This window comes from Litchfieldella anticariensis FP35 = DSM 16096, from assembly GCF_000409775.1.
GTDB lineage: Bacteria > Pseudomonadota > Gammaproteobacteria > Pseudomonadales > Halomonadaceae > Litchfieldella > Litchfieldella anticariensis.
Genome location: NZ_KE332377.1, coordinates 1,021,471 through 1,077,736 on the forward strand (window position 1 = coordinate 1,021,471; position 56,266 = coordinate 1,077,736).

Annotated in this window: 59 protein-coding genes and 2 pseudogenes (1 of these 61 cut by a window edge); 27 read left to right on the top strand and 34 right to left on the bottom strand. The window is 56.4% G+C overall.

Annotated elements, in window-relative coordinates:
• The first annotated feature begins 183 nt into the window (after positions 1-183).
• Positions 184-924 (top strand): dienelactone hydrolase family protein, encoded by a 741-nt coding sequence (locus tag L861_RS04835; RefSeq protein WP_016415443.1) that lies wholly within the window; start codon positions 184-186, stop codon positions 922-924.
• A gap of 292 nt (positions 925-1,216) precedes the next feature.
• On the opposite strand, the gene L861_RS04840 is transcribed toward L861_RS04835, so the two are convergent.
• The 4 genes from L861_RS04840 to L861_RS04855 all read right to left on the bottom strand — a co-directional run bounded on the left by L861_RS04840 (position 1,217) and on the right by L861_RS04855 (position 3,919).
• A complete protein-coding gene (locus tag L861_RS04840) occupies positions 1,217-1,762 on the bottom strand; it encodes a DinB family protein (protein WP_016415444.1) in 546 nt (181 codons plus the stop codon).
• Between the two features lie 87 nt (positions 1,763-1,849).
• Positions 1,850-2,440, bottom strand: a complete 591-nt coding sequence (locus L861_RS04845; RefSeq protein WP_027947415.1) for a YdeI/OmpD-associated family protein — start codon at positions 2,438-2,440, stop codon at positions 1,850-1,852.
• A 97-nt stretch (positions 2,441-2,537) separates the two neighbouring features.
• A complete protein-coding gene (locus L861_RS04850) occupies positions 2,538-2,888 on the bottom strand; it encodes a VOC family protein (protein WP_016415446.1) in 351 nt (116 codons plus the stop codon).
• A 92-nt stretch (positions 2,889-2,980) separates the two neighbouring features.
• The gene (locus L861_RS04855; protein ID WP_016415447.1) at positions 2,981-3,919 is read right to left on the bottom strand and encodes a LysR family transcriptional regulator; all 939 of its coding nucleotides are present in this window, start codon (positions 3,917-3,919) and stop codon (positions 2,981-2,983) included.
• A gap of 143 nt (positions 3,920-4,062) precedes the next feature.
• On the opposite strand from L861_RS04855, the gene L861_RS04860 reads away from it, so the two are divergent.
• On the top strand, positions 4,063-4,497 hold the full coding sequence (locus L861_RS04860; RefSeq protein ID WP_016415448.1) for a RidA family protein: 435 nt from the start codon (positions 4,063-4,065) through the stop codon (positions 4,495-4,497).
• A gap of 212 nt (positions 4,498-4,709) precedes the next feature.
• Here the strand turns inward: L861_RS04860 and L861_RS04865 are convergent, their stop codons facing one another.
• On the bottom strand, positions 4,710-5,189 hold the full coding sequence (locus tag L861_RS04865; RefSeq protein WP_016415449.1) for a LabA-like NYN domain-containing protein: 480 nt from the start codon (positions 5,187-5,189) through the stop codon (positions 4,710-4,712).
• Positions 5,190-5,452: 263 nt separating this feature from the next.
• Between L861_RS04865 and L861_RS04870 the strand changes: the two genes are divergently transcribed.
• Positions 5,453-5,839: an ester cyclase gene (locus tag L861_RS04870; protein ID WP_016415450.1), complete on the top strand. Its 387-nt coding sequence runs from the start codon at positions 5,453-5,455 to the stop codon at positions 5,837-5,839.
• On the opposite strand, the gene L861_RS24015 is transcribed toward L861_RS04870, so the two are convergent.
• The 3 genes from L861_RS24015 to L861_RS04880 all read right to left on the bottom strand — a co-directional run bounded on the left by L861_RS24015 (position 5,764) and on the right by L861_RS04880 (position 7,781).
• Entirely contained in the window at positions 5,764-6,135 is a 372-nt protein-coding gene (locus tag L861_RS24015; RefSeq protein ID WP_081696281.1) for a LysR substrate-binding domain-containing protein, read from the bottom strand. The genes L861_RS04870 and L861_RS24015 overlap by 76 nt on opposite strands.
• A gap of 83 nt (positions 6,136-6,218) precedes the next feature.
• Complete coding sequence (locus tag L861_RS04875; RefSeq protein WP_016415451.1) at positions 6,219-7,118, bottom strand: hypothetical protein; 900 nt, start codon at positions 7,116-7,118, stop codon at positions 6,219-6,221.
• Between the two features lie 321 nt (positions 7,119-7,439).
• Complete coding sequence (locus tag L861_RS04880; RefSeq protein WP_016415452.1) at positions 7,440-7,781, bottom strand: YciI family protein; 342 nt, start codon at positions 7,779-7,781, stop codon at positions 7,440-7,442.
• A gap of 318 nt (positions 7,782-8,099) precedes the next feature.
• Between L861_RS04880 and L861_RS04885 the strand changes: the two genes are divergently transcribed.
• Both L861_RS04885 and rloA3 read left to right on the top strand, forming a co-directional pair.
• On the top strand, positions 8,100-8,480 hold the full coding sequence (locus L861_RS04885; RefSeq protein ID WP_016415454.1) for a class I SAM-dependent methyltransferase: 381 nt from the start codon (positions 8,100-8,102) through the stop codon (positions 8,478-8,480).
• A gap of 618 nt (positions 8,481-9,098) precedes the next feature.
• The gene (gene rloA3, locus L861_RS04890; protein ID WP_016415455.1) at positions 9,099-9,662 is read left to right on the top strand and encodes a retropepsin-like aspartic peptidase RloA3; all 564 of its coding nucleotides are present in this window, start codon (positions 9,099-9,101) and stop codon (positions 9,660-9,662) included.
• Between the two features lie 189 nt (positions 9,663-9,851).
• On the opposite strand, the gene L861_RS04895 is transcribed toward rloA3, so the two are convergent.
• Positions 9,852-10,478, bottom strand: coding sequence for a LysE family translocator (locus L861_RS04895; protein WP_016415456.1), 627 nt, complete (start codon positions 10,476-10,478; stop codon positions 9,852-9,854).
• Between the two features lie 261 nt (positions 10,479-10,739).
• Between L861_RS04895 and L861_RS04900 the strand changes: the two genes are divergently transcribed.
• From L861_RS04900 to L861_RS24985, 3 genes are all read left to right on the top strand, one after another.
• Positions 10,740-11,681, top strand: a complete 942-nt coding sequence (locus tag L861_RS04900; RefSeq protein ID WP_016415457.1) for a LysR family transcriptional regulator — start codon at positions 10,740-10,742, stop codon at positions 11,679-11,681.
• A 496-nt stretch (positions 11,682-12,177) separates the two neighbouring features.
• The gene (locus L861_RS04905) at positions 12,178-12,933 is read left to right on the top strand and encodes an SDR family oxidoreductase (protein ID WP_016415458.1); all 756 of its coding nucleotides are present in this window, start codon (positions 12,178-12,180) and stop codon (positions 12,931-12,933) included.
• Between the two features lie 59 nt (positions 12,934-12,992).
• Positions 12,993-13,175, top strand: coding sequence for a hypothetical protein (locus tag L861_RS24985; RefSeq protein WP_236617105.1), 183 nt, complete (start codon positions 12,993-12,995; stop codon positions 13,173-13,175).
• Between the two features lie 44 nt (positions 13,176-13,219).
• Here L861_RS24985 and L861_RS24990 read toward each other — a convergent pair.
• From L861_RS24990 to L861_RS04960, 14 genes and pseudogenes are all read right to left on the bottom strand, one after another.
• Positions 13,220-13,465 (bottom strand): annotated as a pseudogene (locus tag L861_RS24990) (GFA family protein); the annotation flags it as partial.
• 319 nt (positions 13,466-13,784) lie between these two features.
• Positions 13,785-14,000, bottom strand: a complete 216-nt coding sequence (locus L861_RS24020) for a hypothetical protein (RefSeq protein ID WP_236617044.1) — start codon at positions 13,998-14,000, stop codon at positions 13,785-13,787.
• Positions 14,001-14,020: 20 nt separating this feature from the next.
• Positions 14,021-14,434, bottom strand: a complete 414-nt coding sequence (locus L861_RS04915) for a VOC family protein (protein WP_016415460.1) — start codon at positions 14,432-14,434, stop codon at positions 14,021-14,023.
• Positions 14,431-14,910: a helix-turn-helix transcriptional regulator gene (locus L861_RS04920; RefSeq protein ID WP_016415461.1), complete on the bottom strand. Its 480-nt coding sequence runs from the start codon at positions 14,908-14,910 to the stop codon at positions 14,431-14,433. The genes L861_RS04915 and L861_RS04920 overlap by 4 nt, the downstream gene beginning before the upstream one ends.
• Before the next feature lie 257 nt (positions 14,911-15,167).
• Positions 15,168-15,596 carry a hypothetical protein gene (locus L861_RS04925; RefSeq protein WP_016415462.1) on the bottom strand — a complete coding sequence of 143 codons (429 nt, stop codon included), beginning with the start codon at positions 15,594-15,596 and terminating at the stop codon, positions 15,168-15,170.
• Positions 15,597-15,686: 90 nt separating this feature from the next.
• The gene (locus L861_RS04930; RefSeq protein ID WP_021029107.1) at positions 15,687-16,298 is read right to left on the bottom strand and encodes a hypothetical protein; all 612 of its coding nucleotides are present in this window, start codon (positions 16,296-16,298) and stop codon (positions 15,687-15,689) included.
• Positions 16,289-16,738 (bottom strand): barstar family protein, encoded by a 450-nt coding sequence (locus tag L861_RS25275; RefSeq protein WP_201766405.1) that lies wholly within the window; start codon positions 16,736-16,738, stop codon positions 16,289-16,291. The genes L861_RS04930 and L861_RS25275 overlap by 10 nt, the downstream gene beginning before the upstream one ends.
• A 95-nt stretch (positions 16,739-16,833) precedes the next feature.
• Positions 16,834-17,331 carry an RIP homotypic interaction motif-containing protein gene (locus L861_RS04935; RefSeq protein ID WP_016415464.1) on the bottom strand — a complete coding sequence of 166 codons (498 nt, stop codon included), beginning with the start codon at positions 17,329-17,331 and terminating at the stop codon, positions 16,834-16,836.
• 183 nt (positions 17,332-17,514) lie between these two features.
• The gene (locus L861_RS04940; RefSeq protein ID WP_016415465.1) at positions 17,515-18,153 is read right to left on the bottom strand and encodes a hypothetical protein; all 639 of its coding nucleotides are present in this window, start codon (positions 18,151-18,153) and stop codon (positions 17,515-17,517) included.
• Between the two features lie 373 nt (positions 18,154-18,526).
• Positions 18,527-19,956 (bottom strand): annotated as a pseudogene (locus L861_RS04945) (IS1182 family transposase).
• Positions 19,957-20,107: 151 nt separating this feature from the next.
• Positions 20,108-21,019 (bottom strand): hypothetical protein, encoded by a 912-nt coding sequence (locus tag L861_RS04950; protein ID WP_016415467.1) that lies wholly within the window; start codon positions 21,017-21,019, stop codon positions 20,108-20,110.
• Between the two features lie 123 nt (positions 21,020-21,142).
• On the bottom strand, positions 21,143-21,607 hold the full coding sequence (locus tag L861_RS04955; RefSeq protein ID WP_016415468.1) for a hypothetical protein: 465 nt from the start codon (positions 21,605-21,607) through the stop codon (positions 21,143-21,145).
• 117 nt (positions 21,608-21,724) lie between these two features.
• Entirely contained in the window at positions 21,725-22,171 is a 447-nt protein-coding gene (locus L861_RS24445; RefSeq protein ID WP_144062958.1) for a hypothetical protein, read from the bottom strand.
• Between the two features lie 71 nt (positions 22,172-22,242).
• Positions 22,243-22,890 (bottom strand): hypothetical protein, encoded by a 648-nt coding sequence (locus L861_RS04960; protein ID WP_016415470.1) that lies wholly within the window; start codon positions 22,888-22,890, stop codon positions 22,243-22,245.
• Positions 22,891-23,390: 500 nt separating this feature from the next.
• Here L861_RS04960 and L861_RS24660 point away from each other — a divergent pair, with 500 nt between their 5' ends.
• Positions 23,391-23,555 (top strand): hypothetical protein, encoded by a 165-nt coding sequence (locus tag L861_RS24660; RefSeq protein ID WP_016415471.1) that lies wholly within the window; start codon positions 23,391-23,393, stop codon positions 23,553-23,555.
• Positions 23,556-23,632: 77 nt separating this feature from the next.
• On the opposite strand, the gene L861_RS04965 is transcribed toward L861_RS24660, so the two are convergent.
• From L861_RS04965 to L861_RS04980, 4 genes are all read right to left on the bottom strand, one after another.
• Positions 23,633-24,868, bottom strand: coding sequence for a sensor domain-containing phosphodiesterase (locus L861_RS04965; protein ID WP_016415472.1), 1,236 nt, complete (start codon positions 24,866-24,868; stop codon positions 23,633-23,635).
• Positions 24,869-24,925: 57 nt separating this feature from the next.
• A complete protein-coding gene (locus tag L861_RS04970) occupies positions 24,926-25,393 on the bottom strand; it encodes a nucleoside deaminase (protein WP_016415473.1) in 468 nt (155 codons plus the stop codon).
• A gap of 240 nt (positions 25,394-25,633) precedes the next feature.
• Complete coding sequence (locus tag L861_RS04975; protein WP_016415474.1) at positions 25,634-27,763, bottom strand: putative bifunctional diguanylate cyclase/phosphodiesterase; 2,130 nt, start codon at positions 27,761-27,763, stop codon at positions 25,634-25,636.
• A gap of 318 nt (positions 27,764-28,081) precedes the next feature.
• Positions 28,082-30,196 carry a bifunctional diguanylate cyclase/phosphodiesterase gene (locus L861_RS04980; RefSeq protein ID WP_016415476.1) on the bottom strand — a complete coding sequence of 705 codons (2,115 nt, stop codon included), beginning with the start codon at positions 30,194-30,196 and terminating at the stop codon, positions 28,082-28,084.
• Between the two features lie 604 nt (positions 30,197-30,800).
• Between L861_RS04980 and L861_RS04985 the strand changes: the two genes are divergently transcribed.
• From L861_RS04985 to L861_RS05035, 11 genes are all read left to right on the top strand, one after another.
• Positions 30,801-31,436, top strand: coding sequence for a glutathione S-transferase family protein (locus L861_RS04985; protein WP_016415477.1), 636 nt, complete (start codon positions 30,801-30,803; stop codon positions 31,434-31,436).
• Between the two features lie 91 nt (positions 31,437-31,527).
• A complete protein-coding gene (metG, locus tag L861_RS04990) occupies positions 31,528-33,573 on the top strand; it encodes a methionine--tRNA ligase (RefSeq protein ID WP_016415478.1) in 2,046 nt (681 codons plus the stop codon).
• A gap of 167 nt (positions 33,574-33,740) precedes the next feature.
• Positions 33,741-35,330, top strand: coding sequence for a sensor domain-containing diguanylate cyclase (locus tag L861_RS04995; protein WP_016415479.1), 1,590 nt, complete (start codon positions 33,741-33,743; stop codon positions 35,328-35,330).
• A gap of 70 nt (positions 35,331-35,400) precedes the next feature.
• The gene (gene rsxA / locus L861_RS05000; protein ID WP_016415480.1) at positions 35,401-35,982 is read left to right on the top strand and encodes an electron transport complex subunit RsxA; all 582 of its coding nucleotides are present in this window, start codon (positions 35,401-35,403) and stop codon (positions 35,980-35,982) included.
• A 30-nt stretch (positions 35,983-36,012) separates the two neighbouring features.
• On the top strand, positions 36,013-36,648 hold the full coding sequence (rsxB, locus tag L861_RS05005; protein ID WP_016415481.1) for an electron transport complex subunit RsxB: 636 nt from the start codon (positions 36,013-36,015) through the stop codon (positions 36,646-36,648).
• A complete protein-coding gene (gene rsxC / locus L861_RS05010) occupies positions 36,641-38,374 on the top strand; it encodes an electron transport complex subunit RsxC (RefSeq protein WP_016415482.1) in 1,734 nt (577 codons plus the stop codon). The genes rsxB and rsxC overlap by 8 nt, the downstream gene beginning before the upstream one ends.
• Entirely contained in the window at positions 38,371-39,450 is a 1,080-nt protein-coding gene (locus tag L861_RS05015) for an RnfABCDGE type electron transport complex subunit D (protein ID WP_016415483.1), read from the top strand. The genes rsxC and L861_RS05015 overlap by 4 nt, the downstream gene beginning before the upstream one ends.
• Positions 39,447-40,115, top strand: a complete 669-nt coding sequence (gene rsxG, locus L861_RS05020; RefSeq protein ID WP_016415484.1) for an electron transport complex subunit RsxG — start codon at positions 39,447-39,449, stop codon at positions 40,113-40,115. Before L861_RS05015 ends, rsxG begins: the two co-directional genes overlap by 4 nt.
• Complete coding sequence (locus tag L861_RS05025; RefSeq protein ID WP_016415485.1) at positions 40,112-40,816, top strand: electron transport complex subunit E; 705 nt, start codon at positions 40,112-40,114, stop codon at positions 40,814-40,816. Before rsxG ends, L861_RS05025 begins: the two co-directional genes overlap by 4 nt.
• Before the next feature lie 10 nt (positions 40,817-40,826).
• Complete coding sequence (gene nth, locus L861_RS05030; protein ID WP_016415486.1) at positions 40,827-41,465, top strand: endonuclease III; 639 nt, start codon at positions 40,827-40,829, stop codon at positions 41,463-41,465.
• 2 nt (positions 41,466-41,467) lie between these two features.
• The gene (locus L861_RS05035; protein WP_016415487.1) at positions 41,468-42,217 is read left to right on the top strand and encodes a YdcF family protein; all 750 of its coding nucleotides are present in this window, start codon (positions 41,468-41,470) and stop codon (positions 42,215-42,217) included.
• On the opposite strand, the gene L861_RS05040 is transcribed toward L861_RS05035, so the two are convergent.
• Entirely contained in the window at positions 42,214-43,278 is a 1,065-nt protein-coding gene (locus L861_RS05040; RefSeq protein WP_016415488.1) for a tRNA-queuosine alpha-mannosyltransferase domain-containing protein, read from the bottom strand. The genes L861_RS05035 and L861_RS05040 overlap by 4 nt on opposite strands.
• The gene (locus tag L861_RS05045; protein WP_081645769.1) at positions 43,278-43,682 is read right to left on the bottom strand and encodes an ArsA family ATPase; all 405 of its coding nucleotides are present in this window, start codon (positions 43,680-43,682) and stop codon (positions 43,278-43,280) included. Before L861_RS05045 ends, L861_RS05040 begins: the two co-directional genes overlap by 1 nt.
• An 80-nt stretch (positions 43,683-43,762) precedes the next feature.
• Here L861_RS05045 and L861_RS05050 point away from each other — a divergent pair, with 80 nt between their 5' ends.
• The 5 genes from L861_RS05050 (at position 43,763) to L861_RS05070 (ending at position 49,595) form a co-directional block, all read left to right on the top strand.
• Positions 43,763-44,044 (top strand): hypothetical protein, encoded by a 282-nt coding sequence (locus tag L861_RS05050; RefSeq protein ID WP_016415490.1) that lies wholly within the window; start codon positions 43,763-43,765, stop codon positions 44,042-44,044.
• A gap of 129 nt (positions 44,045-44,173) precedes the next feature.
• Positions 44,174-44,545 carry a response regulator transcription factor gene (locus L861_RS05055; RefSeq protein WP_016415491.1) on the top strand — a complete coding sequence of 124 codons (372 nt, stop codon included), beginning with the start codon at positions 44,174-44,176 and terminating at the stop codon, positions 44,543-44,545.
• The gene (locus tag L861_RS05060) at positions 44,546-46,609 is read left to right on the top strand and encodes a 3'-5' exonuclease (RefSeq protein WP_016415492.1); all 2,064 of its coding nucleotides are present in this window, start codon (positions 44,546-44,548) and stop codon (positions 46,607-46,609) included.
• Positions 46,606-46,815, top strand: coding sequence for a hypothetical protein (locus L861_RS05065; RefSeq protein WP_016415493.1), 210 nt, complete (start codon positions 46,606-46,608; stop codon positions 46,813-46,815). Before L861_RS05060 ends, L861_RS05065 begins: the two co-directional genes overlap by 4 nt.
• Positions 46,812-49,595, top strand: coding sequence for a sensor histidine kinase (locus L861_RS05070; RefSeq protein WP_016415494.1), 2,784 nt, complete (start codon positions 46,812-46,814; stop codon positions 49,593-49,595). Before L861_RS05065 ends, L861_RS05070 begins: the two co-directional genes overlap by 4 nt.
• A gap of 224 nt (positions 49,596-49,819) precedes the next feature.
• On the opposite strand, the gene L861_RS05075 is transcribed toward L861_RS05070, so the two are convergent.
• From L861_RS05075 to L861_RS05085, 3 genes are all read right to left on the bottom strand, one after another.
• On the bottom strand, positions 49,820-50,959 hold the full coding sequence (locus tag L861_RS05075) for a DUF294 nucleotidyltransferase-like domain-containing protein (protein ID WP_016415496.1): 1,140 nt from the start codon (positions 50,957-50,959) through the stop codon (positions 49,820-49,822).
• A gap of 122 nt (positions 50,960-51,081) precedes the next feature.
• Positions 51,082-51,372, bottom strand: coding sequence for an HlyU family transcriptional regulator (locus L861_RS05080; RefSeq protein ID WP_016415497.1), 291 nt, complete (start codon positions 51,370-51,372; stop codon positions 51,082-51,084).
• A gap of 8 nt (positions 51,373-51,380) precedes the next feature.
• Entirely contained in the window at positions 51,381-52,601 is a 1,221-nt protein-coding gene (locus tag L861_RS05085) for an argininosuccinate synthase (RefSeq protein WP_016415498.1), read from the bottom strand.
• A gap of 271 nt (positions 52,602-52,872) precedes the next feature.
• On the opposite strand from L861_RS05085, the gene rnt reads away from it, so the two are divergent.
• Positions 52,873-53,538, top strand: coding sequence for a ribonuclease T (gene rnt / locus L861_RS05090; protein ID WP_016415499.1), 666 nt, complete (start codon positions 52,873-52,875; stop codon positions 53,536-53,538).
• Positions 53,539-53,595: 57 nt separating this feature from the next.
• Here the strand turns inward: rnt and L861_RS05095 are convergent, their stop codons facing one another.
• Positions 53,596-53,949 carry a Grx4 family monothiol glutaredoxin gene (locus L861_RS05095; RefSeq protein ID WP_016415500.1) on the bottom strand — a complete coding sequence of 118 codons (354 nt, stop codon included), beginning with the start codon at positions 53,947-53,949 and terminating at the stop codon, positions 53,596-53,598.
• A 155-nt stretch (positions 53,950-54,104) separates the two neighbouring features.
• Between L861_RS05095 and argF the strand changes: the two genes are divergently transcribed.
• Positions 54,105-55,025 carry an ornithine carbamoyltransferase gene (gene argF / locus L861_RS05100; protein ID WP_027947788.1) on the top strand — a complete coding sequence of 307 codons (921 nt, stop codon included), beginning with the start codon at positions 54,105-54,107 and terminating at the stop codon, positions 55,023-55,025.
• Between the two features lie 13 nt (positions 55,026-55,038).
• Here the strand turns inward: argF and L861_RS05105 are convergent, their stop codons facing one another.
• A protein-coding gene (locus tag L861_RS05105; protein WP_016415502.1) for a gamma-glutamyltransferase family protein crosses the window boundary here: on the bottom strand, positions 55,039-56,266 show its 3' portion. Its footprint extends 359 nt past the window's final position; 1,228 of the gene's 1,587 nt are visible here — the last part of the coding sequence; its start codon lies beyond the right edge, outside the window; the stop codon is at positions 55,039-55,041.

The window sequence follows — 56,266 nt, forward strand, 5'->3', positions numbered from 1 at the left end:
CACGAATCGAGGTGCTCTCTTCCTTTGCCACCATATCAGCTTTGTGGTCGGTTCCTGCGGGGCGGGGCAGTAAGCTAGTATCATCCGTTGGGGGCAGCCGCCGTCGTGGTCGGACAACGGCCGGCGCGAGCAAGAGAGCCGTGCCCTCTGCATCATCCACCATCGATACCCCGGAGCCCATTCATGTCTCGTGCTATCGAAATCTCCGCTGCCGACGGCACCATCGACGCTCACGTCTTCACGCCCGGGAACGCCGACGGCCCGCTTCCGGCCGTGGTGCTGTTCACCGATATCGGCGGCCTGCGCCCCTGCTATCACGAGAAGGCGCAGCGGGTTGCGGACAACGGCTACGCCGTGTTGATGCCCAACGTCTACTACCGCGATGCGATCGGCCCCCTTGTGCCGGAGGGCAAGTCCTTCCGCGATCCGGACGTGCGACCGACCCTGCTCGAGTATGCCGCCCACCTGACACCCGAGGCACAATCTCGCGATTTTGCCGCCCTGCTGGACTGCATCGATGGTGAGGCCGAGTTCGCGGACGGCAAGGTGGGCGTGGTCGGCTATTGCATGACCGGGGCATTCGCGCTTCGCATAGCGGCCGAACACCCCGGCCGCGTTGCCGCCGCGGCCGGTTTTCACTCGGCCCGATTGGCGGACGCCGACGACCCGAACAGTCCCGTGCACGTGGTCGGCACCATTGAGGGGCGCGTCTATCTTGGCCACGCCGACAAGGATGAGCTGCTGCCCCCCGAGCAGATTGCCCGCATGGACCGGGCGCTGGCCGACGCCGGCGTGCACTTCACCACCGAGCTCTACAAGGGCGCGGCCCACGGCTTCACGGCCAAGGACGCCCCTTCCTACGACGCGGTCGCCGACGCGCGGCATCACAAGCGCCTGGCCATGCTCCTGGAGGAGACGCTTTGACGCAGCCTCCGCCTTTTGCCCTCAGCGGTCCCGGAAAGCGGGACCGCGATGTCGGAATCATCGGTCGCATTCCCGGAATCTCACCTAACCTGCTGGAATGTTTCGGACTTTTACGGCATATCAACGAAGAAGCAAGTCACGCAGAACGCTTCCTCATTATCGATAGGCTTTGTCACGGGTGATCTATGCCGCAGCGCGGATGGCTTAGCAGTCTCGCTAAAGAGGCCCTTGCCCCGCCCAAGTACCACTGGAGCCGCGAATTGGTGAAAAACTGTCCGACAACAGCGGCTGGTTATACATGAGTTTCCTCCGGAATCAACTCCAAAAGATCGGTAACACCAATATCCTCACCGGCCTGTGATAGCAAAGTCGAAACCTGCCCACGGTGGTGAGTTTGGTGATTAAAGAAGTGAAGGAGCAGGCTTGAATATCGCTTATTCGCCGCTACCCCTTTGATGTTGTGGTAGCTAAGGACATAATCCAAATCGCTATCGGAAAGTTTGTCGATCCAATCGATGATTTTCTCATCCAAAAAAGCACGCTGCTCATACAAGCTACGGAAATCATCGAAAACAATCTGATCCAAGCTAGTTGGGCTCGGAAGACACGCAACCTCACGCAAGGACGTCGTACAGGAAGGGTGGGTAGCAAACCGCTTGAGCCAGATAGTGTCGCCGACAACGATATGGTTCAGAGTGCCCCAAATAGAGCCAAAAAAGGCGCTGCGATCTTTGATGAGATCTGTTTCAGTAAGGCGACTCGCCGCTTCATAAACCTTTACATTCATCCACTGGTTATACGAAGCCATCAGTTCAAAATGGTACTTCAGACTCTTCACAACTCCTCCTCATATCACCACGTTGCTCAGCCAAGAATCATGAACGCTTTCGATACCAACCTTCCCAGAATCGAGCATTTGCTGACATTAGCGATCGTTCAACCCCTTTCCATCGAGAATTTGCTGCATATATTTTTCGACCCTCGACTCCCGGGTCTTGGATTGTTTGGCCCCAGAAAAATAAAGCAAGTATGCTCTTTGCCGCCCTGGCGTCAATGCATAAAAAGCGCTTTTCAAGGCAGGAATTTCATCTAATTTATTTTGAAATTCTTCAGGAATGCTAAACTCATCAGTCGTTTTGAAATTCACTTTCAAGCCCGCTTTTTCCACCTCAACAGCTTCATTGACATAGGCTTTCAAGATGGTTGCCATCTCCACTATTTCACGAGCATTAGTGAACGGAATCCGACGTGCCGCCTGGGTATTCTCACCGGGTTTTTCCAGAATACCATTGGAATCCTTCAACAAGGCACCTTTGGCAAACAAAAGCGCACAGGATTCCTTGAACCCCTGAAGTATCACTACGTTATTATTCTGGAACGTGTAACAAGGCTTACCCCACTTTAGTTCTTCGGTCAGCTGACTGTCGAGAACTATCAGCCTCAATTCTTTCAATTCCTCCTGCCATTTCTTGACCTTACTCAAATAGTCGTCAACCTTAGGATTCATGTTATTCATACATTGACACTCTGAATTAAAGCCAGCTTATATCAAGATAGACTTGTCATGCTATTTGCTATTTGTCGGCATCAGCGCTTCCTTAGGGTGAATGCGATTACTCATGTTGCAAGATATTGACGAGCTTGCCCGATGGATCGCGAACATAGAACCGTCGTACCCCCCAAGGCTCACTGACCGGGCCGTACTCAATCGGAATTCCGGCACGTTGGACCCGACTGAGTGCCTCCGCGAGATCGTCTACCTCGATTGATAAATCTGGCACGGGAGTGTCCGAGCCACCTTGGCTAGCGAAGCTGACCTGTACGGACTTCTTATCGCTTGCAACATAGGTGCGAAGCCAACCATGGTCCATGGCGAGTTCCAATCCCAAGACATCGCCATAGAATGCATCAGCCTCAGCCGGATCTTGGGTAGCGACATTGGCAACAATTCGTTTGACCTTCATGCAGGCTCCAGTAGCTGTTGTGCGGGCACGTTCATGTTTGCCGGGCATTCCCTTTGACTCGTGTGCTGCCGCAGCAATTGCATCAACGTAGTCTAACGTTCCGCATTCGGCAAAAGGCGGTCAATGATAGGCGCATGCCGCGCCATCAGCTCGGCGACCCAATCGATGAACACACGCAATTTGGTGCTTACATGCCGATTTGGTGGAAACGCCACGTACAGCGGCATCGGGTCGAGGCGCCAGTCTTCGAAGAGTGGCACTAGCTCACCGCAGGCAAGGTGCTCCTTGGCCATATAGTCCGGTAGCCAAAGAATGCCAAGGCCGGCCAGACCAGCAGCAAGATAGCTATTACCATCGTCTACTGACAAGACATAGCGGCCTTGCACCTTGATGCTGTCTTCATTGCGGTGCATGGCATAGGGGAAGGTTTTACCAGTGCGGGACCATAGGAAGCCCACGATACGGTGGTGCGAATTTTCCAGCTCTTGAGGGTGCGCGGGCGAACCGGCGCGTTCCAGGTAGCTTGGCGCTGCATAAACGCCAAGCTGCAAGTCGCCGACGCGCCTTGCCATTAGCGATTGATCGGTGAGCTCGCCACCGCGCACGACACAATCCACGTTCTCATCGATAAGATCCACCACGCGATCGCTAACCCCCATGTCCAATTGGATTTCCGGGTATTGGGCATGGAACGCCGGTAGTGCCGGCACCAGAATCATGCGAGCCAGTGGGCTGGGGACATCCACCCGCAAGCGGCCCCTCGGCAACGTCGAAGCGCTGGACAGGCTAGTCTCGGCGTCGTCTAAATCCGCCAGCAGCCGTAGCACGCGCTCGTAGTAAGCGGCCCCATCGGCCGTCACGTTAACCTTGCGCGTCGTGCGGTTCAGCAGCCTGACACGCAGCCGTGCCTCTAACTGCTGCACGAGTTGCGTTACGGTGGTCTTGCTCATGTGAAGCGTTTCGGCTGCCTTGGTGAAGCTTCCGGTTTCCACCACCCGCGCAAATGCCTGCATTGCATCGAAACGGTCCATACCTGCTCCAAGGGAACCTTGCGATTGTTTGTATTTTACAAACAGTGATGGATAGATTTGCTCGTTTATCCGCCAACCACCAGCGCCTAAAGTACCACCATCGTTGATTCAAGGTCGCTTTGACCCATTGATGGAGGCACTACATGACTATGCGTGACATGACCAAGCATGACATGACTACGCGTGACGTTATTTTCCCGGCCGGCCGCCAAGCGCTGTATGAGCGCAATCGCTATTCGCCGGCGATCCGATCCAATGGATTTTTGTTCGTCTCAGGACAAGTCGGTAGTAGAGAAGACGGCTCACCGGAGCCCGACCTCGAGGCGCAAGTCAGGCTCGCCTTCAAGAATCTAGAGGCGATCCTAAAAGCAGCCGAGTGCACATTCGACGACGTGATTGATGTCACTGTCTTCATGGTCGACCCCGAATCGAAGTTCGAGACGATCTGGAAGGTCGTACCAGAGTTCTGGGGTAATGCGCCCCACCCGACGTTAACTGCCGTCGGCGTCACCTGGCTCTATGGCTTCCAGTTCGAAATCAAGGTGATAGCGAAGCTACCAGAATCACTGGATCGCTGATCCGCGCGCCGATGGCTACCACCGCCCCCGCCAGAGGACGTGAAAGGTGCACGACTGAACGCCCTGCCCTGTCAGTCTCGCATTTTCTCGCTCTGGCTTTCCCTACTCGACTTCATCGAACGACCCTGTGCGCACCTGGCCGTTGCGCAAGTAGCGGGTAATCAGCACACCGCCAGGCGTGCTGGTCGAGTGCGCCAGAGTGAAAGCAGACGCTAGTGCGTTAACAAAAGCTCTTTATCTATCGCTACAAACTCACTAGCGGCGTTCATTAACGAAGCTGCTGTTAACTGGGGAACGCCATAGACTTCCACTTTTTTCCCATACACATTACGAATTTTATTGACTAGAAGATCAAAGTCTCCATCGCCCGATACCAACACGATGACATCCGACTGTTCCGCGTACTCCATGGCATCGAGAGTGATGCCAACATCCCAATCACCTTTCGCAGAACCATCCGATCTTTGAATAAACGGTTTCAGCTTTACCTCAAAACCAATAGCCCTAAGTATATTTTGAAATTCTCGTTGTTTTCTGTCACCTTTATCTATTGCATAGGCGAACGCTTTCACGACCTCTCTGCCAGCGGTAACCTTTGACCAAAACTTGTTGTAATCAAAGTTACTCTTATAGGCTTCCCGCACTGTGTAATATACATTTTGCACGTCAACGAATATCGCAACTTTTTCCATGCTAGAAACTCATTTTTTCATGACAGTGATTTGACTACCTATCTTATGATGGAATGAACGGACTGGCTGAATTTTTCGAAATGCCCACTTTGGTTCGCCAGCTACCTCGGCCATTCCATCAACCTAGGCGAATGTTCCTCACTCAGCCAGGAGCGGACCTTCAGTGAAGTCTTATGAAACCTCAGCGGTCGAAGCGGTCATTGACTTGTAAGATGAACCAGTCCCACTGCCGTCTGCGGGACGTAATCTGATGAGGTAAAGCGATGAACAGCGACGAGTTATCTGCGAGCTATCGCGGCTACATCGAGTGCCTGAACCAACAGGACTGGGACAATCTGGGCCGCTATGTCAGCGAGAACGTTCGCTACAATGAGGAAATCATAGGGCTGACCGGTTACCGCTCCATGCTTGAAGAAGATTTTCTAGCAATTCCAGACCTTTACTTTGAAATCGCACTACTGGTCTCGCAGCCTCCCTATGTAGCCAGTCGCCTGAAGTTCAACTGCACACCGGTCGGCATGCTGTTCGGACTGCCTGTCAACGGTAAGCCTGTACAATTCGAAGAGAATGTTTTCTATGAATTCGATGATGGAAAGATCAAGACCGTCTGGTCGATCATCGACAAGAGCGCCATTGCAGCGCAGATATGACACCCTCTGGCCGCTTCGGGTCGTGTGCTGCCAGCGTCGATCGTTCCCGCGGTCGCCCACCATTTTTGCCAGGTCGGCGTATCGGAGTCTGGTTTGAACCAGTCGAAATGAATGAGTGGATATTGGAGAAGCTCTGCGGCACTCAGGGTACGTCGATTGCCGGAAAGCAATGCCGGGCTGCACATGTCATGGAATGTATCGCGGAACAGCTCGCGCGACGTGAACTCAGTCGGCGCGGTGCGCGCATAGCGGATCGCGACATCTGCCTCGCGGGCCAGGCTGGCGGCCTCCAGCATGGTCCGCGCCGCAAGAGCGCGCGAAGGCAAAGCTACATGCTTAATGGTCAACACACCTGATAGCTACAACAGGCAGGTTGAACTCAATGACGAGAAGACGGAACAAGGTTCAACATACCGATGGCACGTTGAACATCATCCGGCCAGATCCATAAACGATAGGGTTCCGGAATCTCGAAATAGTCTTCAGGGCCGAAGAGCTCCCGGCTTCTCATATCCGCACAATACCTCGACCTCCACCTGAGCTGTTCGCGATATGGGATGGATTCACCATCGACTAATTTCTTGGTGATTGAATACAGCTTTTCACACATCCGATATTCGTAACCGGGAAGAGACAAGGGATCTTGATACTGCCCTCTTTTTTCTTTCACCGCGTCGACTGCCATTTCCAGAAAAAGCGGCAAATCAAGCTCACCCGGAATATTGGGAAAGATAATGAAAGGGGCGGCCCAGCCACTTTCAATCAAATCCAAATTGAAAGTGGCTCTCTCACGACGGCTCATCTCGTCACGCTCTTTCTTGCTATAAGAAGGCGCGACGTAAGCCAACAATCTCCCGTATCCATCGAATGATGACTCAGCTCCTCTAATGAATAGATTTCGCTTTCTGTCGGAACTTGGCCGGGACAGTCGCTTTTCGACAATATCCTTATGGAATTCACTGGCATGCTTTCCCTGACTGAAGTGCAACGTACCGGCATTGCCACTTTCCAGTTTCGGCACAAGATACTCACCAAACGCCTCTTCGACGGGAGCGACACCGGATCGGATCCATTCAGCCAATTCGACGAAGTTGTTATCGATCTCAGCAGCTCGCTCGGTCGATCTCGCAGTCACTTCGGGTGTGTCAATAGACAACATGCGAATAGGCATGCGGATATTGGGTGTATCTCCGTCAGACACATCCACAAGGGCCCTTGAGCCTAGGGATGGTAAATTCACACCAGCAGGTGTCCATAGTATTTGCGTTTGCTCTGACATCGAAAACTCCTTTTTCAGCGGGGCGCATGCAAGGCTATTGGCAACATGAGGGTGAAAGGAACACCAGCCATTGATCTCTCAAGCCAGGCCGACAGCCGTCGTGCTTCGTTCAGCCATTATCGATGGCAAGCATTGTCAGAAACATGACATTCACATGAAGGCCAGCCACCCCGCCTCATTGGCCCTGGTATGTGACTCCGGGAAGTGCAGGCTAATCCTGACACGCTTCCAATCCGTCAGGAGAGATGATTAACGGTCAGATCAGAGGCGTGTCCACTGAAGTGGGGGAAGACCAGCGTCGGCTTGAATGAATTGCTGCCCTCAGGACTGCGGGTCGAACCCGAAGACGCGTAGCTCTTGGTCACAACGACAGGCCTTCGCGATGCGCGCGGCCCACGCGACGGCCTCCTCGCGTGAGGGTAGTTCGAGCACAGTGAAGCCGCCGTCAAGCGAGGGCGCCCATGGGTAGCCGCCCTCGGCGACTGTTCCGTCTGCTGCGACGAGAACGGGCGGCACGCCTTCGTCGATGCCGCCGCCGAAGACGTAGACGCCGGCGGCTTTCGCCTCGTCGATCACGGCGTGCGCGTCGCGACCCACTGCCTCCCACTCGCCTTCGGGCACGACTATCGCAGCGCTGGGAAAGGAGATCAGGTACTTGGCCATGGTGCTATTTCCTTTGGAGATTGATGTCGGTCGTGGAGCGAGCGTGCGGCCTAACAGGTTGGAATTCATGGAAATTAAGTATAGCTCGGCAATAAAGATCCTGTACCGGGATTTGCGATTGCCGCACGCCGCCACGGACATCAAGGAAACCTGTCGGGTGCCATGTTGATAGTTGCCGGGTATGAGCTTCGCTCACGAGTACCCCTTGAATTTCGATATTACAATTACCGGAAGTCTTTGTGTCTACGCGCTGCTACATGACCAGCTATCCGCTGGTCTCGACGGGGGCAGAATCTATCCACCTGGGAAGATATACCCATGAACGACCAATCGACGGCCTGGCAACACTGGTTCCCATTGATCGAGAATGCACTAGGGGATTTGTCGCGCTGTATGTTCGATCAGGTAGGTCTCGCCCCCGGGCACAGTGTTCTGGACCTGGCGACAGGCATCGGCGAACCCGCCTTGGAGGCCGCCAGGCGTGTCGGGCCCACGGGACGGGTCCTTGGCGTGGACATCTCACCGGCGATGCTCGGCATAGCCCAAGTGCGGGCCGAGACAGCGGGCCTGACGAATGTCGAGTTCCGGGTGATGGATATCGGGACCCTGTCGCTCCCCGAAAGCTTCGACATCGTGCTCTGTCGTTGTGGCCTGATGTTCGTCGACAACGCTGACACTCAGCTCGGCGGTGCCTTGTAGTACCCCGGAATCTCCGTTAGGCAACCGTCGCACATGGGCCGGGACCACGCTACCACTCCAACCTAGCCGGCACTTTGATCTCGATCAATCGGTGGCCCTTTCCGCCTCGCACATCCCTGCTTTCCTCTGGGACTAGACCGAATTACCTACATGTCCAGTAATTTCGTGGGGGGTTTATCCTCTCCAACAGCTCCTGTACTCTGCCTCATTTATCGCGACGTGCAGGAAGGAAAATGGATAAGCTTTTGTTATCCGCGCTGACACTGAGCTGCCTCTCGCTAGCATTCGTCTATCTCTCCACGCAAGAGCTAGGCGAGCATGAAGCGGTAGCATTCCAAGCAGCAGAGCGAACACATCAGCTCAGCGCAGAAGATGCCAAGCGTACCTCAACACACCGGCCTGATCCTCAAAACTCAGCGCCGACTGAGGTCTACCCATGGCGACTCGAACCAACACCTCAGATATTCCAGATTTGAGGTTGCTTCAGGATAACCACGCGCGTGGTTATCCATCGCTGTCTTTTTCGTGAGCGGTGCTCACGGCTCTCGATTAGTGGCTCATTGGCTGAATACGAGCCTGCGAAAACCCTTATTCATGCCTGTCATTCGAGGAATCGTAATGAACAAGCCATTGCGTCACGCGCTGTTTGCCGTTTTCTGCCTCTCCCCGTTGGTCGATACCGCTATCGCCGACGACGAAACCACCTATGGCTGGGTCGAGAAAGCGACGATCGAACCCTGGGGCACGGAAGTCAAAGTGAAACTGGACAGTGGCGCCCTGACCTCTTCCATGCAGGCCGAGGACATCGAGGAATTCGAGCGCGACGGCGATGACTGGGTGCGCTTTACCGTTGAGGTCGAAGATGAGGTTAGTGACGACATCGTCTCGAAGACCTTCGAGCGACCGGTATTTCGCAACCTCCAGGTGAGCGGTGCCGGTGGCGAGGATCACCGCCCTGTCGTGCTGATGACGATCTGCATGGGAGAAACGCTCCGCGAAGAACAGTTCAGTCTGGAAGATCGTGATGACATGAATTATCCAGTGTTGCTGGGGCGGCGCACGATCCAGAGTCTGGGAACGCTCGACGTCACCGAGACCTTCCTGCACGACGCCGACTGCCATGAGGACTCGCCCCTTCGAGCACACGCGGACAAGGACTACGACGAGGATATCGGCATCTAGCCGGAACACCCCGAAGGCTCACTTCGGGGCACATGTCGTCCTCTCCGCTTTACTCTGTGACTTGCTGAATTCGGCCAGGGGCGGACCTTCAGAATGTGCTCATGTAATGCTTGCAGCATGCGCGCCCTTGTAATGGAGCCGAAGGCGCAATGTAAAGGGCGTCGCTGTGCCTGCACTGGTTAGCCGCCTTTACGCGGGGCGCTTAGCAAACAGGGCCCACACCCCTGCTGACGACAGCAGAAACCCACCAACAAAGTTGAAGCGGCGCTGAGCGAGCGGCGAGGTAAGCACTTTGCGCGCTGAAGCGGCGAACACGGCGTACAAGGTTGCATTTAGCGTCGCCAAACCCACAAACGTGGCCGCAAGAATCCAAAGCTGTTGTCCGGCATCCGCACCAGGGGTGATAAATTGGGGTAAAAAGGCGACGAAGAAAATTATCCCCTTTGGGTTTAATGCTGTAACAAGGTAGGTGTTAGCGAACAGCTTCCAGCGCGAGCCTGATGCAACAGGTGTAGCAACCTCCGTCGATGATATACCTGCACGCAGAAGCCTTATACCCATGTAAAGTAGATACAATCCACCAATCCACTTGATTACCGTGAACCAAAAAGCCGAAGTTGCCAATACGGCGCCGAGGCCGAGAAGTGAAAAAACAAGAGCTGTTGAATCACCCAAGGCTACAGCAGCGACGAGAGGAATATTTGCACGTCGGCCTTGCGCGATGGAGTAGCTGATCACAGTCAAGATCGTCGGCCCAGGAATAATGAGTAAGGCTGCGGACGCTACGGCAAAGGTAAGCCAAGCTTCGATGGGCATGAGGCAATATCTCCTATGGCGGTTAACAGGTATTAGACTGCGCGCCACCTGCCACCTAACCTACTGAAACTTCATTGAATTGGCAGCATAACACCGATAGTCGTACCGGCTACATAATACGGATGATCATGCCAGCTGCATTTTCCTCCAAAGTAAACCGGGACAAGCGTTAGCTGCCAATGGCGGCTTTCCACCGTATGAGCGAGTCTGGCACGCTATAGGCGATGCCCGTTGGTATCCGTACTCACCAAGGATCACGCCATGGATCGTATCGATGCCCTTCGCATCTTCCTGCGTGTCGCCGAAATGCGCAGTTTCACCAAGGCTGCGGTCTGCCTGCAGATGCCACGTTCCACTGTCTCGACGGCTATTCGTGAACTGGAAGCCCGGTTGGGGACGAGGCTGCTGAACCGTACGACGCGCCATGTCACCCTGACGCACGATGGTGAAGCGTTCTATGACAGATCCTTGCGATTGCTGGCAGAGTTGGAGGAGCTCGAGGGATTGTTCCAGGATGATGGCTCCCAGCTCAGTGGCAAGTTACGTGTGGAAGCGCCGGGCCGCATTGCAAGGCTCATCATCGTGCCGGCCCTCCCCGATTTCTTCTCCCGCTATCCCGGCATCGAACTCGAGATCGGAGCCAGCGACCGCCCAGTCAATCTGGTGGAAGGAGGAGTCGATTGCGCCATCAGGGTGGGCGAACTCAGCGAGTCAAGCCTGATCGCTCGCCCCCTCGGTCTTCTGCCCGTCGTCAACTGTGCCAGCCCCGGCTATCTGGCCCGTCATGGTGTCCCGGAGAGCATCGCTGACCTGCACCACCACCTGGCCATCCACTATGCCTCCCCTTTCAGCAGCATCGCTGAAGATTGGGAATATAGGAAAGGAGGCAAGGTGCGAACCCTGCCAATGCAGGGAAGCGTCACCGTGGACAGTGCGGAGAGTTACATCGCCTGCTGCCTGGCAGGACTCGGCCTGATACAGGTACCAGCCTATGATGTTCAGCATCATCTACGCGAGGGAAGCCTGATCGAGGTGCTGGCAGACAAGCAGGCTGGCCCCATGCCGCTTACGATCCTCTACCCCCATCGCCATCATCGCTCACGTCTGCTTCACGTCTTCATCTCCTGGGCCGAGGCATTACTCAGCAAGGAAATTCACGGCCTCACACCGCCCCAGGCTCAGCGCGCCAAGCAGCTACCCTAGGGTTTGTACGAAAAGTCGCCGAGCGATGGCCAGACAAGGCAAAAATCAGCGAAAAAACGGAGTTTACGTGGGTGTAAATGAGTATTTTGAGCTGATTTTTAACGCCGTATGGTCGAGCGCAGGCAGTTTTCGGACAAAACCTAGATTTCCGTTTCCAGGCAGATGGTCGATTTTTCTCCCCTCATTGTTCGTGCTTACTGAACAGTGCTGTCAGAGAGCAACCGATTATCCTTGAGTTCACACCCTCCATACTCCTTTAGGAAGTGCACTCGGGTGGCTTCATGCACGGTTAACACACCTGAGGCACCGTATCTCCAACTAAGGGAAGCGCTGAAGAAATCGGCGAGCGGCATCAAGCACAAGGCGCCCGGAGCACAGGAACCGGAGCATATGGGGTTATATGTGAGGATTCCGCGCACCGCGCAACGCAGTGATTGGGCTGCGCAGGCATTTATTCAGTGTTTCCCCAACCGATCACACAGAAAGGAGGGCGACCATGACTGTACATACTCTTGAGGGCAAAGTGGTTGTTGTCGGTGCCGGGGCGAAGAACCTCGGCGGTCTCATCAGCCGCAAGATGGGAGAAGCCGGCGCCAAGGTTGTCGTTCACTATCATGGCAACGCCACCCAGGACGATGCAGAGGCTACCGTTCAAGCGATCAAGGACGTCGGCAGTGATGCCTTTGCCATTCAAGGTGATCTAACCCAACCAGCCAATGTCACGACCCTGTTCGAGGAAGCCAAAAGCCGCTTCGGCGGTGTCGATATCGCCGTCAATACGGTGGGCAAAGTCTTGCGCAAGCCCATCGTGGAGACTTCTGAGGAAGAGTACGACGCGATGTTCGACATCAATGCCAAGGCAGCGTACTTCTTCATCAAGGAGGCCGGTCGAACGCTCAACGACAACGGCAAGGTCATCACCATCGTCACTTCCCTGCTGGCCGCCTTCACCGATGGCTACTCCACCTATGCCGGTGGCAAGTCTCCGGTCGAGCACTTCACCCGCGCTGCCGCGAAGGAGTTCGGAGCCCGCGGCATCTCCGTGACCGCTATAGGCCCGGGCCCCATGGACACCCCCTTCTTCTATGGCCAGGAGACGCCCGAGCGCGTCGAGTTCCACAAGTCGCAGGCCATGAATGGCGATCTGACCAAGATCGAGGATATCGAGCCCATCGTGCGCTTCCTCGCCACCGAGGGCTGGTGGATCACCGGCCAGACGATCTTCGCTAACGGTGGCTATACCACACGCTGAGGGCTGCTCAGCCTCCGGGGCGGATAGCTTCCGCCCTTTTTGAACAGGCAAGAATATACATGCGTACACACATCTTCATCATTATCGGCCTGGCCATTCTGGGCGCGGCCCTGTTCGGCGTTAACGGACAACCGGCGACCTACTCCTCAAAGCGACCCGTGGCGTCACGATCGCGCTCGTATCGTTTTGTGAGCGGAAACGGCGGCAACCAGGACTCGCGCCGGACGATCCAGCTTTCGTAGGTTGGCATCAGTTGGTCAGGGGCATCCAGGGACCCCAGGTGCACTTCGATTTCGTCTGCGGTGCGTGCGAAAACGGACGAGCCACAGCGGGGACAGAAATACCGCCCCGCGTAGTCGCGTGTTTCGCCATCGATCGTCACCGCATCCTGAGGGAACACCGCGGAAGCGTAAAAAAGGGCCCCATGATGCTTGCGGCAGTCGAGGCAGTGACAAAGACCAACCCGGTATGGGAGTCCCGACGCCACCATTCGGACGTTGCCGCAAAGGCAACCGCCCGTGAATCGGTCCATACTGCGTCTCCTCTAAAATCAAGCGTTTGGAATGTTGATAACAAATGGGCCACGACGAAGCCATTCCGCGACGCTGCGACGCTCGAGCATTTCGTTGATGGCTATCTTCCCGAGTAACGCGCCGGCGTGACCTCGCAAACGGCCATTATCGGTGGTTGTGAAAATAGCCGCTAAACGACTGCAAAGGGTTGTCAATTACCCCAGCCATTCCATCAGTCTCGGCGAATGTTCCTCACTCGGCCAGAAGCGGAAAACTGCAATGTTCTCATATAACGCCGGAAATCAGCGGCGCCGGTACAGCGTCCGCTGGATTGACTTGTTAGGCGCGTTCCCTCCTGCGCCATTTGGCAGTATACGGAAGCGCGAACAGGTACAGACCGGAAAACAACTGAAGAAAGAGTGGTGGCAGCGGCGAGTATGTCAGCCACGATGGAGGCTCGCTCGATGCCGCCGCTCTGTACACGAAGTTGGCGATGACGGTGAGCGTGAAAAAGATGGATAACCAGCGGTTACTTTGACGGATCCAGACGCTCATGTTCATTTCGACCTCTGCGATTATGGCCTTGGCCTGGCTTCGATCATTTTCCATCCATTGCCGGACGGATCACGAAAGCCTGCGTCCAGGGCACCGTAACGATCAATAGGCTCCTGCGTGAACTCCACGCCATTCCCGCTCAGCCGTTCGTAGGCAGCACGGCAATCATCCACCACGAGCACCAGCGGTGGCATGGCACCCTTGGCCACGACTTCACACAGAGTCTGCGCCGTCGCCGCGTCATGTACCGGCGGGCCCGGCTTGAACAGTCCGAGCTGGAATGAGGGCTGCTCCGGGTGCTGCACCGTGAGCCAGCGATAGTCGCCATTGCGAACATCCGTGTGGACGCGAAACCCCAAATGCTCGACGTAGAACGCCAGCGCTTCGTCCTGATCCCGTACATACAGGCCGACCACATTTATACCTTGAGTCATAGTAGAACCTCCGTTGATTGGAGTTCTATTCTCTCAACTGCCTTCTTCCGCCGCTTCTCCGAAACTGCGATCTTCAGGTCTGGACGCTGAGTGGCGCGCACGATGCACTCGGGCACGTGCTCCCGCCCGTGCGGAGTCGATCGCTCGCGTGCTCGGAGATTTCCCGGGTTCTCGCCAGTGATGTCACGGAAGATGCGTCCAAAGGTACCGAGGCTCTTCCATCCAGTCTGGAACGCGATCTCTGTAATGGGGAGGTCGGTGTCGCGAAGCAACGCAACGGCTCGCTCGATGCGGCGTGTGAGCAGGTAACGGTGCGGGGGCACGCCGAAAGCGTCCTTGAACGAGCGTGCGAAGTGTGAAACCGAAACGGCGCTCACTTGCGCCAATCGATGAATGGGCCACTCCTCATAGGACGCGCCGTCCATCCGATCTTTCGCACGAAGCAGCCGTCGCAATAGTTCAGGACTCTGGGTCATGCTTCCTTTCGCCTAACAGTGATTAGACCGCGCGCTCTGATATTGGATGAACGAGCATTCTACCTTTTCCGGCATGGCCGCTTTGGGTCGTCAGCTGCTACACCAGCTCCACCAGCGTAGCCTGAAGTTCGGCAGCCGGCCAAGAACGGACGTTCAGCGAAAGCTCATATAACGCTTTTGTTCAGCGGTTGCCTTTCAAAGCGATGCAGAGAAGCGGCTGTCCGGTGGATGGTCCTCAGGCCTGGAACGCACTTCAACTAATTGTTATAGCTGACATTAATGCTTAGACACCTCTCGATATTTTGCATTGCTCTATAAATTATAACCTGTTCATCAGCACGTTGCTCGTTGCCATTCCTAATCCGGTTTCCGATTTGATTCATATTCTTGGCAGCGTCCAAAACCTTCGCAGAAGACGGTAGACCATAAAGGAAAGACAATCGTGAATACCAGATGATCGACTGCCTCTTTTGGAGTAATTCTGAGGCTAGAACGAAAAGCTCGTCTTGTGTCGACTCACTACCTTTGGCAGTGATTATCTCCCCCTGATTACGAAGAAAGAATTGAGTAACTCTCCCAAGAAGACTTCTAAATTCAAGGATAGGCTCAATGATGAATTTGATGATTATTTGACCGAGCACATAAACAGAGACACCTGCGACTACTGTTTCAAATACAGTGCTCATTACTTCAACCCCCTATAACGCCGCGCTTTTCGGATAATTTGGAGCGACAGCGGAAAAGTAGTCCGACAACAGCGCTTTGTTACACGTTGCTTACTCACACAATGCATCGAACTTTCGGATAAAGGCTTCTTGAAGTCTTTTATCTTGAGTGAGTTTGTTACCATATGCCTTAATGTATGCCTTTACCGCTAGTTCGAAGTCATCTCTATACACAGTTTTAGCTTGTTGAGAGATGATATCTTCTCCAGAATCCGATTTTGCCCATATTTTCCACCCATTTTTCGTCGACGCCTCGTGAAGCAACCCACATCGAATGGATGAATAGAATTCTAAAGCCTCATCAGCTGTGAATTTGTCAGAAAATGGTTTTCTTGTGGTCAGAAATTCTACAAAACACTGTTTACTCTTGTTGTACTCGTTTTCCTGAAGATCACGATCTTTGCAATACCTATATTTTTTGCCCTGGTAACTGGACTCTAAGAACTCGATAAGGGAGCACAGCAAGGTCATAATGCTAAACCCATAACCGTCATAATTATCATGATCCTTTAACTTTTTGATCGGATCGAGATACCTAGATTGAACCCTTCCCCAAAAGAAATCCGTAAATGCCTGTCTCCAAAGCAGCTCGTCACTTGACGCTGCCAGAGCTTTACGTTCCCTTTTCCAGTCTTCAGCTGTTTTAGAGCTAGTTAGGTACATAGTTTACGAGACGTGTAACGCCCGCAGCATGCGCGGCTTTGTAGTGTAGGCGATGCCGCAATGGAAAAGACGTCGCCGTGCCTGCGATTGTTAGCACTGGTACATGGAGCTTGATGACTATTCATGCTCCAATTCAATGCCTTTGCCTGAGGGATTATCTTGCCGTAACACGACTTCACGGTCAGGGTACTCGTTCGCGCAGTCTTGCGGGCACTCAACGAAACCATCGTGTAGCTCAGGAAGAAAGTATTTAGAGCGGCCAACCCCTCAACTATGAGCTTTCTTGGCATAGATGATTGAACTTCATCTGAAGAGAAATGCCAGAATGGGTTTAGGTTGTGGCCGTAGTCCCCAGGGAAGTCGAGCTTCTGGGATACATACTCATGGAACGTTTCTTCATCTATGATTCCCGACACATCTAATAGCAATTCGTCGTTCATAGCTTCCTGAATGCTAACGCTTGCAGTTACGGCAGTTACGGCAGTTACGGCAGTTACGGAGCGCAGCGTAGTAACTGTCCGACAACCTGCACTTGTTAAAAAACAGCCCCGGCCGCAGCTCCGATGACCGACACAACAGCAGGGTGCTCTAACAATTTGCGGAGCATACCTTTAGCTTCCTCTTTTTGCTCGGGTGGGAGATCAGCAGACTCTATCTTCTTCACTAAAGCCTCAAAGGAATTCACAATGTTTTGGGTGTTGTGGTCACCTACCTGAACTGATTGGGCTCCATGAATGTTGATGGTGTGGCCAGGTTTCTGCATTTCAGATTGCCCACCTTTGCGATACTTGATTTGATAGTGGGCCCCCGTGCCAGCGACGCCACGCATATAAAAGGTAGCCTCAGTGACTATGCAACGCTCGTCTTTACCGCTGGGTAGCTCGCGAAGAATTACATCACCCTCTTCTATATCCGCCTTCTCATCAAGTATGAAAATGGTCTTGCCGGGAAACGAAGCTTTGTATGGACCAATGACAGATCCATCTTGCTTTTCGATTCTAGCGTCATCCTCGAATTCTTTTAAGAGGCTCATAGCTTCTCCTTTTAACAGTGATTAGACTGCCTATCTTATGATTGAATGAGCGTGCCTGCGCGTTCATTCGGGTTATACCGCACGACATTCACAGCCCAACCCCCCTGAAATTCCTATATATTAAGTATAGCTCGGCAGCCAAAAACGACTATTGCCTGTTGATTCCGCGGCGGCTCATATGTGTTATGCATTTACCGAAAAAACTACCTTTATAAATGGAACTATATATGTGTGGTTTTTCGTTATTGCTAGTATTGCAACAAAATACGGAATACCAAAATCAAGGATAAGTAGCTTTACAAGTTGGCCGATATGCAATTTTTTATGGTCATTTATATACCCTCTAACTTTTGTGACTAGATTCTCAAGATCATGGACGTATAACTTTTCGGACACCGAAGAATAGGATGACAATTCCTTTAGGGCTTCATTCTTTACGTATTCATTTTTATTAATTTTTTCATGATAGTTTTTAATGGCAAAGCACTTAACGCTTATGTCTGACAAGTTTTTTGCGGCCATTTGTACCTTTGTAAGATTTTTTGAAAGCCGCCACTGCTTTAAATCATGCCAAGAGTAGAAGGAAAAGCCAAAAAAGAAGTAAGCAACTCCTACACTCAAAGCCCCCAGCATAATGGGTTTTGATGCGTCATAATCACTAACTTGAATCCATAAAAGTTTATTTATCGCTAGACCATCAATCGATAACAATATAGACAATGCAGATATTATCATTAAGACTGAACGATACTTCCTTGCATGCACGTCAAGTGGCTCACGAAATACTATGTCTGAAATTTTTGTATTTTCGTTAAAGTCCATAATCTCTCATTAGCACCTATGCATAACAGTGATTAGGTTGTACGTTTATTTATCCGAATCATCGTGCCGGTTGTGTAACACCAATGAACGGGCTGGCTGCCTTTGCCGGACCGTCCGCTTAGGGTCGTCAGCTGCTACACCAGCTCCATCAGCGTAACCTGAAGTTCGGCAGCCGGCCGAGGCTGTGTGAAAACACAAAAGCCCACCGCCTATACCTGTATCTGACGATGAAGCCATTCTCAGCGGCCAATGAGACGCTTCTTAGCGCTTCCATCATCGCCACATCCGAGGTTATTCAAAATAATGCTTTTCGAGAAAGCTTCTCTGAAGAGCGTCAGAGGCCGCTACAGAAGCGATAAGGGCGGCAGGCACATTATGCCTGCATCGCCTGAATCAATCGCTTAGTGCCGAGGATGTTCATGACGCGTTTCATGTTGTAGGCCAGCACGTGAAGGCTCATTTCCGTGCTGACGTCTTGAGGGTTTTGGTTAGAAAATGCGTTGCTCCCATCCAGGCTTTCAGCGTCCCGAACGGATGCTCGACTGTCTGGCGCCTGAGACGCATCATTTCCGGCTTCTGATCCAGTCGACCTTGCACCGACTCAAGCACACTCTCATGCTCCCAACGCTTGATTCGTCGATATATCCCCGTGGTGCATTGTGGCTTCCTTGAACAGCCCGGGCAGGCGGAACTCCAGTAGCAATGTAGCACCTGTCCCTTTTCGACGTTCTTGAAACGCCAGATCAAGCGCTCTCCCGCCGGACAGCGATATTCGTTCCTTTCAGGCACGTACCGGAGTGCCTCTCTGGGAAACAGCCCTCGTGCCTGACTCGGCGAGGTCTTCGGTTTAGGGAGATAGGTGGTGATACCGGCCTCGTGGCATGCGAGTACCTCTTCCCCCTTAAAGTAGCCGCGATCAGCCACAACATTGAGATCGCTGGTGCCGGAGGCATCACGCGCCCGCTTGGCCATCCGGGAGAGTTGGCCACGATCACTGCCGACGTTGGTGACCTCATGGGCGATGATCAAGTGATGCCGGCTATCGACGGCCGTCTGCACGTTGTATCCCACCACCCCAGTGCCTCGCGTCGTCATGGAGCGAGCATCGGGGTCCGTCAACGACACCTGCTGGTCAGGTGCCTGGGATCTTCGGATTTCAATCACTTGCAGTTGCTGCACCTCTTCGGTGAGGGCGGCGATCTTTTCCTTCAGATGAGCGGTTTGCGCTTCCGTGACAGCAAGGGCTCCCTGGTCAGCCGAGTCGAGTTGGCGTAGGTAGTGTTCAATGCTCTTCTCGATCTCTTCTGCGCGCCGCTTCATCTTGGCGAAGGTAAAATTGCGGTCTCGATTGTTGACCGCTTTGAACTTGCTACCGTCGATGGTCACGATCGCTTGTGAGAAGAGCCCCAGGCGCCGGCACAGCACGACAAAGTCTCGACAGGTGTCGCGGATCGCCTTGCCATTGTTCTTACGGAAATCAGCAATTGTCTTGAAGTCTGGTGTCAGGCGCTCCGTCAGCCACATCAGCTCGACATTGCGCTGCGCCTCGCGCTCCAAGCGGCGGCTGGATTGGATGCGATTGAGATAACCGTAGAGGTAGATTTTCAGGAGAACAGCGGGGTGATACGCGGGGCGACCGGTGGCATGGGGATCGACACCCTGGAACCCCAGATGTCTGAGGTCGAGGGCCTCAACGAAGGCTTCGATGGCCCGGACGGGGTTGTCTTCTGTGACGAAATCATCAAGGAACTCTGGGAACAACGTGGCCTGAGACCGGGACTCACCTGAAACGAAGCGCTTCATCGGCACCTCCACGAGCTGTCACGGGTTGAGTATAGTGGGAGCCACGTTTTCACACAGCCTCGCCCAGGAGCTGACGTTCAGAATGACCTCATGTTACGCTCCGGTCATGTGTAGACGCCGCAAAGCGGTGGCTGTCACATGCACCGGCTTTTTATGTGGGTTCTTCATTTTCCTGCAGGTTAAGCAATATACCTTTCTCAGATTCAACTACAAGAGGTTGAAAGTTATCATCGAGCTTTAGTTTTAAATTAGGTGTTGTTGTATGCTCAGCCAAAGCTTTCTCAATAACTGAGTAGTTATCTCTAACACTCGCTTGAAGCTGCTTAACTCTATGAAGCAAAAAGTCTGATTGAATTACGGCCGAAACAGGATGCTTACTTGACGAAAACCCTCCACCCAAAGGCATGTATTCAGTCCCGTCGCTTACAACAACATTAGTATTTGTGGTTTTTTTCCGCAAAGTCCTCCTTTGCTCAGCAGTTAACACAGGTGCATCTGAGTCAGTCTTGAAAATAGAAGATTCAATTATATGAGGCCAATTATCATGAATAATTTGAATTAAATCTGTGTTCGTCCACGTTACAACAGAACCATCAGGTTTCTCATGTTTCAGGATATCAAGCAGGTAAGCATTGTCTTCATTAAAGTAGACAAATAAAAGATCTTCACTACGATTTTCTTTGAAGTGCAAGTGATAGATTCCCCACTCTGACCTGAGTAAATCGGCATGCTTTGCTTGATTTAATTTCTTAACTTTATTACTCAACAATCCATTGACGTCTTCGCCACTCTCAAGCTTTTGGACAATATTACTAATCTCATTCCGCTCCGCTAATTTACTTGAGACATGAACATTCCATTGAATGATCGGAATTCTTCTTGAGTATACTGTGAAATAGTGAACCAGTAGATTGCTTAAGTTGTAGTATTCAATTTGACTTTTTATCTGTTCACTGCGCTTATCTTGTGTTCGCAATTGCTCATATGTAGGAACTAATAGTCCAGCTTCTTTAAGTCTTCGTTGCAGTTCATCAGCCAGGTCAGATAAAAAGTTAAAATTCATTTATGTACATCCTTGATGTAAATGTTGAAAATTGATGGCCATGGCGCATAACGCTTGCAGCATGCGCGCCCTTGGAATGGAGCCGAAGGCGCAATGTACAGGGCGTCGCCGTGCCAGCACTGGTTATGTGCTGCTACGGCGCTGCACTACGGTTTTATTAATGATGCGTCGATTAATCTTCTGCTTCCAGGCAATTTGCTTGGGCGACAATTTCCGTTTTCTGCGGGTGTCCATCAAGAACTTGTATTCCTGGTCGAAGATGTAGCCAAGCTTGAAAGCTTGATAGATCAGGTCTTCGTTTGCATTGGCCGTGTCATCTGCCGCTATGCGGCGAAGCCCAGCGAAAAGATTGCCAGTCTCAATACCGATGAAGCGGTTAATACAGACGTTACCGACGTACGTGGTGTTACCATTGATCTGGTTGCGGATGTAGCAATGCTCTTTGATGTCCTGGCCGCAGGGACAGCTATCAAATTCTTCGCTAACCTCCACCCCAATGAGCGCCCACTCAGTTCTCGCGGTATCAAAATCGTTTGCCACTGAAAGGGGGAGAATATGAGCAGCCAAACGTTCTCTATTGTGATCCACACTTACCTCCCCATGAGCACATAACGCTTCTTTAACGGGCCGGAAAAAGCACAGTTTTTGGAGGTCCAGCGAAGCGGCGTTGAACGATTTGTTAAGGGTATGGGGATGATTGGTAATTTATTGGCTTTGTTGTGCATTGCTTTCTACTTCTTCTGGTACAGCTATTGGTTGACCGGATATCGGTTTTATTACCGGGATGCTAGCACTGTTCGTATTCTTTCCGAATGTGCCTTGCTGAATTTGATGCTCGGTGCTGCTACTGGGTGGCTGCTGCATGGTTGATGAGTCGCGCAACCACCAGCCGAGAACAACGCCAGATAGACCGAATAGCCCCGCCATGATGCCGCCAATGATTACATTTTTGAGATTGATCTTTGCTTGGTCTTTTGCGAGATGTTTTTTAATTGCTCGCTCAACCACTCTGTATTCGGCGGTGCCTTCTCTATGGCAAGAAAGTAACGACGCAAGCCCAGAGAATGAAAGCCTCTCTATATCAGAATCTGATGGCAAATGAAGTGAGGCTCTTTCAAATGCGTGCTGTGCGCTTTGTTCGGAATCGTGCATTATCGAACATCCTTAACGTTGCAATAAACCGCGTGGGCCGTCTTGCGGCACACGTCGGTTTGATTGCCTGGTTATCTCTGCTCCCCAACGGACGGAAACTCTAGTTCTTCGTATAAGCTTTGCAGGCATATATCTATATTGGAAATAGCTGATTCGTAAAGCGGTATAGAGCTTTTTGCCATTTCAGAACCACTTTCTTCACTAAATATTGCGATCTCCATGCTGCACATCATTGAACAGTTATGGTGCAAGTCGGCTAATATCTTCCTAGATTTCTTTGATAGGAAAATAAAATCTTCCTGCTCTATTTCATGAAGCGCCGTAATATGTTGCAGAGCTGCTTTATCGACATCCTCTGCTAAGCCTTGGAGGTTTGGATGAAATTCTCCTCTTTCATCATATTCACCAAGAGCCGCCTCACAATATTTCTTAAAATCTACCAGCCTTTTTTGCAGTCTCTTGAACACCCTTATTTTTTCATCAAGAAGAATAGTGTTCTTTCTTGAGAACAGAGAAAGATCAACCTTTAATCGCTCAATCTCAGCGACATACTCAACTTTTACGCCTTCGACTTTCCTCGTAATTTCTTCGACATCTTCCTTTGTTGCCAGATTTTTCCCTTTTTCTGAGGAGTAAGAAAATAAGTACTTTCGAAATAGGAAGAGACTGCCTATTCCGAGCAAAGCCAATAGTTGTAACCCAACCAAGATCCAATCCATAAATTTACTCAGAGCTCCGGAAGGAGATAACAGGTATTAAACTGCGTGCTCAATATTGACTTGAACGCTCACGCGCGTTCAACAATGTTATGCTGCACGCCGTTTTCTCCCTAACGTACCGAAAAATCTTGAAATTAAGTATAGTTCGGCAGTAAAACACCCATCATCGTGCATGCGCATAATGCGGATGAACGTGCCGTCTGCATTTTCCGGAAGGGCCGCTTTGGGTCGATTTCAGCCCTTCAGTTATAGCTAAGCTCCCTTGCAGGCCTGCTCGACCCTGACTGGCCAATCATGGATACATCCGCTCCAGCATTAGCTCTTTTGCAAATCGAAAATCTGCGCTTCCGCAAGTCAACGCCAATGAAGGTTGTTGGGATTTGATCACCCCGAAAACACCTCTTCCGCTTCGTCTTCCAACACCGGCCCTATCACCATCGGCGCTCCTTTTGCCGTTTCCATGATTTTTCGGCCTGAAATCGTCGAGAGACGCGGCAGGGTTGGTCGAGTTTCTCTACGCGCACGTGGCCTTGGGCTTTATCGCTGTATGGCTGGCCGTCAGTGCTGCCAACCTCGGCGTGGGACTCGCCGCCGGCTACGCATTGGCCGAGGAGTTATTGGTGCATTTGTTCCTGTTCGGCATTCCGGCGCTGGCAGCCGTGTGAGGGCCCTTATGGCACGCGACGTAATCCGTCACCCGCTCAAGGAGATGTCATGAAGCGCGACATGAGCTTAGGTAGCATCAAAAACCGTATTCCTTGAGCTGCTGTGCTGTCATTGGCTTGCCAAGGAAATAACCTTGGGCCTTGTTGACCCCCAGTTGGCGCAGCATGGCCATTTCAGCCTTGGTTTCCACGCCTTCCGCGATGATTTTGGTATTGGTCGCTTCTGCAAAAGCGATCAACCCAACCGCAAGCGCTCGACGTCGATGATCCGTATCAATGTTTCGTGTAATGCTCATATCGAGCTTGATGATGTCAGGAGACAAGGACAGGATATGACGAAAGCTTGCATATCCCGCACCTGCATCATCCACTGCGAGTCGTACCCCTCGAGCCCGTAACGGCTCTAATGCTTCCGCAATATCTTCATAGCGTTCGATGATGGAGTGTTCCGTCAACTCGATGACTATCTGCTCTGCCGGCCATTCTTCCAAAACGCTCCTTACCTCAGCGTCAAGAAGTAATTTTGGGGACATATTCACTGAGAGATAACAGTCCGCCGGCAAACGCTCGATCAGTGGCAGTGCCAGTTTGATGACCTGGATTTCGAGCGGTACATCCAGACCGACTTGACTGGCTTCTTTGAACCAAACATCCGGAGTTCGGACAGGTATCATCGAAAATCGGGCTAACGACTCGAACCCAACGAGTGCCTCTTTCGCCACGTTGTAGATGGGTTGATAGACCATGGAAATAGCGTCGCTGGAAAGAGCAGCGTTGATACGTGCTGTGATCTCATTCCTTTCCTGCCTTTGCTTGGCATCCCTCTCAACCTGATCGGCTGCAATCACAGAAAAAGCACGCATCATGCCTAGATCGCGATCATCCAATGCAGTGTTGGGTTGGAAGCTAAAACAGCAAAGCGTCCCATAAAGACTACCATCGCTCAGCTTGATGGGAACACTTAGATGAGCTCCAACAGGCACTGCTGCCGTGGCAGGTAACTCTTGCGCTTCTTTATTCAGGCTCGCATCAGGAATAAACTCTGGCAACCGGCCATCGATAACCCGCTGACAATAGGTATCTTCTAGCGGGTTTCCCCCACCCTCTTGAACAGGCTGATCAGGGTATGGTGAATCCACATAGCGGAAGTTTCTTTGTCCGTTAGTGAACTCGGATATGAATGCCACGTCCATGTCCATGTGCTCGCGAATCACGGCCAGCATCCGCTTCAGAATACGTTCCGGTGAGTGGGCCTCCGCTGTTATAGTCTCGGCGACAACATCACTCATAGCATTCACAGACTTGAGTTCCATCTACACTCCTTTTAAATGTCTTAACTTTCCTGCCTGTTTTCTATCCTTCATATGATCTTAATCTGAGAATACGGCTGCGGCTTCGTCTTCCAGCACTGGCCCTATCACCGTCGGTGCTCCTTTTGCCGTTTCCATGATTTTTCGGCCTGAAACCGTCGGGAGGTGCGGCACGGGTTGGTCGAGTTTTTCCACGCGCTCGGAGCCAAGGGCGTAGACGATTCGACCGATGCCGCTCCAGGCGATGGCGCCGGCGCACATGGCGCAGGGTTCGGCGCTGGAGAAGAGTGTCATTTTTTCGAGTTCTGCGGGTGAGTAGCTTTTGGAGGCAGCGCGAACCAGGTCGATTTCGGCGTGTGCGGTCACGTCCTGGTTGGTGACGGTCGTGTTGCTGGATTCGAGCAGTACCGTGCCGTTCTGATCGGCGAGGCAGGCGCCAAAGGGAGTATCGCCGCATTGCTTGGCGGCACGGGCAAGGTCGAAGCAGGAGCGCAGGAGTTGAAGCTCGGTTGCGGTCAAATTGGTCATGGCAGTGAAGCAGCTGTTTGGTGGGTGATGATCTATAGACAATTCTCTCGGCATTTCCTTCGGCCACGCTACCGCCTCAGGATGTCGCATTCACTACGCCATCCTGACCGTTTGGAATTCCACCTGTCGTGATATCAAGACACCAGCGTACCAAGGTGAAACACCTCATTACCTGAGCTTACTCAAGAATGATTAGGAGCGCTGTGTTCCAGCGTGGGCAAAAAGTCGTAGAGAGTCGGTTCAGCTTCTGCTGCTTCCTCTCATTTCGAAAGGAAATCCGGCCGCATCGGTAGCCCGCCCCAAGGCTTCGGCAACCGTCTCGACATCCAACGGCCGGGCGAAGAAGAACCCCTGCCCCATGCGGCAGCCGAGCTGCAACAGGCATTGCCCTTGCGCTTCGGTCTCGATGCCTTCGGCCAGTACGGTGAACCCCATGCTGGTTCCGATATCGACCATTGCGCGGATGATGGCTTGGTCGCGCGGGTCTTGCAGAACCCCCTGAACGAAGGTGCGATCGATCTTCAATTTGTTGATCGGCAGGTTCTTGAGATAACTCAAGGATGAATAACCGGTCCCGAAGTCATCGATCGCCAGCGATGCCCCCATGCGCCGGATCTCGTACAGCCTGTCGATGGTTTCCTGATCGGAGTTCATGAGCGATGACTCGGTGATCTCCAATTCCAGGTGGTAGGCGGGAAGCCCGGTTTCCTCGAGGATGTCTTGCAGCCGCGTCACGAAACCCGGCCGGGCAAGTTGAGGGGCGGCGATGTTGACCGCTATGCACCCAAACGCCAGCCCGGCATCCAGCCATGTCCGGCCCTGTTGGCATGCCTGCCGTAAAGCCCACTCACCGAATGGCACTGCCAGCCCCGTACGTTCCGCCAGCGGCACGAAGATGCTGGGGGATATCCTCCCTTCTCGGGGGTGCTGCCAGCGTGCCAGCGCCTCGAGTGCAATCCATTCACCGCTATGAAGGTTGACCAGGGGCTGGTAGTGAAGAAAAAGCTGGTTTCCTTTCACTGCATTGCGCAGGTCGTTTCCGAGCCGTACCCGCAGCATGGCTCGGTCGGTCAGGTTCTTGGCGAAGAAGTAATAGCCAAGGTCGTCGCGCTTGGCACGATACATGGCGGCGTCGGCCTGCTGGATGAGTTCATCGGCTCGCTCGCTATCGTCTGGATAGATGCTGATACCGATACTGGGTTGAGCATGTAGCTGCCACCCGTCGAACTCTATCGGTGCCTCCATGACCTTGAGCAGTCTCTCTACGGTCTCGACCGCATCTTCCGCACTGTCCAGGTCGTGAACGAGCACAATGAATTCATCGCCGCCGAAACGGGCGACCATGTCTTCTGCACGCAAGGGAATTGCCAGCCTGGCGGCGAACTCCTGCAATACTCGATCTCCCGTTGTATGGCCGAGGCTGTCATTGATGGCCTTGAAATCGTTCAGATCCATGAACAGCACGGCCAGGCGAGTGCCGTGCCGGCGACTGTGGGAAAGGGCCAGCCCAAGGCGCTGCTGGAAATGGATTCGGTTCGGCAGGCCAGTCAAGGCGTCGGTATTGGCAAGATGCTCCAGCATCCGCTGAAGCGCTTTCTGACGATCTATCCAGGTAGCCAGTATGCTCAAGCCCAATATCACACCGGCAAAGCCACCAATGGTCGCTGCCATGGCACCACTGGAAATCAGCGGGCCATGCGCAACCGGGATGGAAACTTCATAAAAACGTGACGCCTCCATGGCCGTATAGTGCATGCCGGCGACCGCAAAGCCCATGAATATCCCTGCCACCAGCGTCAGGCCATTCTCCGAGAACACCGGCAAGCGGCGCACGTAGAAGTGCAGGTAAAGCGCCGCCAGTGCCAACAGGTAAGCGACCACGATGGAAAGGCAAAAGAACAGCAAGTCATAACGCAACCCTTCCATGCGCATGGCTTCCATGCCGGTATAGTGCATGCTACCGATTCCCACTGCCATCGGCAGAGCCCCCAGAAAGAGCTGGTGTACCTTGAGGTTCGGGTGCGCCATGAAATACAGGGCGGCACCACTGCCGAGCATCGCCGGAACCAGCGACAATAGCGTCAACCCCAGGCTGTACTTCATGTGGTCGTGCCCTTCCACGGCAAAGGCCAGCATGGCGCTGAAGTGCATCGCCCATATGCCGCAGCCCATCGCCACCGCCCCGCCGATATTCCACCATGCCTTATGTGTGGCCGAAGATGACGCGATCATGCGGTCGGCAAGCATCAATGCCGTGAGCCCGGCAAAGCAGGCAATGGCAATGGAAAGTGTGACTAGCAGTGGATCGTAGCTGCCTTCCAGCAACGGGCCCAAAGCGGGATCGGATGTATCGAAACGCCAGAATTCCATCGTGACTCCTCGATCGTCTTGAGCCCTTCAATCGTGCAGAAAACCAGCTTCACTCTTCGATGCATCCACACCACTGCCAGGCATCACCTCGAAAGAGGCCACCATCTTGGCCGACAGCACCATGCACTCCCCTGGTTACAAGCATTAACATTGAGCTTACTAAAGAATTCTTCGGCCTGCATAATGGGAGATGACGGAAAAAAGTCGCAGCAGAATAATGTGAAATGGTCTACGGGGTATGAGAAAGCCCGGTGCCAAACACCGAGCAGGAAAGGCGATCCTTGTGCAGATATCAGCCAGACGTGCGAGCTGTTCCGTTTATTGCGTGGACGGTTCCGTTGGCCGGGCAGCCTTGCCCAAGGCACTGGCAACCGTCTCGACATCCAACGGCCGGGCGAAGAAGAACCCCTGGCCCATACGGCAACCGAGTGATAGTACGGCCTGCTCTTGTTCTTCGGTTTCGATGCCTTCAGTAACGACATCGAACCCCAGGCTGGTTCCCATATCGAAAATCGCCCGGATGACAGCTTGGTCCCGATGATCCGTCAGAGCCCCTTCAACGAAGGATTGATCGATCTTCAGCTTATCGATCGGCAGGTTCTTCAGGTAGCTCAGGGATGAGTAACCGGTTCCGAAATCGTCGATTGCCAGCGACACGCCCATGTCGCGAATCTCGTGCAGCCTATCGATGGATTCCTGATCGGTGTTCATGAGCGACGACTCGGTGATCTCCAACTCGAGATAACGGGCGGGGAACCCCGTCTCTTTCAGGATTTGCCGCAACTGTGCCACGAACCCCGTGCGAGAAAGCTGCGGGGCCGCGATGTTGACGGCGATGAAGCCGACGTCCAGGCCAGCCTCCAACCACAACCGGCCTTGGGTACAAACCTGGCGCAGCACCCATTCACCCAGTTGCACCACTAGGCCGGTGCGTTCCGCCAGCGGTGCGAACACGCCAGGAGGGATATTGCCTTCGAGGGGGTGCTGCCAACGTGCCAAGGCTTCGAGCCCTATCCATTCACCCGTATGGAGATCGACCAGCGGCTGGTACTGCAGAAAAAGCTGGTTCTGCTTCAGGGCATCCCGCAGGTCGTTCCCCAGTCGCACACGCAACAGCGAGTGGTCGGTCAGGTCCTTGTCGAAAAAACAGTAATCCAGTTGTTCGGTCTTGGCTCGATACATGGCCGCATCGGCTTGCTGGATGAGTTCATCGGCCTGCTCGCTGTCATCCGGAAAGATACTGATGCCGATGCTGGCACGAAGGTGCAGTTTCCAGTCTTCGAACTCGACGGGTGCTTCCATCGCCTTGAGCAGCCGCTCTACCGCCTTGAGCACGTCTTCCGACATGTTCAGGTCTCTAACCAGAACGACGAATTCATCACCACCGAAACGGGCGACCGTATCTTGTGCACGAATGCAACTACGCAGGCGCCCGGCGAACTCCTGGAGCAGCCGGTCTCCCGTCGCATGGCCAAGGCTGTCGTTGACGATCTTGAAATCGTTCAGGTCCATGAACAGTACGGCCAGGCGAGTATGACTGCGGCGGCTGTGCCTCAACGCAACGCTAAGGCGCTGCAGGAAATGAGGGCGGTTCGGCAGGCCGGTCAACGCATCGGTGTTAGCAACCTGCTCCAGCATCCGTTGCACCGCCTTCTGCCGGTCCATCCAGGCTACCAGGATACTCAAGCCCAATATCAGAGCGGCAAAACAGACAATGATCGCCGTCATGGTGCCATTGGCAATCGGCATGCCATGCTCGACTGGGCCGGCAGCCGTGGTGGCATAGAAGAGAGATGCTTCCCTGGCTGTGTAATGCATGCCGGCGACTGCAAGCCCCATGAAGACCCCCGCCAGCAGCGTTAGGGTCTTCTCGGAAACCGCAGGCAGTTTGCGCACGCGAAAGTGGAGATAAAGCGCCGCCAGCGCCAGCAGGAAAGCGACCACGATGGAAAGGACGAATATCGGGAAGTCATAGCGCAGGCCTTCCATGTGCATGGCTTCCATGCCGATGTAATGCATGCTGCCGATGCCAACCGCCAGCAACAGCGCACCCAGCAGGAGTTGAGATGTCGTGAGCTTCGGGCGCGACATGCAATACAGGGCGGCACCGCTTCCCACTATCCCCGGAACCATCGACACTAGCGTCGGCCCCAGGGAGTACTCCATGTGCTCATGGCCTTCCACCGAGAAAGCCAGCATGGCAGTGAAGTGCATCGCCCAAATGCCACAGCCCATGGCAACCGCCCCGCCAATATTCCACCAGGCCCGGTTCCTGGCCGAATCCGATGCCACCATACGATCGGCCAGCATCAAGGCGGTCACCCCGGCGAAGCAGGCAATGGCAATGGAAAGGGTGACAAGCAGCGGATCGTGGCTACCTTCCAACAATGGGCCGAGAGTCGGACTGGATGTATCGAAGCGCCAAATATGCATCTTGATTCCTGATCGGTCGTCCTGAGTACGTCAATCGAATGCCCCCTAATCATTCGAAGCTCGAAGCAGGCCGTGCCACTGCAAGGGAAACACTGCATGAAGGAAACACTGCATAAATGTCTGCGCTACTCAATCGCTGCGTTGCGCGGTGCTGGTGCGCCAGCCCGGTCGGAATCCTCACATATACCCCATATGCTCCGGTTCCTGTGCTCCGCGCGCCTTGCGCTTGAGCATGCTCGCCGATTCATTCAGCGCTTCCTGAATGTCTGTGCTTCCCAAGGTATCGGTTCGAAGGGGATCGCCATCCAGGCTGTTTCAGGGTGCCGATCGCCATCTCGCTGTAACGCTACACTTACACACTAGATACATCGACTAACATTTCAGCCTGCTAAGAAAACTATCGACTTAATACAGTGATGGCTTTAGTAAAGAGTCGCTATTTGGACAATATCCAAATAACGTATTTGCCTTAAAAGCTCGATGTCAGGAACACCAGATCGAATAAGCAATCCATGTGCGGTAGTAGGCCAGTTTTACGGCTGGATCGCGGCCATGGTCGCTTCTACCTATGATTAGGGCCAACCTTTCCCGATAAGGAGCCGATATGATCGATCTCTGGACCTGGACCACTCCCAACGGCCGCAAGGTCTCCATCATGCTCGAGGAACTGGGGCTGCCCTATCGAGCTCATGCCATCGATATCACCAACAAGGAGCAGTTCGACCCGGAATTTCTCAAGCTCAGCCCCAACAACAAGATTCCGGCCATGGTGGATAACGAAACCGGCATGACGCTGATGGAATCCGGTGCCATCATGATCTACTTGGCAGAGAAAACCGGCCGCTTCCTGCCCAAGGATTCGGAAGGCCACTACCGCACCTTGGAATGGCTGATGTGGCAGATGGGTGGCATTGGCCCGTTTCTCGGTCAGGCCCACCATTTTCTGAAATTCAATCCCGGCAAGGCCCCCTATGCCGAAGAGCGCTTCTTCGCCGAGGCCCAGCGCCTGTACGGCGTGCTCGACAAGCGGCTGGAAGGACGGGAGTACATCGTCGACGATTATTCGATTGCCGATATGGCGACTTGGCCATGGATCTCGCGCTATGAGTGGCAGCAGATCGATCTCGATGACTATCCGAACGTGAAGCGCTGGTACGTGGAGATCGCTAACCGGCCCGCCGTTCAGCGTGGCTATCACGTGCCGAAAAAGGTCAATGAGATTCCTGTGCCCGGCTCATAGCCAAAGGATCAGCAACAAGCCAGCGGATGCAGTCATGCCTTAACAGGGCTACAATCGGTGGCTGATTTTGATGGGGAATTCCAGAGCCGATATGTCGAATACTGAAAGCGCCACGCGCAAGATCCTGGTCACCAGCGCCCTGCCCTATGCCAACGGCTCGATCCACCTGGGCCATTTGCTGGAATACATCCAGACCGATATCTGGGTGCGCTTCCAGAAAAGCCGCGGCAACGAGTGCCATTACGTATGTGCCGATGATGCCCACGGCACCGCCATCATGCTGCGCGCCGAGATGGAAGGCATCACCTCGGAAGAGTTGATCGAGCGAGTCAGCAAGGAACACCAGAGCGACTTCGCACGCTTCGGCGTGGCCTTCGACAACTATCACTCCACACATTCCGAGGAGAACCGCCTGCATAGCGAGCGGATCTACACCGCATTGCGCGATGCCGGCCATATCGCCACCCGTGATATCGAGCAGATGTACGACCCGGTCAAGGGGTTGTTCCTGGCCGACCGTTTCATCAAGGGCACCTGCCCCAAATGCAAGACTGATGATCAGTACGGCGACAACTGCGAGGCCTGTGGGGCCACCTACACCCCGGCTGAGCTGATCGATCCAGTATCGGCGATCTCCGGCGCCACACCGGAAGTGCGCAGCTCGACCCACTACTTCTTCAAGCTGCCCGACTTCGAACATTTCCTGAAGCACTGGACCCGCGCCGGCCACGTGCAGTCGCAGATCTCCAACAAGCTGCAGGAGTGGTTCGAATCGGGTCTGAACGAGTGGGACATCTCCCGCGATGCACCTTATTTCGGTTTCGAGATTCCCGATGCCCCGGGCAAGTACTTCTATGTGTGGCTGGATGCGCCGATCGGTTACCTGGCCAGCTTCCAGAATCTATGCGACCGCGAGGGCATCGACTTCGACAGTTTCTGGAAAAAGGATTCGAAGGCTGAGGTCTACCACTTCATCGGCAAGGATATCGTCTACTTCCATGCCCTGTTCTGGCCGGCCATGTTGGAAGGGGCGGGCCTGCGCACGCCCACCGGCGTCAATTGCCACGGCTTCGTGACGGTCAACGGCGCCAAGATGTCCAAGTCACGCGGCACCTTCATCAAGGCCGAGACCTACGCCGAGTACTTGAATCCGGAGTACCTGCGTTATTATTTCGCCGCCAAGCTGACCTCTGGAGTCGATGACCTGGACCTCAACCTGGAGGACTTCGCCAGCCGCGTGAACTCGGACCTGGTGGGCAAGGTGGTCAATATCGCCAGCCGCTGTGCCGGTTTCGTCAAGAAATTGGGTGATGGGCGGCTGTCCGCCCATTGCGCGGAACCGGAACTGGTCGCACGCTTCATCGCCGCTGGCGACGAGATCGCCAAAGACTACGAAGCCCGCGAATTCGGCCGCGCGATGCGCAAGATCATGGAACTGGCCGACGAGGCCAATACCTATATCGCCGAGAAGGAACCGTGGGTACTGGCCAAGCAGGACGGCCGCGAGCAGGAGGTGTTGGATATCTGCTCGGTAGGCATCAACCTGTTCCGCCAGTTGATGGTCTATCTGGCGCCGGTGGTACCCAAGATGGCAGGCGACGCCAAGGCCTTCCTGCAACTCGATTCTCTGGACTGGCACAGCCGCCACGAGGTGCTGTTGGGCCACGGGATCGCCAAATTCAAGCCGCTGATGACCCGTGTCGAGCGTGACAAGATCGACGCCATGATCGAGGCTTCCAAGGAAGACTTGGCCGAGGAGCAGAAGATGAAAGAGGCAGCCAAAGGCCCACTGGCCGAGGAGCCCATCGCCGAAGAGATCTCATTCGACGACTTCACCAAAGTCGACCTGCGGATTGCCCGCATCGCCAAGGCGGAATACGTCGAAGGCGCGGACAAGCTGCTCAAGCTGACCCTGGATCTGGGCGGCGAGACGCGCACGGTGTTCTCCGGTATCCGCTCAGCTTACGCCCCGGAAGCCCTGGAGGGTCACTTGACGGTAATGGTCGCCAACCTGGCGCCGCGCAAGATGCGTTTCGGCGTTTCGGAAGGCATGGTGCTGGCCTCGGGCGACAAGTCGGGCGGCATCTACCTGCTGGAACCCCACTCCGGCGCCGAGCCGGGTCAACGGGTGACTTGACCCTGACGATACGACGGGCACGCGGCCAGTCGCTGCGTGCCCGAATCACTCGGGTAATTGACCGAATTGGCTAAAGCCCTGGCTGTCATGGCCGATAGCATTTGTAGGAAATATCTTACAAATTCGCCGATGAGCCATATCAAGGCGCACCTGATGGCAATTACCTGATGAAGTCAGCCTTTTCCTCCCTGCGTAACCGATTCCTACTGGCATTAGCCGGCGTACTATGTCTTGCGCTACTGGCTTTGGTACTCGTCGCTCGCTACCAGATCGCACCTATTCTGCTCGAAGACGAGAACCGATATGCCAGTGCGGAGCTCGACCGTGCCGTGCGCGCATTGGATAGCGAAACCGGCCACCTGAAACGCCTGGTCGAAGACTGGGCATGGTGGGACGACTCCTATGAGTTCGTGCGTGGCGAACGCCCGGAATATATCGATTCCAATCTGTATGGCGACACGCTCGAGACGCTCGATCTAAACCTGATGGTGTACTTCTCGTCCGATAACCAGCCGTACTGGATCGCGGGATTCAACGACGACGACGAGTTTACGTCCTGCTCGGGCAAGCAGCCTCCCTGCAACTGGGCCATCAATATCGTCAGCCTGCTCAAGAGCAAGATTGAAGGAGGGCTCGAAGAGGACACCCATACCTGGTGGTTGACGACTCCGGAACTTTCCATGATCGGCATGTCACCGATTTACCTGCATGACGATGACGTGCCTCCCTCGGGCTGGTTGGCCATGGTGCGGCCACTCTCGGCGGAATGGATCGAACAGATACTCAACACTACCGGCATCGATATGACGTTCAGTGGCAAGGACGTTGGTGGCGAACTGATGTCTGACAGCCTGGAACGGTTGTCGCCGACAAAAATGCAGGCAAGTCGATATCTCGATGCCTTGCCTGCCGGTAATAAGTTGCTACTCGAAGCGACCCTGCCCCGCCAACGTTACCAGGCCAGCCTGGAAACGTTTCGCTTCGCCCTCTACTGGACCAGCGGTGTTCTGGTCGTGACCCTGATCGTAGTGCTGGTATTGCTCGAACGGATGATACTTCGCCCGCTGCGCCAGTTTGCCCGCTTCACTCAACAGCTTCAGAACCAAAGTAACACCAGTGTTACCCCCGTGGGCCTGCTCACTCGCCACGATGAGATCGGTATCCTGGCACGCGAATTCCAACACCTGCGGGAACACCAACAACGTCAGCAGTCCCTGCTACTGGAGCTTTCCCAGCACGATCACCTGACCGGCCTGGCCAACCGGCGTCTTTTCGATGAACGCCTCAGCCAAGCCCTCGACGAAGCGCAATGGGAACGCGGCAGCGTGGCCACGTTGATGGTCGATGTCGACTACTTCAAGGCCTATAACGATCACTATGGCCACCAGGCGGGTGACGAATGCCTGGTAGCACTGGCCAAATGCATGGACCGTTGCTTTTCTGGTCCCGACCAACTGGTCGCACGAACTGGCGGCGAGGAATTCAGTGTCCTGCTGCCGCGCATGTCGCTGTCGACTGCCACCGAACATGCCGAAACGCTACGCATGGCCGTCGAGCGACTGGCACTGCCCCACGTGGCCTCTTCCGTTGCCTCTTCCGTGACCGTCAGTATCGGGGTGGCAGCCGTCACGCCTGGTCTATCGCGAGACCCCGTGGAGCCATCATTTCTCATGCGCCATGCAGACAAGGCGTTGTATGCCGCCAAACGAGCAGGTCGCAACTGCGTACAACACAGTGAGGTCGAACTCCAACGCTAAGCCTCCCGGTATCCGCCAGCCCGTCTGGCAGCGTATAATGGCGGGCTGATTCATCCGACGATGGCGCGCGATGACCGAATATTTCCTGATTCTCGTCAGCACGGCGCTGGTCAACAATTTCGTGCTGGTGCAATTCCTGGGGCTGTGCCCTTTCATGGGGGTCTCCAATAAGCTGGAATCGGCCATGGGCATGTCCATGGCCACCACCTTCGTGCTGACGCTATCGTCAGTGGCCAGCTACCTGGTTTTTCACTACCTATTGGCTCCATTGGGGCTGGAGTACTTGCGCATCATCGCCTTTATCATGGTGATTGCCGCCGTGGTCCAGTTCACCGAATTGATGGTCAGGAAGACCAGCCCCCTACTCCATCAGGTGCTAGGTATCTTCCTGCCGCTGATCACCACCAACTGTGCCGTGCTGGGTGTGGCACTGTTATCGCTGAACCGTCAGTCAAGCTTCATGGAGGCCACACTGTATGGCTTTGGTGCGGCGGTAGGCTTTTCGCTGGTGCTGGTGCTATTCGCAGCCATGCGCGAACGGTTGGCGGTGGCCGACGTGCCACGTCCCTTCCGTGGCGCTGCCATCGCCATGATCACTGCCAGCCTGATGTCGCTGGCCTTCATGGGCTTCTCCGGCCTGGTGCAAATATGAAAGGCCCGAACATGAAACGGGCAGGTTGAGATGCTGGAACTGATCACCAACAACGAGATACTTGCCGCTATCGTGGCATTGCTGGGCCTGGCAGCCGCCTTTGGCGCACTGCTGGGTTTCGCTGCCGAGCGTTTCAAGGTCGAAGGCGATCCGGTAGTGGAGAAGATCGACGCTCTGCTTCCTCAAACCCAGTGCGGCCAGTGCGGCTACCCTGGTTGCCGCCCCTATGCCGAGGCGATCAGCCAGGGTGATGAAATCAATAAATGCCCGCCAGGGGGCGACACCACCATCGCGGCACTGGCCGACCTGCTAGGTCGTGAGCCCAAGCCGTTGGATGGCGAGGCACAGGACATACCCAAAGTCGCTTATATCCACGAAGACGAGTGTATCGGCTGTACCAAGTGCATTCAGGCCTGCCCGGTGGATGCCATTCTCGGTGCTGCGCGACACATGCATACGGTGATCGAATCCGAATGCACCGGTTGCGACCTGTGCGTGGACCCCTGTCCGGTGGACTGCATCGACATGCTGCCCCGCCAGCGCACCCCGGATGAATGGTATTGGCCACTGCCCGACGGCCCCGGTCACCGTCCAACCAGCGTCACGCCGACGCTGATCGCCACCGATCGCGTATCGGCTATCGGCCAGGGAGCGGGCCATGGCTAAGGCGTTCGACTTTCCCGGCGGCATTCACCCGCCACAGCGCAAGGCGCTTTCGACCCGTACTCCCTTGATTCAAGCGGCACTGCCAACCCATGTGGTGCTGCCCATGGACCAACACATCGGCAACCCCGCCGAGCCTTGCGTCGAAATCGGCCAGCGCGTGCGCACCGGCGAACGGGTGGCCCTGGCCCAGGGCATGATCTCGGCGGATGTCCATGCCAGCATCACTGGCACCGTCACCGCCATCGAAGAGCACCCGATACCGCACCCCTCACAGGGTAAGCGGCTGTGTGTAGTGATCGAACGCGACCCTAATGGCGACGATGATTGGTGCCGAATGCCTCCTCTCGACTGGCGCCATGCCGATGAGGACACCCTGCTCGAACGCCTTCGCCACTCCGGTGTGGTCGGCCTTGGCGGCGCCGGTTTTCCCACTCAGATCAAAGCGCGCGTGCGCGAGTTGCACGCGATCGATACGCTGCTGGTCAATGCCGCCGAGTGCGAGCCCTATATCACCGCCGACGACTTGACCCTGCGTACCTACCCCGACGACGTTATCGAAGGGGCTCAGCTATTCGCTCGTTTATGCGGCGCCGAGCGTATCCTGATCGGCATCGAGGACAACAAGCCCGAAGCGGTCGAGGCTCTGAATGAGTCCCTACGTCGTCATGCCGAAGACAGTGTTCCCATCGAACTGAAAATCATCGCGACACGCTACCCAAGTGGCGGCGAGAAGCAGTTGATCAAGCGACTGCTGAATCGCGAAGTGCCCAGCCATGGCCTGCCGGCCGATGTCGGTGTGCTATGCCACAATCCGGGTACCTTGCGTGCGGCTGTGCGTGCGGTACGCGACGGCGAACCGCTGATCTCGCGTGTTGTGACCTTGACCGGCGAGGCCTTGGCCCGCCCCGGCAACGTCGAGGCACGCCTGGGTACCTCCATGCACGAACTGCTGAACGCCGCGGGCCTGAAAGAAGACGAACTGGCACGGTTGGTAATGGGGGGCCCGATGATGGGATTCGCTCTCGACACTACGGCCCTGCCCTTGGCCAAGACCACTAACTGCCTGATCGCCGCTACTGAGCACGAATTGCCCGCGCCGCCCAAGGAACAGCCCTGTATTCGTTGCGCCGCCTGCGAACAGGTCTGCCCGGCCTCACTGCTGCCCCAGCAGCTTTACTGGTTTGCCAAGGCTCGCGAGCACGACAAGGCAGAGCTATTCAACCTGTTCGACTGCATCGAATGCGGTGCCTGCAGCTATGTATGCCCTAGTCACATCCCGCTAGTGCAGTACTACCAGGCCGCCAAGGGCGAAATTCGTGAACGGCGCCGCGAAGCCCATAAGGCCGAACACGCTCGACATCGCTTCGAATTTCGTCAGGCTCGCCTCGCCCATGAAGCGGCCGAGAAAGAGGCCAAGCGCCAAGCCCGTGCCCAAGCGGCTTCACGCGTGGCGGCACGTACCGCCCAGCCGTCGCGTCAGGAACCCCGAGGAGAGGATGCCGCGACGGCCAAGGAACAGGTCAAGCAATTGCGCATCGCCCAGGCTGCCGCCAAGGCGGCACTGCGCAAGGCCGAGAAAGCACTGGCCAGGGCCAGCGAAGCCGGTGAAGGTGAACTCGACGATCTCGAGGTTCAAGTCGCCACCGCCAGGGAGAACCTACAGGCCACCGAGGCTCGGCTGGCTGCTGCCCAGAAGGACGAACAGCAGGGAGAGCCACGCCAATGAGCCTGATGCATGCCAGTGTCGAACCGGCACGCCTACCCCCCTCCTCTGGCCAGGTGATGGCCTGGCTGTTGCTAGCCACGCTTCCCGGTATCGCCACACTCGCTTGGCATTTCGGCTGGGGAGTGCTGACCAACGTGCTGACTGCCGCTGCCTTCGGCGTAGCGTTGGAGGCACTGATACTCAAGCTGCGTGGACGTTCGCCCAGTGCCACGCTGCGTGACAACAGCGCCCTGGTCACCGCGGTGCTGCTGGGCGTTTCATTGCCACCCGGTTCGAGTTGGTGGTTGATTCTGGTGGGCATGGTGGCAGCCATCGTGATTGCCAAGCAGCTCTTTGGCGGGCTGGGCCACAATCCCTTCAATCCTGCCATGGTCGGTTACGCTCTGTTGTTGGTCGCGTTTCCGCTGCCTATGACCCAATGGGCGGCTCCGCATGGGTTGTTTGGCCCCGACGCCATGTCACTTCCCGATGCACTGCAGTTGCTGGCCGGGCTCGACGGGAACCAAGGGCTGGATGGCATGAGTGGTGCCACCCCACTGGATGCCTTCAAGCACAAGCCCGAGACCCTGATGGCTAGTGAATTCTGGGCATCGTCACCGCTCCCGGAAGGCGCTATGGGCGCTTGGCGCGCCGTGGCACTAGCCTGGCTCGCCGGAGGCGCCCTGCTGCTCTACAAGCGCCTGATCAGCTGGCATATCCCGGTTGCCATGTTGGGCGCCATGGCGGCGATTGCCACGCTGCTCTACGGTGTGGACCCCAGCCACTACGGCTCTCCTCTGTTCCACCTTCTGGGTGGCGCCGCCATCTTCGGCGCTTTCTTCATTGCCACCGACCCGGTCAGTGCCGCCACCAGTCGCAAGGGCAAGCTCTATTATGGTGCCGGCGTCGGTATCCTGGTGATGATCATCCGCACTACCGGCGCATATCCCGATGCCGTGGCCTTTGCCGTATTGCTGATGAACTTCGCCGTGCCCTTCATCGACTACTACACCCAGCCGCGCACCTATGGGCACCGTGCCCCCACTCGTGGCATCAAGGTCAAGCAACTCGACGACGACCTGGAGGAGCCACGATGACAGCGCCAGCGCAACCCCCCAAGCGTTCCATTGGCCGCGCCATTCTGCGTTCTGCCCTGGGGCTAGGGTTGTTCGCCGTCGTCACCGCCGGGATAGTCGCCGGTACTCGGGCACTGACCGCGGAGCGCATCGCCGACAACCGCCAGGCCAGCGAGTACCGCATGCTCCGGGAGGTACTTCCCGAGGAGTTGCGTGATGTACCGATCGAGACGCTGCTGGACAATGTCGTGACACTGCCGGCCAGCGAAGCCGTGGGCCAACGCCAGCTCTTCCGTGGCTGGCGAATAGAAAGCAGCGAGAAGACAGTATTGATCATGCCGGTGGTGGCCACAGGAGGCTACAGCGGTGATATTCATTTGCTGGTCGGTATTGATCAGCAAGGTCGTGTCACCGGTGTGCGCGTGACCCGTCATCAGGAAACCCCGGGGCTTGGCGACAAGATCGAGCGGCGCAAGAGCGATTGGATCACTCGCTTCAATGGCCGCTCGCTGGAAGATCCTGCCTCCGGTAATTGGGCTGTGACCAAGGACGGCGGTGAATTCGATGCGTTCACCGGCGCCACCATTACTCCCCGGGCAGTGGTCAGGGCGGTAAAACGTAGTCTGGAATATGTCGAGGCGGAGAGAAGCGCTCTATTTCAGGCCGATCAGGAGAACCAGCCATGAGCCAGTTCAACGAGCTCGTCAAGAATGGCTTGTGGGCCAACAATCCCGCCCTGGTGCAGTTACTGGGCCTGTGCCCCCTTCTGGCCGTTACCAACAGCGTGGTCAATGCCTTGGGCCTGGGGCTTGCGACCCTGCTGGTGTTGATGGGCTCGAATATCTCGGTGTCGTTGATTCGCCGCCGCGTAGCCAGCAATGTGCGTCTGCCGGCCTTCGTGATGATCATCGCCGCCTTCGTCACCTGCGCCGACCTGCTGATGCAGGCCTATACGTTCGAACTGCATCAGATTCTTGGCATCTTCATTCCCCTTATCGTCACCAACTGTGCGATTCTCGGCCGTGCCGATGCCTTCGCCTCGAAGAATCCACTACTGCCCGCCGCCACCGACGGCCTGATGATGGGGCTTGGTTTCGGTGCCGTACTGGTGCTGTTGGGTAGTCTGCGAGAACTGTTCGGCCAAGGTACCCTGTTCGCCGACATGGACCTGCTGCTGGGCCCGGCAGCAGCCAACTGGCAAGTCACGGTGTTCCCGAATTACGATTTCCTGTTCCTGGTGCTACCGCCCGGCGCCTTCTTCGCTACCGGATTGCTGATCGCGCTGAAGAATATTATCGACGATCGTCTGGAGCGCCGTCGCCGGCTGCGCCAGGCCGACCAGCCCAAGGAAAGTCGCCGGGTACGCGTCACCGGCACCATTCGTTAACGGACGAGACATGAACGCCCAGAAACGCTACGAGATCTTCGCGCGACTGCGCGAGCACATGCCCGAACCGACCACTGAGCTGAACTGGAGTACACCCTTCGAGCTGCTGACGGCTGTGCTGCTTTCCGCTCAGGCTACCGATGTCGGTGTCAACAAGGCCACCGCGCGACTGTACCCAGTGGCCAATACCCCGCAAGGCATCCTCGATCTCGGCCTCGACGGCCTCAAGGAGCACATCAAGACCATCGGCTTGTACAACACCAAGGCCGAGAACCTGATGAAGACCTGCCAGATCCTGGTCGATCAGTTCGACGGCGAAGTGCCGCAGACCCGGTCCGCCCTGGAGGCCTTGCCCGGCGTGGGCCGCAAGACCGCCAACGTGATTCTCAATACCGCCTTCGGCCAGCCGACCATTGCCGTCGACACACATATCTTCCGCGTCTCCAACCGTACGCGCATCGCACCGGGCAAGAACGTGATCGAGGTCGAGCAAAAGCTGATGCGCCACGTGCCCAAGGAATTCCGCCAGGACGCTCACCATTGGCTGATCCTGCATGGTCGCTATACCTGCGTGGCACGCAGACCTCGCTGCGGTAGCTGCGTGATCGAGGACCTGTGCGAGTACCCTGACAAAGTGGACATCGCCTGACCATGAACTGGCTCAAGTACCTGCTGCTGCCGCCAGTGGTCAACGTACTGCTGGCATTGCTCGGCGCCCTGCTGTGGCGTCGCATGCCCTGGTTCGGTGGGCCACTGATGGCGCTTGGGGTCATCGGTCTGCTGTTTTTGGCCACGCCGGTGGCCAGTCACTGGCTGCGACAAGGACTGGAACCCAGCCACCCGATCGATACTGCCGAGTTGCAGCAGGCTGGTGCAATCGTGATCCTGGGTGGTGGACGCGACTTCGAAGCGCCGGAATTCGGCTGGGGTGATGCCCCTAGCAATGCCACTTGGCGGCGTTTGGCCTATGGTGCCAAGCTGCATCGCGACAGCGGTTTGCCAATTCTGGTCAGCGGGGGCCGGCTGGATGACGACAACGTCCCGGAAGCCGAATTGATGGCCGTTGCCCTGCGTGAGGTGTTTGGTGTTCCGACCGCATGGCAAGAGGGACGAAGCCAAACCACGGCGGAAAATGCCCGCTATAGCGCCGAACTCCTGCAAGCCGCTGGGATCCAGCGAGTGGCACTGGTTTCGCAGGCATGGCACCTACCTCGCGCTGTACCGGAATTCACCCGTGCCGGGCTAGAGGTGATCCCCGCCCCCACCGAGTTCGCCAGCCCACCACCAGACGGCCTACGCGCCTGGCTACCCCGCGCCTACCATCTGCGCCAAAGCAGTCAGGCGTTGCACGAGTGGTTGGGACGTGGTGTATATGAACTGCGCAAAACCCTCTTCCGTTAAATGTTGTCTGAGCCCATTAGCAACCGGCAATAGACATCACGCAGATGCGGCCATTCCCAAGCCCTGGTATCAAGCGGCGCGGGGCGAGCATCGGGATATGTCAGCCAACGCTCGAGGTGGACCTCGAGGTCGTGCCGGGTTCCGTCATAGCGATACTCGCGTGGATAGAGTTCAGGGAAGCACAAGCGATCGGGTACCAACGGCAAGCAGCCACGTTGCGCAGCTTCCATGATCGATAGCCCCTGGAACTCGTGAAAAGTGGTGGAGACCACGATATCGGCACCTTCGAGTATCTCTCGGTAGGTGGCCCCGGGCTGCGGCCCCCAGCACAACAGATGCCCTTTCAGCCAGGCATGGGCGGCTTCGAATATCTCAGGCTGCTGGCGGAAGCGTTGGCCCATCACCGCTACCTCGAAATCGATCCCGCGGGTTTTCAGCCCATGCAGTGCCTGAAAGAAATCATCGGGATTCTTGTCGTATTCCCAGCGATGATTCCAAACGATGCGCCGCCCCCGTTTGGGAGGCATCGCCTCGTTGAGCGGCTCGATAGGCACGGGTACCACGCAGGCGTCGCGCGCCAACCGATCCAATGTGGCCCCGATGCGCACCTTCTCCGGCATGCGTTTGAGAAATCGGCGAACGCCGCCGAGAAAACTGTCGCGATTATAGGTGGTGTTGAAGACCACCTGATCCGCCGCGAGTGCCGAATAGAGGTTGACCATTTGCGCCTCGACTTCGGATTTCCGCTCGGCAGAAAGCGGGTAGGCGAACTGGTTCTCATGGAAATAGACGATCTTGCGTGCACGCCCCAAATGCGGATGGAGTCCCACTAGCGTCGCCAGATCGACCATCGACGTGGCCAGAATCACGTCGTAGTGCCGTTCCAGTACATCGGATGCGTCGAGCGTCCAAGTCAGCGGGTTGCCGCGAATCCGCCAACTGAAGTGGCGAGGGGGCAGCTCCAGCAGTTGCCAGTCAATGGCATCGACATGACGGCAAATCCCTTGTGCCCAATGCTGGTGGCTAACGGCTGCATAGGCCGATAACAATAACCCTTTCATTAGAATCCCGCCGCCTCCAGTCGACTGGCCAGGTCGTCGAGGATCTCCAAGCCATGTACATCGGTGGGCAGCAACGGTAACCGAGGGCGAGGCAGGCGCGCAAATTCATTATCGATGCGCGCCAGATAGCTGGCTTCCTGCTCGCGGCGGCGACGCAGGAACTCGCCGTCGGCCTCTTCGGGAATCACCCGATTGACCAGTGTCGCGGCAACCGGAATCCTGGCCGCTTCCAATGCTTCCACGGCACGCGCGGTCTCGAGAATCGGCAGGCGCTCCGGGGTCAATACGAACAGGAAGCTGCTCTCCTCGGTATTCTCGAGGCAACGGCACGCTCGATGAGGTACATCCCCAAGCTCACGCTCGAAGACATCACCCTCGAGACTTTTCCAACCAAAATACGTCAAAAGTCGAAAGGCATACGAACAGCGGCACGGATACGCTGCGAAAAAGGAACCTTGTCGAGTCGTCGCACATCCGAGGAAATATGGAAGACTTCTGGTTACCGCTAGGTATGGCCGCCACCTTTGGCGCCTTTACCGGCGCCTTATTCCGTTTGACCCGCAAGCCGGGCTACGAGCGCCCTTTCGTATTCCCTCTGCTGGGCCTGGTAGCAGGCTTTACAGCCTTCTTCATTCATCTGGTACTGGTATGGATTGCCAATGCCCCGGATTGGCTGCTACCCGTGCTGGTGGTATTGCAGGTATGGCTATGGCTGGGACCTTTTGGCCCCAAGTTCAAGACGCGTAACGAAGAAAACGGCCATTGAAGGCGCTATCGACCATGACCTGACAACGGTGCTCTCTGGCCGCGTCCCGCTGTGTTCTGCCAAGGTCGTCTTTCCCGCACTCGGCAAGCCCCACTAGACTGCCAGTAACGGCAGGTAAAGGAGAGGCGAATGCCCAGGGTATTGGTGGTGGATGACGAACCCAACATCGTGCTGTCACTGGAATTCCTGATGCAGCAGGCGGGTTTCGACGTGGTAACCGCTGGCGACGGTGAACAGGCGTTGGCCCGCGTCGCCGAACAGGCACCTGACCTGATCCTGCTGGATATCAGCTTACCTGGTATCAGTGGCTTCGATGTCCTGGAGCAGTTACGTGCCGACCCTGTCCACGCACGGCTACCGATCATCATGCTGACCGCTCATGGGCGTGAAGTGGAACGCGAGAAAGGTATGGCGCTGGGGGCCGATGACTATGTCACCAAACCGTTTTCCACCCAAGCGCTGGTCGACAAGGTCCAGGCGTTGCTAGACGAGGCACGCTAGATGGCACGAGGTACCCTGCCCAAGCGACAACGCCTGGTCGGGCTATGGTTGGCGATCAGCGGCGTGACGCTGTTCGGAGGGGCTTTTCTGGCATTGTGGCTGGATGCGGAACTGGCTCCAGATGGAGCCGCGCGACTGGCCATATGGCTCGCCTGCCTCTCCGCCGGGACTCTGACATTCACACTTGGTGCTGTGCTCGCTCGGCATTTGTTCGCGCCGCTGCGCCATCTGCATGTCTTGCTTGCCCGCCTCGCTGCCAGCCCCGATGCACGCGCTGACTATCCACCGGAAGGTTGGCTACGCGATCTGGGATCGGATCTCGACCGCATTCGTGACGGTTGGCGCTCCGATCGCGAACGACTCGCCACGGCCCATACCGAGGGCGCACGTAGTGCCGCACGCATTCGCCAAGAGCTGGAAGCCCTGCTGCAGGTCCTTGATACACCATTACTGCTGTGCGATCGCCATCACCGGTTGATGCTGTTCAATCATGCCGCTGAGTCGCTATTCGAAGGGCATCCATGCCTGGGATTGGGCAAGCGCCTGGAGGCCCTGCTCGACACTAGCAGCCTGCAGGATGCACTACGTCGCCTCCCGGACGATGGCTCACCCCGCGAACTGCTGCTGCCCTACGGTAACCGTTGGCTGCGCTGTGTGCTGCGTCGCGTGCCGCAAAGCCATGGCGAAACCCTACTGACCCTGTCCGACACCACCGAGGCATGGGCCTGCGACATGGGTACCCGCACCAGCCTGACCGAAATAGTGCCAGCTCTGCGCCGCCATGGTGCCAGTTTGACCAGCGCTGCCGATGCATTGGGTAGCGTTACCGAGATTACGCCTGAAAGCCACACCCTGCGCGAGCGGCTCGAAGCTGTCATCACAGAGGAAGGCCAAGCCCTGGGCGATGAGATCGCCCATCTGGGAGCACTGCTCGATGATATGCAGCGCCAAGGCGAGCGATTGGTACCAATGTGGTCCAATGACCTCTTCCAGGCCCTCAATGAACGCCTGGCCATCAGCTCCCTGCATCTGGTCCCGATCGGCATGCCAGCGTGGCTGAAGGCTGATGCCCCAGCGCTCCTGTCCATGTTGGTGGCCTTGATTCAACGCCTGGCCGAATACAGCGGCAGCCACTCTTTCGAGGCCGAAATCCTACTCGGCAATAAACGGGTTTACCTCGATCTGATCTGGTCCGGCACACCAATACGCCAATACCAGTTGACCCAGTGGTGTGAACAACGCTTGGAAACCTTGCCGCTGTCTCCCTGTATCGGCGATCTGCTGCGCCAGCATGCAAGCGATATCTGGAGCTTGAGCGATGCCGATGGCCAGCATGCTCGGTTGCGACTGCCACTGCCAGCGGAGGAACGCGTTGGCGCACCACCCTCACGACCGGCACCACGTCCGGAATTTCATGACTTCGGCATCGCCGACCTACCACCACCGGATGCCGAACTGGCTGCCTGTCCTCTTCGCCAGCTCGAGATCGTTGCCCTCGACACGGAAACCACAGGGCTCGAATTGCGCCGTGGCGATTGCGTGATCAGTATCGGTGCCTGTCGTATCGTCAATGCTCGGCTGTTGGCCAACGATACCTTCGAGCAAAGAGTCGACCCAGGGCGTCCCATACCCCCTTCCAGCACTGCCATACATGGCCTGACCGACAGTGATGTCGCCGGCGCTCCACCACTGCCGGTGGTACTGCCCCGCTTTCGTGACTATATCGGCGACGCAGTGCTACTGGCCCATAACGCCGCCTTTGACATGCTGGCCCTGCAGCCGCCAGGCGCCGGCGTTGAATTCTGCATGCCAGTGCTCGATACCTTGTTACTGTCTCGTGCCCTGGATGCCGGGCTCGATGGCCACGATCTCGATACCCTGGCCGAGCGCTACGACCTCTCGATTCCCGATGGTGCGCGGCATACGGCGTTGGGCGACGCACGGCTCACCGCTGAGCTATGGCTGACCTTGCTGCCACGCCTTGAAGCCCGGGGTATCGATACCTTGGAAGCGCTTCTGACACTTCAGGCTGGAGCCTTCGACAAAGAGGACGCCAGCGCATGAAAACGCCTCGCTTTGGCGAACGGCTGGTCGCCTTGATCGTACTCGCCGCGTTGCTGTTTTCACCGCCGTTGATTCTACCTTTCGATCGCACGGCAAACGGCGGACTGTCGTGGCTGCCACTCTATCTGTTCCTTGCCTGGGGCATCGTGATCGCACTGGCTGCCTGGCTGATGGAACACGGATATGACGATCAGGGGGGAGCATGAGGACTGACCCGTTGGTCCTCGGCGTCGCCTTCGGCTACTTGGCACTGCTGTTCGTGATTGCTGCCTGGGGTGACCGGCGTGCCGAGCAAGGGCGCTCGGTGATCGGCTCTCCCACCGTCTACACCTTATCGATCGCCGTCTACTGTACCGCCTGGACATTCTACGGCAGCGTCGGTCGTGCTGCCGAATACGGCCCCAGCTTCCTAATGATCTATCTCGGGCCGACGCTGGCGATGCTGGCCAGCCCTTTCGTGATCCGCAAGATGGTGCGCATCGCCCGTGCCCAGCGCATCACCTCGATCGCCGACTTCATCAGCGCTCGCTACGGCAAGAGCGGCAGTCTCGGTGCTCTGGTGGCACTGATCGCCCTGATCGGCATCACGCCTTATATCGCCTTGCAGCTCAAGGCCATCACGCTGAGTCACGCCGTGCTGATGAATTACCCCGAGCCGCCCGGGCTACGCCTGGTCGAAGAAGGCTTCTGGGCCGACAAGTCATTCTGGGTCGCCCTGGTGCTGGCGGTGTTCATCATTCTGTTCGGCACCCGCTATTTGGATGCTAGCGAACGCCACGAAGGCATGGTTGCCGCCATCGCCTTCGAGTCACTGGTCAAGCTCTTCGCTTTCCTGGCGGTAGGGATATTCACGGTTTTCGTCATGTTCAACGGCCCTGGCGATCTGTTTGCCCGCGCTGCCTCACACCCCGAGTTGAACGACGCCCTGAGTCTCGAAGCCGTGCCCGGTGGTGGGATAGGCTGGGTCGGCACACTGGTGCTGGCCTTCCTGGCTTTTCTCACCCTGCCACGGCAGTTCCAGGTGCTGGTGGTCGAGAACGTCGACGAGCGTCATATCAAGAGAGCCAGTTGGCTATTTCCCCTCTACCTGCTGGTCATCAATCTATTCGTGATTCCGATTGCCCTGGCCGGCGTGCTGCTCGGCGACCCCGGCGGCGACCCGGACAGCTTCGTACTGACGCTACCGCTCTCCGCAGGGCTCGATGACTTGCCGCTGCTGGTGTTCATCGGTGGATTGTCAGCCGCCACTGGCATGGTCATTGTCGAGACCATCGCGTTGTCGACCATGGTCAGCAACCACTTGGTAATGCCGCTGTTACTGCGCTCGCCACACCTGCACCTGGGCTCGCGTGGCAATCTATCGGGTTGGCTACTGGGCATCCGGCGCGTGGCGATCGTGATGATCCTGTTGCTGGGCTATCTCTACCACGCCCTGATCGGCGATTCCTACAGCCTGGTGACCATCGGCCTGGTATCGTTCGCTGCCGCCACCCAATTCGCCCCTGCCCTGCTGCTTGGCCTGTACTGGCGTGGTGCCACCCGACTCGGCGCCACGCTGGGGTTGCTTGCGGGATTCGCGGTGTGGATCTATACCCTGCTGCTGCCTGGCTTCGCCCAGTCCGGCTGGCTGGACGATACCTTCCTCCAGCACGGCCCATTCGGGCTGGCATGGCTGCGCCCCTATGCCCTGTTCGGCCTCGAGGGCTGGGACATCTACAGCCACTCGCTGCTGTGGAGCCAATTGGCCAATGCCGGTACCTTGATCGGTGTCTCGTTGTTTACCCAACAGAACCGGCTCGAGCAGACTCAGGCGGCGCTGTTCACAGGAGCCTTGCACACCTCGTTGGTTTACACCCCTCTGTGGCAGGGGCAAACCACCCGCGGCGAGTTGGAAGCTTTGCTCAACCGCTATCTGGGAGCCCCCGCCACTGAACGGATTCTCACTGGTCTCGCGCAACAGACGAGCGATGATCAAGCGGTTCCCCCTGAGGTCATCGCGCGAGCCGAGCGGGCTTTGGCGGGTGCCTTGGGCAGTGCCTCGGCGCGCGTGTTGATCAATTCGGTGGTACGTGGCGAAGCCCTCGACCTGGAAGCGGTTCTCAGCATTCTCGACACTACCTCCCAGACACTCGAGTACAACCGCCAACTGGAACAGAAATCACGCGAACTGGCCAAGGTCGGCGAAGAGCTGCGCAGTGCCAATGAGCGCCTGCGCGAGTTGGACCGTTTGAAAGACGAGTTCGTGGCCATGGTCAGCCACGAGTTGAGAACCCCATTGACCTCGATTCGCGCCTTCGCTGAAATCCTGCGCGACAACCACGATCTGCCCGACGATAAGCGTCGTCATTTTCTCGATGTGGTGGTGTTGGAGAGCCAGCGCTTGTCGCGCCTGATCGAGGAGATTCTCGACCTGGCACGGCTGGAAAGTGGCCGTCTGACGCTCCACCCCCAACGCCTGGATCTCGCGGCGTTGGTGCGCCAAAGCGTAGACGCCGTACATCGCGTGCAAGAAGAGCGCGGCGTGATGCTGGAGGTCGCCATCGACACCGACGAGGCGCCAGTCATCGGCGACCCGGACCGGCTCGAGCAGGTCATCATCAACCTGCTCGACAACGCCGGCAAATTCGCTGCCGACGAAAATCCCCACGTATTGCTACGTCTGGAACGCCACAAGCAGCATTATCGTCTCAGCGTCGAGGACAATGGCCACGGCATCGGTGAAGACGAGCGGGAGCGGGTGTTCGAGAAGTTCCACCAGATCCAGCAGTATGGTGCTGGTAGTGGCCAGGTTCGCGGTCGTCCCCGCGGCAGCGGCTTGGGACTACCGATAAGCCGGGGCATCGTCGCCCACTTGGGTGGGCGGCTGTGGGTCGAGAATGCGTCCACTCTGGGCGGTGCCTGCCTGGTAATGGAACTGCCGATGGCGCCCGCTGGCATCGAAGTGCAGGAAGCAGTCAAGAAGAACAAGGCGCCGCCGGAGCGGTAAATGGAAGAAGGACGAAGGAAGATGGAAGATGGAAGATGGAAGATGGAAGATGGAAGATGGAAGATGGAAGATGGAAGCCAAGGCTTGGCCCTTACCGAAATCTCGTCAAGGTTTTTCTTCTAGCTTCCAGGCGCGGAGCGCCGATCTTCAACCTTCTGACTTATAACTTCAAGGCACGAAGTGCCGTCTTCCTACTTCAAGCTGCGCAGCAGCGTTCTTTCAGCCTACCGCCTCGAAGAGGCTGATTTTGCCAGACTGATCAAGGACTGGATCTGCTGCAGGTCGTGACGCAGCAGCAAGTGTTTATCCTTGTCGAGCACCGCCATGTCGACCCAGCCATCGGCAAGCCGTCCCGCAGCCAGGCTATTGAGTTGGGACTCGAGAACGATGGCTTGCAGCCGCTCCAAGGCAGCGTTCAAGGCGCGGGCGCGTGAGACGTCCATGACGCCATGGCTGACCAGTTCGGCAAGCCGGGACTGAGTATCGACACTCCGGCCACCATGCGCCAGCGACAGCAGGCGGACAGCGCTGATCAATGGCATGAGCCCCTGGCGTTTCAAGTTGATCGCCCTTTCGTGTGGGGCACCTTCGTCGTCGCCGTTCAGCCGCCCTCGCCGGTCCAGAGCCACCGGCACCTCGTCGAGCAGCACCGCCATTTCATCGAGAAACAGCCCTGCACGCGGCATCAACCTGACCACTTCATCACGTAACGCGTCAGCAAGCCTGACATCACCGTAGACCGAAGCGAAGTCGAACAGGATATTCGACTGTTGGACACGCTTGACGCGCCGGTCGGCTGTCCATAGTTGCAACTGCTCACACCATTCGGAAAGACGCTTGCGCCACATTGGCCAGCTAGCCATCACGTGACCATTGCAAAAGGGAATGCCGGCAGTGTCGAGACGTGCTGTAAAGCGTTCCCCCAGTGCCTGGAAGTAACCATCGATCTCTCGGTGCCGGGCATCCGGATACTCGTCGATGATCATGGCATTGTCCTGATCGGGTCCCAGCAAGCTTTCGTGGCGTGCCCCGGATCCGAGTATCAATACACAGAACCCCACTGGTGGTTCACCCCACCCCGAGCCTTTCAGATCATTGAGCGAGTCGATGATGGCGTGGCGATAGATCCAGTCATTGTGGTCGCTGAGCAACTGGCTGATGCGCCAAGCGGGAAGGTCGAGACGTTGCAACGCGTCGACCAGCGTGAACTGCCATGTCTTGGCCTTGGCCAGGCTCGGTGTCGGCCCCAGCCGTTCGAAGGCATCCGCCAGAGGGGCAAGAAGCGGCGGCCACTGCCGCCAGTCGGGAAGCGAGTCATGAGTGAAAAGCTCACGCCAGGGCGAGGCACGGTGCAGCAGTCGCATTGAGACTCCTTACAATTCGCCCCTTCAGTGTAGCGCCAGTCTCACCTCAAGCCGCTTGGCAAAAGGTGGATAGACAAACGGCGCCTTGGAGGGCGCCGTCCATCATCCGGTTGTCGATCAGCTCATTTGTTGAAGATATCGTCGCCCAGGTCGTCGATGAAGCGCTTGGCCTTGTTGACGGTGAGATCCTCGCATGCCTCACGGCCGGGCACGATATCCGAGCGCTCGAAGCGATGCTCGAGCATCTCATCGCTTCCCTCCACGGGCTTGCGAATCCAGCCGCTGACGCGAAACTGGCCACCTGCTTCCTGAGGATCGGGAACGATCAGGAAGCCGTGGTACTCCACCGGTTCGGCTTCAGGAGCCCTTTTATCGCCACCACCGAACAAACCGGAAAACAGTTTCTTGAGCATGGTCACGATCAACCCTGGTTGCGGCCCTTGCTGGCGGCAATCCGCAGGCGTAGTGCATTGAGCTTGATGAAGCCTTCGGCATCCTTCTGGTCGTAAGCGCCGGCATCGTCCTCGAAGGTAGCGATGGACTCGTCGAACAGCGACTGCTCGGACTTGCGGCCAACTACGGTGGCACTGCCCTTATAGAGCTTCATGCGCACCACACCGGAAACGTCCTTCTGCGTCTCATCGATGGCGGCCTGCAGCATCTTGCGTTCCGGGCTCCACCAGTAACCGTTGTAGATCACTTCGGCATACTTGGGCATCAGCGAATCCTTGAGGTGAGCGGATTCGCGGTCGAGGGTGATCGATTCGATGGCACGGTGAGCACGCAGCATGATGGTGCCACCTGGAGTCTCATAACAGCCGCGAGACTTCATGCCCACGTAACGATTCTCGACGATGTCGAGACGGCCGATGCCATTGTCGCCACCCAACTTGTTGAGTTTGGCCAGCACCTCGTGAGGCTTGAGGGTTTCACCATCGATGGCGACGATGTCACCTTTCTCGAAGGTGAGTTCGACATAGGTCGGCTGATCCGGTGCGGCTTCGGGAGAGACACTCCACCGCCACATGTCCTCTTCGGCTTCGGCCCAGGGGTCCTCGAGAATTCCACCCTCATACGAGATGTGCAGCAGGTTGGCGTCCATGGAGTACGGCGACTTCTTCTTGCTCTTGGAGAAGTCGACGGGAATTTCGTGCTGTTCACAGTAGGCCATCAGCTTCTCACGCGAGGTGAGGTCCCACTCGCGCCAGGGCGCGATGACTTTGACGCCAGGCTTCAATGCATAGGCACCCAGTTCGAAACGCACTTGGTCGTTACCCTTGCCGGTGGCACCGTGAGAGATGGCATCAGCACCGGTTTCGTTGGCAATCTCGATCAAGCGCTTGGCGATCAGCGGACGGGCGATGGAAGTGCCCAGCAGGTATTCGCCCTCGTAGATCGTGTTGGCGCGGAACATCGGATAGACGTAATCGCGAACGAACTCTTCGCGCAGGTCTTCGATATAGATTTCCTTGACCCCCAGCGCCTGCGCCTTGGCTCGCGCCGGCTCGACTTCCTCACCCTGACCGATGTCGGCCGTGAAGGTCACCACCTCGCAGTTGTAGGTTTCCTGCAACCACTTGACGATAACGGACGTGTCCAGGCCGCCGGAATAGGCGAGAACGACCTTCTTGACATCGGACATTCTGGGCTCCTTCGCTAGATGACGCATGGCAGGTGCAGCAATCTTCGCCACACCGGGATAGTCGATTGGATAGCCCGTCATTATAGCGTCGTTGCCGCCTGGAGAATACCGCTGCGTCAGGACGTGGCGGTGGCAAAGATGCTAAACTCACGTGCATTCGGCGCGGGCAGCAACCGCCGGGGAAACGCTGAATGAGTCGGTGCGCGGCAAGACGTGCCCGACGCTTCCGTGTTACCCGAGGATATTCAACATATAGACAAGGGAGAGGTACATGAGCGAGGCGAGCGCCCGCGACTTGATGGCACAACGCTTTCGCAGTTACCTGCCAGTGGTAATGGACATGGAAACCGGGGGGTTCAACGCCCAGCAGGATGCGATCCTGGAAATTGCTGCAGTGACACTGAGCATGGACCCGGAAGGCAACCTATTGCCGGATGCCACTTACGCCTATCACATCGAGCCATTCGACGGTGCCAATATCGAGCAGTCGGCGCTCGACTTCACGGGAATAAAACTCGACGACCCGCTACGCAAGAAGGTAGCTCTTTCCGAAGCCGAGGCACTTGGTGAGATCTTTCGCCCGGTACGCAAGGCAATCAAGGCCAACAACTGCACCCGCGCCATCCTGGTCGGCCACAATGCCGCCTTCGATCATGGTTTCCTGAACGCGGCGGTGAATCGAAGCGGCATCAAGCGTAACCCCTTTCATCCCTTTTCCAGTTTCGATACCGCCACACTCTCTGGCCTGGTCTACGGCCAAACGGTATTGGCCCGTGCTTGTCGCGCGGCAGGCATCGAGTTCGACAACTCCTCGGCTCATTCGGCACGTTACGATACCGAACGCACCGCCGAGCTATTCTGCTCCATCGTCAATCGCTTCAAGGACCTGGGGGGCTGGAACCTGGCTCAGCGCGAGCAAGGCCTGGAAGAGAGTTGACGAAGCCCGCGAATCAGCGACTCGCGGGCTTCGGTATGCATTCTGGCAACGCTAGAATCAGGCGTCGTCGCCCTGCTCGTCATTTGCCTTGGCACGAGCGGCGGCGTCCTTGATCAGAGGCTCTAGTTCGCCATTCTGGTACATCTCGACGACGATATCGCAACCACCGACCAACTCCCCTTCAACCCACAGTTGCGGGAACGTCGGCCAGTTGGCGACCTTGGGTAGCTCGGCACGGATATCCGGGTTGTCGAGCACGTTGACGAAAGCGAAACGCTCTCCACAGGCCATCAGGGCCTGGACCGTCTGGGCGGAGAAGCCGCACTGCGGCAGTTGCGGCGTGCCCTTCATGTAGATCAGGATCGGGTTTTCCTGAATCTGCTTCTGGATGTTCTCGACAGTGGTACTCATGATCGAATCCTTATGGCGTGAGGCTTGAGTTTGTCACCATTCTACTGATGCCAGCGCACCGAAAACAGCCCCCGAAGAAGGGAAGCAATACCATGTTCATTGCGCAAGCGGATGCGGCTGGCTACGATGGGGTTTTTTGCGCGCGGAGTAACATCATGGCGACTCGCCATTTCCTGACCCTGCTGGACCTTTCCCCGGACGAGCTGACCTATCTGATTCGTCGGGCCATCACCATCAAGAATGGCCTCAAGACCCATGGCCCGACCTATACGCCATTCTCCAACCGCACCCTGGCGATGATCTTCGAAAAATCATCGACCCGCACCCGCGTCTCGTTCGAAACCGCCATGGCGCAATTTGGCGGCCATGCGCTGTTCCTGTCTCCCCGCGACACCCAACTCGGTCGTGGCGAACCGATCGGCGACACCGCGCGCGTGCTGTCGGAAATGGTCGACGCCGTCATGATTCGTACTTTCTCTCACGCTGGCCTCGAGGAATTCGCCGCTGCCAGTTCGGTTCCGGTGATCAATGCGCTCACCGACGACTATCACCCCTGCCAACTGCTGGCCGATGTCATGACTTGGACCGAGTGCCGGGGCAGCGTACGTGGCAAGACAGCGGTATGGATCGGCGACGGCAACAACATGTGCCACTCGTGGATCAACGCCGCCTACCAGTTCGACTTCAAGCTACGAATCTGCTGTCCGGAAGGTTACGACCCCGATCCTGCCATCGTCGCTGCTGCCGGCGATCGCATCAGTATCCTGCGCGACCCGCAGCAGGCAGCCCTCGATGCCGACCTGATAACCACTGACGTATGGGCCTCGATGGGGCAAGAGGAAGAGCAGGCCAAGCGGGAAGCCGACTTCGCCGGCTTCCAGGTCACCGAGGCGATGCTCGACAAGGCAGCCAAGGATGTGGTCTTCCTGCACTGCTTGCCGGCTCACCGTGGCGAAGAGATCAGCGAAACCCTGCTTGACGACCCTCGCGCCGTCGTCTGGCAGGAGGCCGGCAACCGTCTGCATGCTCAGAAGGCGCTGTTGGAGTTCCTGCTATTGGGACGTGTCGACAGCTGAGCTTGTCGCCTCATCAATATCCTGCGGCACCACCATCGCTGCGGGGATCGTGCGCCCCCTCGACAAGACCGTCGGGGTGATGCACGATCCCACCGGCGTGCCCCATGGTGTCGCTGAATGCCTCGTCCAGCACTTCCACGTCATGCCCAGCCTTGCGCAGTGCCTCGACCAGCGAACCGGGGAAGCGCGACTCGAGCTTGAGGTTGGTGCTGGAGTCGCCCCAGGTGCGCCCCAGCAACCAGCGCGGTGCAGTGACCGCCTCCTGCAGTGGCATCCCGAAACGTGCATAGCGAGAAAATACCGCCGCCTGGGTTTGCGGCTGCCCTTCTCCCCCCATGGTGCCGTAAACCAACGTGCGTCCGTCACGGAACCGGGCCAGCGCGGGGTTGAGCGTATGGAAGGGCTTTCTTCCGGGGCCGAGCGCGCGCAAGGCTGCAGGATCGAGCGAAAAGCTGATCCCTCGGTTCTGCCACAACACCCCGCTTTCCGGCAAAACCACCCCACTGCCGAATTCCCAGTAGATGCTCTGGATGAAACTGACCGCCCGCCCCTTGCTGTCGACGGCCCCCATCCAAATGGTGTCTCCGGACGCGGACTCATGAGGCCAAGGACGTGCCTCTTGCATACTGATCGTTGCCGCTTGCTCGTCTAACACGGCATCCTCGAGCAGCATCTGCAGTTCGACCGACAGACGCTGCGGATCAGTGACATAACGATCGCGCAGCAGGAATGCACGCTTGGTGGATTCGATCAGCCCGTGCAGGTGCGCGAATCCATTGGCCTCGCATACCCCGAGGCGCTCGAACAACCCGAGGATCAATAGCGACGCCAGCCCCTGGGTGGGAGCCGGCAGGTTGTAGAGCGTGGCATCCTTCAGCGCCAGCTTAAGCGGCGTCACGCGCTGGGCATGATAGTTCGTGAAGTCTTCGCAGCGTAGTGGGCTACCCAATGCTTCGAGATCAGTGGCCATGCTCTGCGCCAGATCGCCCCGATAGAAGTCTTCCAATCCAGCATGTGCCAATCGCTCCAAGGTATTGGCCAATCGCGGTTGACGCAGTCGCGCCCCCTCCTCTGGCACCTCGCCACCTGACAAAAACGCCTCGGCAAACCCTGGGCTCTCGGCTAGCACAGCTTCATGCTTGGCGGTGAGCGCCTGTTGGCTACGTGATACCGCCACCCCCTGGCGAGCATGGGCGACAGCATCGCTCAATAGACGTGACAAAGGCAGTTTGCCGCCCCAA

Excerpts from the sequence above, each read along its gene's own strand:
- L861_RS24020 (WP_236617044.1), bottom strand. The coding sequence starts at position 14,000 with ATGAGCGTCTGGATCCGTCAAAGTAACCGCTGGTTATCCATCTTTTTC.
- L861_RS04835 (WP_016415443.1), top strand. The coding sequence starts at position 184 with ATGTCTCGTGCTATCGAAATCTCCGCTGCCGACGGCACCATCGACGCT.
- L861_RS05035 (WP_016415487.1), top strand. The coding sequence starts at position 41,468 with ATGAACTGGCTCAAGTACCTGCTGCTGCCGCCAGTGGTCAACGTACTG.
- L861_RS04925 (WP_016415462.1), bottom strand. The coding sequence starts at position 15,596 with ATGAGCACTGTATTTGAAACAGTAGTCGCAGGTGTCTCTGTTTATGTG.
- L861_RS04920 (WP_016415461.1), bottom strand. The coding sequence starts at position 14,910 with ATGACCCAGAGTCCTGAACTATTGCGACGGCTGCTTCGTGCGAAAGAT.
- L861_RS04995 (WP_016415479.1), top strand. The coding sequence starts at position 33,741 with ATGAAGTCAGCCTTTTCCTCCCTGCGTAACCGATTCCTACTGGCATTA.
- L861_RS25275 (WP_201766405.1), bottom strand. The coding sequence starts at position 16,738 with ATGAACGACGAATTGCTATTAGATGTGTCGGGAATCATAGATGAAGAA.
- L861_RS05065 (WP_016415493.1), top strand. The coding sequence starts at position 46,606 with ATGAAAACGCCTCGCTTTGGCGAACGGCTGGTCGCCTTGATCGTACTC.
- L861_RS04900 (WP_016415457.1), top strand. The coding sequence starts at position 10,740 with ATGGATCGTATCGATGCCCTTCGCATCTTCCTGCGTGTCGCCGAAATG.
- L861_RS04855 (WP_016415447.1), bottom strand. The coding sequence starts at position 3,919 with ATGGACCGTTTCGATGCAATGCAGGCATTTGCGCGGGTGGTGGAAACC.
- L861_RS05095 (WP_016415500.1), bottom strand. The coding sequence starts at position 53,949 with ATGAGTACCACTGTCGAGAACATCCAGAAGCAGATTCAGGAAAACCCG.
- rsxG (WP_016415484.1), top strand. The coding sequence starts at position 39,447 with ATGACAGCGCCAGCGCAACCCCCCAAGCGTTCCATTGGCCGCGCCATT.
- L861_RS05050 (WP_016415490.1), top strand. The coding sequence starts at position 43,763 with ATGGAAGACTTCTGGTTACCGCTAGGTATGGCCGCCACCTTTGGCGCC.
- L861_RS04850 (WP_016415446.1), bottom strand. The coding sequence starts at position 2,888 with ATGAAGGTCAAACGAATTGTTGCCAATGTCGCTACCCAAGATCCGGCT.
- nth (WP_016415486.1), top strand. The coding sequence starts at position 40,827 with ATGAACGCCCAGAAACGCTACGAGATCTTCGCGCGACTGCGCGAGCAC.
- L861_RS24445 (WP_144062958.1), bottom strand. The coding sequence starts at position 22,171 with ATGCACGATTCCGAACAAAGCGCACAGCACGCATTTGAAAGAGCCTCA.
- rloA3 (WP_016415455.1), top strand. The coding sequence starts at position 9,099 with ATGAACAAGCCATTGCGTCACGCGCTGTTTGCCGTTTTCTGCCTCTCC.
- L861_RS04885 (WP_016415454.1), top strand. The coding sequence starts at position 8,100 with ATGAACGACCAATCGACGGCCTGGCAACACTGGTTCCCATTGATCGAG.
- L861_RS04975 (WP_016415474.1), bottom strand. The coding sequence starts at position 27,763 with ATGGAATTCTGGCGTTTCGATACATCCGATCCCGCTTTGGGCCCGTTG.
- L861_RS24985 (WP_236617105.1), top strand. The coding sequence starts at position 12,993 with ATGCGTACACACATCTTCATCATTATCGGCCTGGCCATTCTGGGCGCG.
- L861_RS04960 (WP_016415470.1), bottom strand. The coding sequence starts at position 22,890 with ATGGATTGGATCTTGGTTGGGTTACAACTATTGGCTTTGCTCGGAATA.
- L861_RS05070 (WP_016415494.1), top strand. The coding sequence starts at position 46,812 with ATGAGGACTGACCCGTTGGTCCTCGGCGTCGCCTTCGGCTACTTGGCA.
- L861_RS04865 (WP_016415449.1), bottom strand. The coding sequence starts at position 5,189 with ATGGAAAAAGTTGCGATATTCGTTGACGTGCAAAATGTATATTACACA.
- L861_RS04965 (WP_016415472.1), bottom strand. The coding sequence starts at position 24,868 with ATGGAACTCAAGTCTGTGAATGCTATGAGTGATGTTGTCGCCGAGACT.
- L861_RS04905 (WP_016415458.1), top strand. The coding sequence starts at position 12,178 with ATGACTGTACATACTCTTGAGGGCAAAGTGGTTGTTGTCGGTGCCGGG.
- L861_RS24015 (WP_081696281.1), bottom strand. The coding sequence starts at position 6,135 with ATGCTGGAGGCCGCCAGCCTGGCCCGCGAGGCAGATGTCGCGATCCGC.
- L861_RS05080 (WP_016415497.1), bottom strand. The coding sequence starts at position 51,372 with ATGCTCAAGAAACTGTTTTCCGGTTTGTTCGGTGGTGGCGATAAAAGG.
- L861_RS04915 (WP_016415460.1), bottom strand. The coding sequence starts at position 14,434 with ATGACTCAAGGTATAAATGTGGTCGGCCTGTATGTACGGGATCAGGAC.
- L861_RS04870 (WP_016415450.1), top strand. The coding sequence starts at position 5,453 with ATGAACAGCGACGAGTTATCTGCGAGCTATCGCGGCTACATCGAGTGC.
- L861_RS04860 (WP_016415448.1), top strand. The coding sequence starts at position 4,063 with ATGACTATGCGTGACATGACCAAGCATGACATGACTACGCGTGACGTT.
- L861_RS04940 (WP_016415465.1), bottom strand. The coding sequence starts at position 18,153 with ATGGACTTTAACGAAAATACAAAAATTTCAGACATAGTATTTCGTGAG.
- L861_RS05015 (WP_016415483.1), top strand. The coding sequence starts at position 38,371 with ATGAGCCTGATGCATGCCAGTGTCGAACCGGCACGCCTACCCCCCTCC.
- L861_RS04970 (WP_016415473.1), bottom strand. The coding sequence starts at position 25,393 with ATGACCAATTTGACCGCAACCGAGCTTCAACTCCTGCGCTCCTGCTTC.
- L861_RS04950 (WP_016415467.1), bottom strand. The coding sequence starts at position 21,019 with ATGAATTTTAACTTTTTATCTGACCTGGCTGATGAACTGCAACGAAGA.
- L861_RS04985 (WP_016415477.1), top strand. The coding sequence starts at position 30,801 with ATGATCGATCTCTGGACCTGGACCACTCCCAACGGCCGCAAGGTCTCC.
- L861_RS04980 (WP_016415476.1), bottom strand. The coding sequence starts at position 30,196 with ATGCATATTTGGCGCTTCGATACATCCAGTCCGACTCTCGGCCCATTG.
- L861_RS04930 (WP_021029107.1), bottom strand. The coding sequence starts at position 16,298 with ATGTACCTAACTAGCTCTAAAACAGCTGAAGACTGGAAAAGGGAACGT.
- L861_RS04895 (WP_016415456.1), bottom strand. The coding sequence starts at position 10,478 with ATGCCCATCGAAGCTTGGCTTACCTTTGCCGTAGCGTCCGCAGCCTTA.
- rnt (WP_016415499.1), top strand. The coding sequence starts at position 52,873 with ATGAGCGAGGCGAGCGCCCGCGACTTGATGGCACAACGCTTTCGCAGT.
- argF (WP_027947788.1), top strand. The coding sequence starts at position 54,105 with ATGGCGACTCGCCATTTCCTGACCCTGCTGGACCTTTCCCCGGACGAG.
- L861_RS05055 (WP_016415491.1), top strand. The coding sequence starts at position 44,174 with ATGCCCAGGGTATTGGTGGTGGATGACGAACCCAACATCGTGCTGTCA.
- L861_RS04875 (WP_016415451.1), bottom strand. The coding sequence starts at position 7,118 with ATGTCAGAGCAAACGCAAATACTATGGACACCTGCTGGTGTGAATTTA.
- rsxB (WP_016415481.1), top strand. The coding sequence starts at position 36,013 with ATGCTGGAACTGATCACCAACAACGAGATACTTGCCGCTATCGTGGCA.
- L861_RS05025 (WP_016415485.1), top strand. The coding sequence starts at position 40,112 with ATGAGCCAGTTCAACGAGCTCGTCAAGAATGGCTTGTGGGCCAACAAT.
- L861_RS05040 (WP_016415488.1), bottom strand. The coding sequence starts at position 43,278 with ATGAAAGGGTTATTGTTATCGGCCTATGCAGCCGTTAGCCACCAGCAT.
- L861_RS04880 (WP_016415452.1), bottom strand. The coding sequence starts at position 7,781 with ATGGCCAAGTACCTGATCTCCTTTCCCAGCGCTGCGATAGTCGTGCCC.
- L861_RS04845 (WP_027947415.1), bottom strand. The coding sequence starts at position 2,440 with ATGAATAACATGAATCCTAAGGTTGACGACTATTTGAGTAAGGTCAAG.
- metG (WP_016415478.1), top strand. The coding sequence starts at position 31,528 with ATGTCGAATACTGAAAGCGCCACGCGCAAGATCCTGGTCACCAGCGCC.
- L861_RS05060 (WP_016415492.1), top strand. The coding sequence starts at position 44,546 with ATGGCACGAGGTACCCTGCCCAAGCGACAACGCCTGGTCGGGCTATGG.
- L861_RS05085 (WP_016415498.1), bottom strand. The coding sequence starts at position 52,601 with ATGTCCGATGTCAAGAAGGTCGTTCTCGCCTATTCCGGCGGCCTGGAC.
- rsxC (WP_016415482.1), top strand. The coding sequence starts at position 36,641 with ATGGCTAAGGCGTTCGACTTTCCCGGCGGCATTCACCCGCCACAGCGC.
- L861_RS05075 (WP_016415496.1), bottom strand. The coding sequence starts at position 50,959 with ATGCGACTGCTGCACCGTGCCTCGCCCTGGCGTGAGCTTTTCACTCAT.
- L861_RS04935 (WP_016415464.1), bottom strand. The coding sequence starts at position 17,331 with ATGAGCCTCTTAAAAGAATTCGAGGATGACGCTAGAATCGAAAAGCAA.
- rsxA (WP_016415480.1), top strand. The coding sequence starts at position 35,401 with ATGACCGAATATTTCCTGATTCTCGTCAGCACGGCGCTGGTCAACAAT.